The organism is Paenarthrobacter sp. PAE-2 (genome assembly GCF_026013155.1).
Taxonomy (GTDB): domain Bacteria; phylum Actinomycetota; class Actinomycetes; order Actinomycetales; family Micrococcaceae; genus Arthrobacter; species Arthrobacter ureafaciens.
In genome coordinates this window covers 113010-166297 of sequence record NZ_JAPDNV010000009.1, presented here as the reverse complement: position 1 = coordinate 166297, position 53288 = coordinate 113010, and the positions used below count along the sequence as shown (strand labels likewise).

The window sequence follows — 53288 nt, the reverse complement described above, 5'->3', positions numbered from 1 at the left end:
GTGTGGTTAGCGTGCCGGTCGTGGTTATGTCGGGCCCGGTCGTACCGGGCAGTGATACGTGGGTCTGAGTGCCGTGCGGCTACCTGCACGTCACGGAGCGGCACGCCGGCGTCTAGGCAGGCTGTGACGTAGGAGTGTCGGAGTGAGTGCGGGCTGATCTTCTTGGTGATCCCGGCCGCTTTGCAGAGGCGCGTGACGGCCAGTGCCGCGGCTTTGCGGTTCATCGGCTCACCAGACTTTCTACGCAGCAGCAGCGGCCCTGATGCGCGGTCGCCAGCGCCTGCGTCCAGTGCCCGGATGACGGGGACGGGGAGCGGGATAGTGGCGGGCTTCCCGCCCTTGCCGACGATTCTCAGCACACGGTGGCCGCGCTCGATCTGCTGGTAGTCCTCAATCTTCACGTTGCACGCTTCGGACACCCGGAGCCCAAGCATTCCCATGAGGGTGATGAGTGCGTTGTCCATGACGTGCGATGCCCGGGCGGCTTGGATCAAGGCGCCGAGCTCCATGCGGTCAAGGCCGAGGGTCTTTGATTCATCCTTGTAAACGCGGGGCATGCGGATGTGCGCTGCGGGGGATCGATCAATGTAGCCGTCGATCTCCGCGAAGGCGTAGAAGCCTTTCACGATGGAGAGTCGCATGGCCACGGTGACGGGGGAGTTGCCTCGGTCCTCTTCGAGGTGCCTGGCGAAGAGTTCCAGCACTGGCCGGCGCATCCCGCCCAAGACGTCGATGCCGAGTTCCGCGCACCAGTCCCAGAGGACTTTGAGTGAGACACGGTAGGTTTCGCGGGTGGATCCGGAGTAGCGGGCGAGGTACCCGGCTGCTGCGAGTTCGGCTGGGGTGGTGATGCGTGCGTTGGGCACACCAATGAGGGTAGTGTTCTGCATGTCGTCTCCATGTTGCTTAGCGGTAGATGGGTGACGGCATCAGGCCCTGTCAGAGTTCCCGCTCTGATGGGGCCGCCGTCGTTGAGCCACCTATGTTACTCCATACGAACGACAAAATAGCCCCACACTCCGGAGAGTGCGGGGCTATTTCAGTTGAGGACAAAACCGGTCTTATGTTCCACTGACTGGCCCGTACAATGTTGATCAATCACGTTCAAGCTTTGGGGGACTTCAGTGCGCCGTAGAGACGCCATCAAACGCCGCAATCGCCGCATCGTCATTCTGGGAGTTTCGGTTGCCATCGCAATCGCTGGGACCGGCGGGGCGTACATCATTAAACGCGAGATGGACATTAAAGCTAGGTGCGAGGAATCCCGCAAACTCACCAGCGTTGCCGAGGTTCACGCTGGCTCCACTCCTGCTGTGGTCTTGGGCGACTCGTACACTCAGGGGATCTTGCTGGATGATCTCAAAGACGGATGGGCGTACAAGCTGGCCGAGTCTGAGGGCTGGGATGCGAAGATCGACGGTGTTGGTTCCACGGGCTACGTGAATGGTGGTCCTTGCGGTGACGGTTCCTTCGGTGCCCGGATTTCCGCTGGTGCCGTTTCTTCTGATCCGGAAGTGCTGGTCCTGCAGGGCGGGCTCAACGACTATCGCGAGGACTTGACCCAGGTCGAAAGCCGGGCCGATTCCGCGGTCAGCCATGCCAAGCCCATCAAGAGGATCGTGCTGATTGGTCCGCCGAAGGCGCCCGCCCGAGACAACCTGGACAAGATCGACGCGGTCCTTGCCAAAGTCGCCAAGTTCGAACAAGTAGAGTATGTGTCCGCGCTGGGCTGGGATGACTTGGAGTTCCTGCCTGATGGCGTGCATCTGACTGAGGCTGGCCACGTACGCTTTGCTGCGCACGTGGCCGATGCCCTTAGTCGCTGATAGCTGCGGTTACCGCGTTGGCTACCGCCCCGTAGCCAGATGCCACTAGGTGGATTTTGTCTGAGTCCCACACGTCACGGAACGCCGCATCAACAAGGTTCCATCCGAGCAGCCTGCTATTGACATCCACGAGCAGGATTGTTGGGTCAGCAGCAACAATTTCGTCAATGGCGGCAAGGTACTGAGCCCACGGGTATGTCGGAGCTGCCACGTCACCACGCTCCCACGAGTTATGCAGGACGATGGACGCATTCGCGTTGGCCTCCCGGACCTTACCAATGATCGCCAGTAAATTCGTCTTGTACGTGGCTGGCGGGACAGTGGCCTGCACAGCGTAATCGTTCAAGCCAAGAGCGATAAACACCATGTCGGGAACCATGAGTGCCTTAGCGCTGTTGGCCCACTTCACGTTGGTGGTGAACGATACAGTGTTGTAGCCGACATGGGCGCTGTCCCACATCCGAATGCCCGAGGCCTCGTCCTGGTTGTACTCCATGACACCTTCGAGGATGGCGTAACCGCTACTGCACACCAGTTCCAGCACGTGGCTACCCTGCGAGAGGCCCCCGTAGCGGGTAGCGAAGCCGTTCACTTCAGTGGCATTGGATGTGTCGATGGACGCCTTCGCAACCCCGTCGATTTTCACGGCGATCGTTCCGCCGCCTGACCGTTTGGTTGTCACCACGTCAACGGCTGTGCCTGTGAAGGTTCGGCGCATGACCCCGACTGAACCTGTTGGGCCAAGCTTTACGGAGCGCAGGCCGAGGCCGTAGCCCGCATCCAGGACGGGCACGACAGCTACCTCCGATGGTCCGATGGTTGTCACCGTGTAGTCAAGGAGTTTGGAACCGGCGATGGGCAGCTGGAATCCGGTGAAGGTCGCTGCTGCTAGGCTGTCCTTTTCCGGCTGCGTGAGTGTTGCTGTGAGGTCCACGCCGTTGACCGTGGCTGTGACGGTCAGCCCTTCGATTTTGATTGATGCCTCAAATGTGGCGTTCGAGGCGTCCACGGGTACGGGTGGCGTGGCGTATGTTGCCATGGTCGTAACAGTGTTGCTGATGCGCTTGACGATCCGCCACGTTGAAGTGGTGTTTGACAGCACGGCTTCCAACTGCACCTTGTTGTTGGGCGCCGTGGGGTCGTACATGCCGATCAGGATGAAGAACTGGTTCGTTGCTGTCAGAGTCCCGAGCGTTGCATTCACGGTGACAGTCCGGTCAGAGGCGGTGCCAGCATTCGCGTAGGCAGTACCACCACTTGCTGTCTGCGTGACTGCTGCGGCGCCATCGAGGACATACTGGCCGTTGGTGCCGGTCCATGCTGCACCAATTTGCGGGGTTGAGCCGTTGAGGTCACCGGAACGCGAAAACGTGTCGCTGTAGACGGTCGCGCTGCCGCCTAAGGCGTTGAGGTATGACCATTGCGACCCGCCGAACGGAACCCCGCCTGTGTAGATTGCAGGAGTGTATCCGACCCCTCCCGCTACTCCCGCTGGCTGGTACTTTGCCCGCAGTTTCGCGACAACCTGATCAATCCAACGAGTTGCCCTTGTCGCGGCGCGGGCACCCTCCATTGTGGAGTCACCTACGAACAGAATGTCTACCGGGGCTGAGGCTACGCCGCCGACTTGGTTTCGGAACCATCGCAGCGGCGTTACAGCCAAGGAACGAACGTCCTTCTTGCTGGCAAACGCAGATTTCATGGGGTCTGCGGTTGGGCCATAAGTGGCATTAAGTGCCCCGTCTTGGAGCCGTGCGGGGAGGTTGCCGTCAGCGACTTTGACGGGCGCGGGAAGGGTGAGGTCATCACCCACGGTGACTATCCGTGCCATGGTTTCAGGTTCCTATCAGGTAGAGGCCGGGGTGGTCCGGGTCCGGGGTGATCGTGGTGGCGCTGAGGCGTTCGGCCAGTTCGTTGAGCGGTGCAACCCATGCCGGGTCAGTGGACGGTGCCGGCGCCAACGAGCCAGGATCCAACGGCACCAGATCCGAATACTGCACCGGGCCGTCCTCGGGGATGGTGGTGTAGATCGTCCGGCCCATCGAACCGATCACGTGCTCATCGATCCGCCACACCCAGCCCGGTTCCGTGGGCGCAAGGTCCACATCCACAGCCCCCTCAACAAGGTCAGCCTGGAACCGCACCGGCAACACCACAGCCCCGCCCTCCGACGTCCGGCGCTGCGTCGGGGTGAACCTCAGCAGACCGGACGCCGGGGCAAGGGAACCGTCCGGAGCCGGGACCGCCAAATTGATGTTTACAACTGTCACGCGGGCTCCTAGCTCCAGACTCGGTTAGTTGGTGGGGCGTTCGCGGGAGTCGTGAACGATCTGGCCGTTCTCCGCTACCGTGATGTTGCCCGTGACCGGGGCGCCCGCCTCATGCTTGCCGTAGCTGGGGGTTTTGGCAGAGCCGAGAGCAGCACGCTTCAACCAGTCCGGCAGCTTCGGTTCCAGCCAACGCCAGAACGCATACCACGCCGCGATGATCACGGCCGCCACGACAGCGGACAATGGCGTGCCGTACTCCAGCAACGCCTCACGGTGCGGCTCAAGGATCGGCAGCAGGCTGATGGCCCACGCGATGAAAGATCCCCACAGGGCGGGGACTACCGTTCGGAGGATGGATGTCAGCATGGGTTAGCCTTCCTGGCTCAAAGTGACAGTGGTTGTGGCGGTGGCTTGCAGGTCCGCCAACGCGGAAGCAGCACCGGCCTTGGCTGCCTGTTCAACGGCCGCCAGATCGACGGGGGAGCCGGGCTTGGACGCCAGCTGCTTCACAGCCTCCAACAGCCCAGCATTCTGGCCTTGGATGCCTGCGAGCATGGCGGGGATTGGTCCGGCAACACGCTTCCCCGATTCGCCTCCGCGAAGCCAGGTCCAGACGTCACCAACCTTGTCGGCAACGTCAGCCATACCGCCGCGGGTGCGCCCGCCGAGCTGGCCGTCAAGAGCGATCTGATTCAGCATCAGCGTCGTATGGTCGTTGATTTGGCGCACTTCTTCAGCGGACAAGGTGTCCTCCTTTGGTGTGATGATTTCGCCTTGCAGGACAAGGCTTTCGACGGGGCGCAGGTAGCCAAGAAGGCCCTGCTTAGGTAGCCACTGGTCAAGTACGGGCCCGGACGACTGACCGGGGAAGGGATTGTCCCAGCGGCTTTCGGAGCTGTTCTGGGAGGCGCACCGGATGTAGTCGTAGCCGCGGTCCTCAATCACGACGGCGACATGGGTTGCGGGGTAGTACCAGAACGAATCACCCCAGATGGCCTGATCGCCCGGCCTTGCCAGCTCAGTGGGGGGAACCTGCACATACGAGGACCTGATGGCCTTCGTCTGCGGGTAGTCCCGGTACATGGTGCCCGCGTACCCTGCCCACTTACCGGTCCCGCCCGTGGTGTTGATGACGGGCAGACCGAAGAAGTTGGCGAAGTGTGCGTGAAGGTCCCAGCACTGGGCACCGGCGAACCGGTCGACGTCGATGTACGCGCCAAGGACCGAGGTGAGCCAGAACTGGAACCGTGAAAGCTCGAATGCCATGACGCTCCTATGTCTTCGGCGCAGCGGTCGCGGCGCATGTGTAGGTGGTGGATCCGGGCGGGTTTGGTGTGCAGGTGTGCGTCACGCCGTCCTTGTCAGTGAGCGTGATGGACGTTGGCGCTGCCCCGTCCTTGCCGTCGGCGCCGTTCGCGCCGTTGGCCCCGTCAGCACCAGCGGGTCCTGCTGGACCAACCGGCCCTGTGGGTCCTCGTTCGCCTTGGGGTCCTGGAGGGCCGGGCACCGACGAATCCTCCCCGTCAGCACCGTTAACGCCGGTAGTGCCGGTGTCGCCTTTCGGGCCGGGCTCACCCTGCGGGCCCGGGATACCTTGAGGTCCCGGGATGCCCTGAATGCCTTGGACGCCCTGCGGCCCCTGTGTCGGCTCGGTCGCTGCCCGTTCAAGATTCCGGCACGTCTCACTGGCTGCCGCGTCCTGGCCTGTTGTCTTGCACAGCGCGTCCGTGGCCGCTTGCGCGAGGTTCTGTTTTTCCTGCGCCTGCTCTGCCCCGTACTGGGCATTCGTGACCGCCAACCGGTGATTATCGAAGGCCAGCCACCCCGCAACAGCCACAGCGGCCAGCAGCAGAAGGGACAGGCCGGCAAGCAACAGTTTCGTTCGCTTGTCAGCCTGTCTCGACTTGGCTGCTTCAGCCTGTGCTGCTTCCAGCTCCGGATCATTCAGTGTCGTCATGGTCATCCTCCGTCGGCCATTCGGCGGGATCGGGTTGGATGTCGTGCATCAGCAGCTGCTCCCGCCACTTGCCGGCGGCTGCTTTGACTCGGGAGTTGTACCGCTTGGACCGACGCCGTTCTTTCTCGAAGTCGGTTGCCTGCTTCTGTAGCTGCGCTTCGAGGGAGGCGACTCTGGCTTTCAGGAGTTCTTCCACGGCCGCCTCCCTCCGTTCGCGTTTCTTGTCTGACCTGTCGATGAGCTTCCAAGCTCCACCTCCACAGGCGATGAGGATCCCCCCAACAGCGGTGATGATCGCTGCATCCACACGCTTGCCCCTCCTGTCATTGCCATGCCTGGCGGGTCATCGTGCGTCCGCTAGGAGCAGTTCGTACGGGTCCAGCACCACAAGATCCCCGGCTGTCTGCTTCGTCACCAGATAGTCCAGGACGGTGGTGAGGTGGGCTGTGGTGATGTTCCCCGCCGTGTTCAGCAGCGAGGGGTGGCACATGAGCTGCAAACCTGTCCGGTTCGTGATCGCCGCGTCGATCTGTGCGGTGATCGCGGAGACCGTGGAGGTGTCCATGGTGAAGTGGCCCATGCCCTGCCGGGGCCTGCCGTCCAGGACGCGTTGTGAGGTGTTCGGGAACGCCCCCGAGGACACGGCATGGTTCTCAAGGATGAGCCTGCCCGCGTCGGTGTTGTAGAACGCTTCGGGGGTTTGCCCGCCGTTGAACCCGTTGTAGTTGGTCCCGCCAACACCGGGCACGAACCACCCGTCAATTGACGCGGAAGGCAACTGCGCCTTCAACTCAGCGAGGCCGGTAACAATGCAGTCCTGCAAGGCTGCGAGTGTGGTGCAGTCGTTGTGGTGGGCGCCGTGGTTGCCGATCTTGCACAGCCCTCCAGCAACCCAAGCATCAACCATGGCCGCGGTAACGGTGTCGTTCTCCGTCGTGGACCAGCCCCGTGAGTTGAGCGCCAGCAGGTATTTGAGGTTGCGGGCCTCCAATAACGGGCGGGCCTCGGTGTTGAAGTTGTTCAACCCGTGATCGAACCGCAACGCCACAGCCCCCGCACCGAACGGGAGTTTCTTGGATCCGCCGCGCCGGAATGAGAAGTCATCCAACCGGACAGCGTTCGCCAGGCCAGCATTGGACGGGTCCGTGGCGGACGATGCCGCCCCCAGATCCTTCCACGCACCGAACGGGTACGGCGAAGGAGTCAGCGCGACAGTGGCGCGGGACAGGGCCGTGTGCGACGCCCCGTAGGAGTACATCTGCTGGAACACAATCCCGGCAACGGTGGCCTCAACCTCAAAGTAGACCGGCCCGCGAGGGATCTGAGTAGGCCACCCACCAGTCAACGACGTGGCAATGGTGGTGTTCTGCACCATGTACCGGCCAGTGGTCCGGTAATCATCAAGATTCGCACCCGAAGGCACATCAATGATGCGGTCCTTCTCCAACTCCCAATCAGTGAACGTCTTCGGGGTGGAGAAGTAGTTCTTGATGCTGCGTCGGTACGTTTCAGGGAACCCGTAGCGGACAACCCTGTGCTCACCGGATGAAGCGCCGGTAACGCTCACCTCGATCTGGCCAGCACCGGAGAAGCTGGCAGGCAGGTTCGTATAGGTGTTGTTCGCGGACAGGTGCCAGAACCCGGAATCGGTCTGCTTCGTCAGGGTGTTTACGTCAGTGTTGTTCGGGAGCGTGCCCTTGAACCCGGTGCCAGCAGGGCCCTGCGGACCCCTCGCGCCACGGATGTTCGCGACATAAACCCATGCCCAGTTCTCAGCCATTAGACCTTCCTCAATTGGTGGAGATTCCCCGTATTGAGGGGGTTTTCCGGGTCGGTGGGATCGTCCTCAAGCCACCACGTGCCCTTGGGGACGCTGGTTGGCGGGGACAGGGACACGTAGAACATCAACGAGTTCTTCGGCGGCCGGCCAAACAGGTCAGAGAACGTGCCCCCACCAAGCGGGACGCGCAGCTGCCAGTCCGGCCAGTCCGCCTTCACGTACTTCCCTGGGGAATCGAGCCACTTGATAGAGACCGTGTACCAGGCGTCGTCCATCATGTCCTCGGTGGACTGCAGGTTCGCGGTGAACGAACCATCCGCAGCCGGGGCTACTGAGACCGGCTCGGTAGGGATCATTACCCCGGGCTTCGCGTTCGGCGCGTTCAGAGTGAAAAGGATCTCTGGAGCTTTCCCAACGAGGTGCCCGAAATTGACCTCAGTTAGGTTGCCGGGTACTGCTGGCATGTCGCCTCCTGGACAAGGAAAAGGCCCCGGAGAAGCGGGGCCTTGGTGTTTTAATCTGTCTCGACGCTCGGTAGAATCGGCGCATGCGAAAACTTGGGGGACTCATCCTGATTGGCCTGCTCGGACTGACCGCGTGCTCTGCACCCTCTGGCGAGGCCACTCCGACTGCCACTAGCCCCGAATCAGCAGGGGCGTCTTCGAAGATCGCCCCTTTGCTGGCCGTCCCCTCAGCGAGCGCTGTTCCGTCTCCGACCGCAAGCCTGCCTTCTGAGTTCTACGACGACAGCGCCCGGGGCCGCTATCTTGCCGGCGTGAAGAACGCTCTCAACGCCTGGCGCGATGGAGTGATCCCCTCAGACGATGACCTCCTGAAGGGTGCGGAAGTCGCGTGCGGACTCTATGGCCAAGGCAAGACGACGGAGGAAATCTCTGCTCTTGCTGGGTCCGATGGCATTGCCGGCGACAATGCATACGCTGTTGCCGCCTATGCAGGCCGTTACTTGTGCACAAAGTACAACAGGTTCAGCTAAACGATCTTCTTCAGGTTGCCGGTGTTGTCCAAATAGACGTTGGGCGTCACCCCGGAAATCTGCTGCATCCCACTCACTTTTAGGACTGGGGCTGCCAGCTCGATAGCGACTCCGCTAGCCAGCAGCATCCCTAATGCAGTGCTGGATGAGACTGAACCGTTGGGGAAGTTCAGCGTCCCACCCCCCGTGCCGGTGTTCTCCAGCGTCAGACCACCAAGCTTGATCTTCCTGCCCTCAGCAACAGTCAGATCGTTGTTCAGGGTCGCTGCCCCGTTGATGTCCATGGTGCCGGACACTTCGAGGTCGCCTGTGATGTTGGTCAGCCCGTTGATGTCCACAGGCCCGTCAGTGACCAGCTTCCCGGTAACCGTGGTGTCGCCCGTGATATTGGTGATGCCGTTGATGGTGAGTTCGCCGTTGAACGTGGTGTTCCCGTCGACCAGCAGCGGGCCGTCGATGTTGAACTCGCCCGTGGCGACGGTGGTGCCGTTGAGCTGCATCTCACCCGAGGCTATGAAGATGCCAGTCATGTTGATCGTGCCGTTGGCGTTCAACGTGCCGATGATTTCGGCTGATCCGGTGACCCGTAGGCCGCCGTTTTCGATGGTGATCATGCCGCCGTCGTACACTGACAGGCCACCACGCCCGATAGCGGAGCGGTTCTGGTTGGTGTTGTTCTCCAATCTCTCAACCCTGCGCACAAGCGCCTGGATGGCCCGCATGGGGTCAGCCATGTTGTCGATCGCTACCACGTCATCCGCCTATCTGCTGGAACTGGAGGTTGATCCAGTCCTGGTCGAAGTCGAAGGAGATGAGACGCCAGTCATGCCACCCGGCGTCAAGGTAGTAGAAGCCTGAGGACTTCACCCGCGCTGTGCCGCCCAGCCGCAGGTCCGCAACGGAAACCTCGCCCGTGGTGGGAATCCTGAAGCTCAGCTGCTGGGTAGGGTCGTTGCTGGCGTGCAAGGCCGCCGTGGTGCGTGACTGCAGCTCCGCGCCGTCCTTGCTGCCAAAGTTCTTGACTAGCTCCAACGCCGGGATAGGCCGGCTGAAGTCTGCGGCGTCCCGCACAAGCCGATCACGTTCGGACCCTTCACCCGTGCCAATGACCTTGTTGACCATGTTCTGCGCGTTGGTCTTCAGCTTCAGCTGGTCCACCTCAGTCATTGCAGCCGTGGAATCCCACTCCCACAGCCCAGAGTCCAACACGCCGGAGCGCATCACCCATTCAAGGCCAGGCCCGTTCCAGTTGCAGTCAAACTCGATGTTCGGGCCACCGTCAGCGGACATGATGTCATCCAGGGCAGCGGCGCCGTTGAGGAACTCGTACCCGAAGTACTCACGGGTGGCTGTGCCGGCCACTGCCGCGCTGGTGATGATCGGCATGTTGTACCTGGCATCCGGGTTACCGGTGAGGAGCTTCTTCACGATGAGGTTCGCTATCGAGGCGAGCGTGACGTTACTCCAACGGATCGGCGGGGCCGACTGGTCCCCGTTACCTCGGATGGAGAGGAGGTAACGCCGCGCGAGAACCCACCAAATATCCTCGTGCTGGACCGTGAGAGTCCCATTTTTCTGGTCTTCCTCGGCGTCCACGAGGAAACCCGCATACACGGCGTTTTCGTTCCACGTGGCCACCAGCGCCCGCTCCATCAGCTGGATCGAGGACAGGCTCAGGACCTCGGCCACTTTGGGGTCTTTGACCTTGAACGTTGCCGAACCCCGGCTGCCAGTATTCAGAGCCCGCCCACCAGAGAAGGACATTGCAGGGATTTCGATCTTGTCAGCCCACGAGTCCGTGCTGATGGAGTAGTACTTCCACACACGGGCCTCCTAAATGTAGGTGTCGAAGAGCATAAGCGTTGCCGTGGCCGTGCCGGTGAACGGTGGCCGCGGGGCGATAGCCAGCACTGTGGGCGTGCCCGGAGTTACGAGCGGAGTGAAGCCGTACCCGATGCCGCCATGAATGACAGCCCCGTTGATGCGCACGCGCCCCGTCCCGTAGTCCACCTCATGAGGCTGGCCAGGGATCAGAGGCTGAGTGACCGTGAAGACCTGCCCCTTGATGGTCAGGACGTAGCCGCCAGGCATGTTGCCGGCCACTTGGATCACTGGCGTGGCCCCGGCGTTGCCCTTGTGGTGAACTCCGGCAGCGTTAGACCCGACCGAGGCCACGAACGGGCCTCTGGCCTGACCGAACTTTCGCGGGTCCGGGCACCACAGCTGCAGTTGGAACGTGGCGTTGTTGCTACCCCGAATTTCATCGATGCTGAGGCTGTCCCGCGAAGCGTCCGCCCACTGGGTGATGCCGCCCTTAGTGACCTGCACCCGCCCGAGCTGCCCATAGGCGAGCAGCCCGGACAGTGCATTCATCTGAATCTCACGATCCATGATGCTCTTGCCGAGGATCGCCCCGGTTAGCGTTACCGTGCGGGACTCCTGATAGCGGGGGAGTACCAGCGATCCGTGGCCTTGGGGCCAGGGCAGTTTCTCGCCCCTCAACGGCACACTGTCAGTCCAGCCGTCCAAGCCGTTTTCAGTGATCGTGAACGGGCCAAGCCCCGGCCTCCCGTGGAACTCCAGCCCGTCCACGACCACATACAGTTCGTCAAGCATTCACTGTCCTCAGCTTGTAGTTGAGTTGGTTATCGAATGCCCTCGCTACACCTTCGGGGCTCATCTGATCCCGGATAGGCATGTTCACCGTGACTTGCGCGCCGGCCAAAGCAGATCCAGGCGTGCCGGACCTCGCAACCGTGCGCGTGCTGGTGGCGCCTTGCTCTCCGGTCAGTGACGCCGCGTTCATGATGGTGTTGGCCGCGGACTGGACCTTGTTCTGCTCACTGACGATTCCTTCCGCGAAGTCACCGGCCAGTGCCTTGCCGGAATGGGTGGTGTACCCGCTTCCGGAGAACGGGCCGCGCTTGGCCGGGGAGAACGGGAAGAAATCCCGGACCCCTTCCAGCACGCCACCAACGGCATCCCCGATGGCCCCAGCCATGCCCATGATTCCGTCGATGAAGCCCTGAATCAGGGACTTGCCGGAGTCCAGTAGCAGCCCACCGATATTACCCAAGGCACCCAGGATGGCGTCACCGATACCGCCGAAGAAGCCCAGCAGGTCCGCGAGCATCCCCTGCGCGCCGGTGATGATCGACGTCCACGAGGTGACTACGTAGCTCACGATGCCGGTGAACGCGGAGGTGAAGAAGCCCACCAGCGCGTTCAGGCCGTTCAGAACCACGGACATCACAAGCTGAATGGCGCCGGATATGACGTTGATGATCAGCTGGAAAACGCCACCGATGATGTTCAGGATCCCGGACCAGACCTGAGCCCAGTTCCCTGAGATGATGCCGGTGACGACCTCGATAATCCCTTGCACTACCAGCATTGCCGCGCTGATGATGTCCACAATCACACCGAAGACGGTGACGATGATGGGCATCAGTGCCTGAATGATCGGGATCAGCAGGCCGGCGATAGTGGTGACCAGGGGAGCGATGGCCGCGACGATGTTCCCGATGATCGAAATCAATGGCGGCAGGACGGCCGTGATCAGTTCCGTAAAGATCGGAGCCAGCTGGGTGAGCAGCGTCGTTGCCAGCGGGATGATAGCTGCCAACAGGCTCATCACCACGGGCACTAGGGCCACCAGAATGTCCTGGAACAGTGTGAACAGCGATGTCACCAGGGGCATCATGCTGACAAAGTTGCTCGCCAGCATCGTGACCAGCTGCTGCACCAACGGCGTCAGCTGCACCATGGCGCTGGTTAGCAACCCGCTTGCCACACCGGCGAGGCTGCTTAGCAGCGCCACGATCTGCGGCAGGACAGGCTGCAGAGCTTGAAAGAGCAGCCCTATCGGAGAAAACGCAGACAGAAACTCCACGGCAGTGGGAGCGAGGTCTGCTACCACAGCCCCGACCTGCTGGAACAACGGCTTCACGATGTCGAAGACAGCCCGGAGTCCAGCGCCGAAGGCCACGAACCCTGACAGCTGCCCATCGAACTCGGCTCGAACGTCACCGCCCATGGTCAGGCCGGACCAGAAGTTGCTGATCGCGCCGCCAAGGCCTGGGAAGATCCCCGCCAGGCCACCATCGCCTAGCCGGTTGATGAGACTCTGGATGGTGGGCAGGATGCTGGTGTTGATGAAGCCGTAGACCTTGGTCAGCGTCGGAAGGAACAGCCCACCGATTGAAGTGGTGATGTTCTTCCACCCAGCAGCCGCGCGCTGCTGCTGACCTGCAAGGGTGTCGTTCTCTTTCGCGAAGTTGCCCTGTGCGTCAGCGGTCTGCTTCATGATCAGCGACAGGGTTGCCGCCTGCTGGGCGTTGTTCTCGAACGCCCCATCAACCTTCTTGAAGCCCAGTGCAGCCGCTTCAGCGTCGATCTTTGCTTGGTTCAGGGAGACGCCGTAGCGCTCAATGGGGTCCCGTTCGCCCTTCAGAGCCGACGACAGGGCCTCGATGGCCTCGCGGGAGGTGCCACCGAACATGGAAGACAGGTCAGCGCCCAGGCCTATGAGCTGGTTGGTCTTTGGTGCCAGCTCGTCCATGGCGGTGCCGCCGTTTTTGAGCTGCGCCCCGATGAGTGTGCCGAGCTCATTGAACTCGTTCTGCGTCAGCCCGACGCTGTTCTGGGCCTCGGTGGACCACTTGAGCATCTCCGAGGCGCTGCCCTTGAAGACAGACTGGATCGCTCCCGCGGACTGCTCCAGGTCACCGGCGCCCTTCACAGCGCCGCTGAAGAAGTCCTTGACGGTATCGAACGCGAACACCCCGGCAAGGGCACCCATGGCGCCCTTGAACCCTGCGCTAAATGCCCCACCGGACTTCTTGCCGGCGTCCTCCGCTGAGGACTTCGCCGCGTTCCCAGCATCGTCCACGGAACCGCGGACAGTAGAGGAGAGGCGCTGCTTCAGGGATTGCCAGCCGCGGGCGAACCTGTTGGCGGACTGCTCACCGGAGGAACCGGCGTCGCTGGTCGCGTCAGCCAGCCTAGACTGGGCGTCTTTCAGCTGGTCCGTGGACTGCTTGGTTCTGGTCTGGGCGTCAACCAGCTTCCGCTGGGCTGCAGCAAGCCGTTCCTCAGCGGCGATGGCCCTGGAACTGGTTTCCCCGCCCTTGGCCCGCGCCTCGGCCAGCGCAACTTCGGCCACTCGGACCTTGCCCGCTGCGTCCTGCTCAGCGAGGCGAGCACCGGAGAGCGCCTTAGAACCTGAGGCGATCTGAGCGTTCAGCTTCTTGATCAAAGCCTGACCCGGATCACCGGCGCCGACATTGAAGGCAGAGTTGAAGCTCTTGCCGCCTTCACGGCCGGCGCCAGACATTTCCGCGTTAGTTTTGCTCCGGAAACCACGGAACGTAGGGAAGATGGCTACCTGGCCGGATCCAACCTCGGAAGTCATCAGCCCTCCTCTATGTGCGTAATTGACCGAAGGCGCTGCTTTGCTTCAGCTCAGCTGCAAGCTGCTGGCGCTCTTCGACGGTGACCTTCTCGGCTTCCGGCGTTTCCTGCTCGTCCCACGGCCACGGCAGCCGCAGCGGGGCGTCCCCCTTGGAGGACAGCGCGTTGTGGACTTTGGTGAGCAGCAGAGCGCCGTAAAAGCTTTGGCGGTCCATGGCGAACGACCAGCCGCTCATGGACGCGAACAGGTGGGAGCCCATCTCTGTTCGCAGCCGGTCAATCAGGTCTATGGCTTCGCGGTAGCTCACTGAGCCGCCGATGTCCTCAACGGAGCAATGCAGACGGTGCCGGAAGTCATAAGACAGCGCGGGGCGGTGCTCCTCGACTACTTCAAGGAGCGCTGCAATTCCCCCATGGTGGCCTGCACCTTGTCCTCGAACACCTTGAAGAACTCGACCATGATTTCGGTGGTCTCCATGATGTCCAGCTCATCGATCGTGGCCACCGTCTCAGGCCCAGCGATTTCGTCCAGGATCAGGAAGAACGCGTCCATCTGATCCATGCTGCCGAACTGGCGCAAGAGCTTGGTCTTGAAGCGCAGAGGGATGGAGATTTCGCCCTCGGTGGTCTGGCAGACAAGCTTGTCCTCCACCACGAGGAAGCGGGGCTTTTCAGCTGCTGCTTTGCGTGTAGTCATGATGTGCTCTCACTATCCGATGGGTGGTGATGGGTTGAGCTGTGGCCCTGCGCCCACCCATCAAGGAGCGCAGGACCACAGGTAGAAAGGCGACTAAACGTCGCGGGTGTAGGAGAACGCCGCCGAGGCGCCCACGGAGTTGGTCACGACCACGTTGGCCGGGCCAGCAGCGCCAGCAGGCAGGACGGCCGTCAGCTCGGTGTTGGACACCACATCGAAGTCGGACACTGCCGTGCCGCCGATGGTCACCGCCGTGGTGGTCGCGAAGCCCGTACCGGTGATCGTCACGAGCTCGCCAGTGCCGGCAGGGTCCGGGGAACCCTCAACCGCGGTGATGCTGGCCGCCGTGACGGATGCCAGGGCCGGGATCAGCCATTCACCGAAGTGCTCGTTGTTCACCAGCGGCGAGCGGTGGATAGTCAGGGTGACTTCGTAACCGAGGACGTTGCCGCGCTCGTTCTTGTCTTCCTTGACCGTCTTGATGCTGACCTTCGGAGCCCAGCGGCGACGGATGACGCCGTTCTTGAAGATTTCCTCCGTAAAGACGGAGTACTGAACCGCGTGGCCGCCCGCGTCGACGGTCATGTAGCCGTTCTCATCGGCAGTCTTGCCGCGGGTGATGGAACGGACAATTTCGTCTGTCTGGGCCAGCTTCAGGACCAGCTCAGCGGTCGCGATGCCGGTGGGCAGGGAGTAACCGTCCTGCCAGAACACGATGGGATCGCCGTCCGGCTCCAAGGTCCACTCAAAACCGCCGTCCTCAGTGAGGAGGCCCGGGACCTTGTAATCCGGATCAAGGGTGAAAGAGCGGGAAGCACCAGCGGCCGGCGTCGGGCCAGCAGTACCTTCCGGCGCGAAGCCGATGTGACCGGTTACCGGTACACCAACGGCGGAAACGTCGTTGCCGAGTTCATCAGCAGCCATTACTTGCCTCCAAATAGAAAAACCATCCACAGGCGTGAATGGCTGGTTGATTGGTTTGGGTAGTGCTTAGGGGTATGGGGTGCCGACGACTGCCAGTTCGAAGGTCATGTACCGTCGTGGCTGGCCCGATTCTTCGGTGACCTTGTAAGGGCCGGTGGCGTTGATGACCCTAGCCACAGGGTTGCCCGGCTCGGGCCCTGCGCAGTCCGCCACAATCATGAAGACCAAATTCGCCAGCTCTGTCGCTTGCTGCCCCTGCGTGGGATCATCGCCCGCGAGCACTGTGATGCCAACGCTTAGTTCCTTGGTGATTATCGATGTGGTGGGGCCACTGTCATCCCGGACAACCACCGTCTTGGGACGGGCAGGGCTCGGAAACTGATTGCTGACAAACACGCCCTGAGTGATCGGCGAACCGATGGAGGCCAGCTCCGCCCGTATCCGGCCCGTCAGATAAAGTTCCAGATCAGTGAACAGGACCCGGCTACCCACTCTTCTTCACCTGGTTCAGCGCCCGGGCTAGGTTGCCGGTCTTCGACTCAATCAGCATGGACTTCTCATCCCTGGCTACCACTAAGGCAACGTTGCGCCGGTCCCGCTCCACAATCTCTACGCCGATACCTTCGGCGTAATCGTTCGTGTCTCTAGGGGCTGTCGCCCGTGCGACCGAGGCGACTTGATTGGCGACATCAGAACAAAGGCCCGTAACTTCAGCAGATTTACCCAGCCGCTCGAAGAACGCATCATTGTACTCCATGCCTGCATCAACCCACTACCTTTTTGACACGGAACTCCACGCCAGGGTTCCAACCAGTAAAAGCGCTCTTCCAGTCAGCGACTTCGCCTTCGACCTCCCACAAGCCCGAACGGGCGCGGATGCGGTCAAATGGAAGCACGTCGATCCCTGGGGCCCCGTAGAGGCTCATTGCTGTCGTAACGGTGTTTCGTTCCGGCGTTACCGATTCAGTGCTGCTTGATGGGGCAATAGCGACACCGACCAGGTCAATCGTGTCCGGGTCAGACCAATCGCGAACGGTGTGCTCGCCGGAGAAGGCATCCTCGGCGAGCGCTGCGCGTTCTCGTTTGACGGTTTCGCCGTTCGGTAGGGGGAACATCAGTTCCTGCCTTCCTGCCATTCGAACAGGTTTTCGTACCTGCCCGATGGCGGGGCGTGGAATTGCGGGAGGGCTGCACTTCGCCCTTCGATGACTTCAACCATCCAGTCCTCGATGTTTGCGGGGTTGGTGCTGCCGGCCAGCAGTGTTGCCGTGCGGGACATCGGGCCGACCGATTCTGAGAAGGACTTCGCGCCACGGACGGGCGGGCCGTCCACCGCGCTAAGGACCATCTGCACTACAACGTCGGCGACGTCCTCATGAGTCAGGCGGTCGCCGGGGTTAGTGATGCGCAGGTCGATGTCTTGCCAGCGCCGTCTGATGGCCCGTGAGGCCATGCCCAAGTAGTACTCTGCCTTGGGCCGTTCAGCAGCGGTGAGCGGGCGCCAGGCCTTTTCAAGAGTCCCAAGGTCAGCGAGATCAGTTGCCATGACGCCCACCCCCTCTACTTGGTATCTGCGGTCTTGTCAGCGTCGGCCTTGGCCTTTGCTTCGGCGGCCTCCTTGGCAGCGGCGTCCGCGGCTGCCTTCGCTGCCGCAGCGTCGCCGGACGCTCCCGATGAGGCATCCTTCTCGTACTTCACGAGACCCGCAGCGACCAGGCGCTTCTTTTCCTCAGCAGAAACGCTGGTGGGAAGAATTGCGCCCTTGTCGAAGTACCGCTCGGTGTCGCCGGTCTTAGCCACGATCAACGTGGCAGTAACGATGTGTCCCATTAGAGCCCCGTATTCGTGATGATGATTCCGGCGTTCGGTTCCAGAACGACTGGAACCGTCACGCGGCGAGCGCGCAGGTTGTAGCCGTCGTGGTCGTCATCCCGGATTGCCTTCGTTTCGACGCCCACACCATCGCCAGCGCGGGTGTAGCCCGGGCCGCCAATCTCTTCGTCGGCCATGCCGCCGAGCTGATCAGCGTCCACCAGCAAGGGATTGCCGGAAGGGGTGTGGTTGCTGCTGAGCCAGGTCAGACCGAGGGCCTGCGGCCAGATGCCCGTGATGAGCGGGTTGCCCGCCTCCCGGGGGAGGAGACCGGCCGCGTTCAAGCGTGCGACGGCCTTTGCCCACTGCTCGTCCTTCAGGACGATGGTGTTGGGGTCGTAGCCTTCATCCAGCGCCGTGACCTTGGCCTTGGCAAGCAGGGCACCTTCGACGATGGCGTCACCGTCGGTCCACGCACCAGGCGCACCCGCGCCGGTGGCGTTGAACGTCTGCGTGATCTTGGAGGCGATCACACCGAGGGCAGCCGAGTCGACGAACTTCACGGACTGGTTCACCAGCTTCGTGAAGGCGCGCTCCACAGGGTTGATGCCGAGGCGAGCAATGGCCTCGTCGAACACCGGAATGTCCTGGCCCCATTTGGTGGTCTTCGCAGCGGCCAGTTCACCGCCGGAAGCCGTGGTCTTCGGGTACGAACCACCCGGGGCAACAGCTTCGGGGCTGTCGTCCGTGGTGATGGGTTCACCCGTTTCGTAGAGGATGGCCCCGCCTACAGCGGTGAAACGTCCGCGAAGCAGGACATCGGCGATGTACCGCTGGGCGGCCAGGGTGCGAACACGCCGGGCGATCAGCGACGGGGTTTTGAGGAGGTGGTGGATTTCGACCGTCGTACCACCGGAGACGGTGGCGGGCGGCGCAGGGTATGTGTACATGCGGGCTCCTAGTGGTCCATCAGGATTTCAACGGGAACGTCCGTGCCCGCCGTGAGTGCTGTGCCGACAGCGTGTGCGGCGTCGCCTGCGCCGATGGTGACGACCTTGCCGGCGGCTGCCGGAATCACTCGGGCGCCAGCGGCGATGGCTCCCGATGCGAGGATGCGCTGAACGCCCCCGGGCAGGACGGTGACCTTTTCGCCGGCCGCAGCGTCGAATGCGGCGGTGCCTACCCACGCCGCGGTGGAACCGGACGTCGGGGAGACGCTGCGCGGTCCAGTCACGGTCAGCAGCTGGCCGCCGACGACATCAACGGTGGCAGTGAAAGTGACGGGTGCCCCGTCGTCGAAGAGGCGTACGTGCTGGCCCATGGTCAGCCTTCCTTTCCGGGGTAGAACTTGGAGTAGAGCTGATCCTCGTCAGAGGCCTCGTCTACGCCGCCCACATAGCCCTTGGCTTCGAGCGGAACAAGGCCCTTTTCGAGCTTGGCCAGAGTTTCGGCCATGCCCGGGTCCGCTTCGAGGGTGTTCATCCAGTGCTCTCGGCGGGCAGGGGAGATGCGGCCGTCATTCACGGCAGCGGTCACCAGGGATGCGCGGCTGTCTGCGAGCTGCTGCTCCCGTGCCTCGCGGCCCTGGTTGGCGTCGTTCCGCAGCGCCTCGTACTGGTCTGCGTCCAGCAGGACGGTTCCGGGAGCAGCCTGAGCTGCCGGTGCTGGTTCCTGCTCTGCGAGCGCCTCATCGAGCGCGGCCAACAAGCCGTTTTCGTCAAGGTCTGCTGCGGCCGGGATGCCGAGCCGCTCACGGAGCCCCTGTGTCAGTGCTTCCGACATGGTGTCGGTTCCTTCCTCTTGGGGGTTGGTTATGTCCTTCGGCTCGGCCGGAGGTGTGGGGGTGGCCTTGGCGGCCATATGGACGGCAGTTGCCAGTGCGGAGCCGTCCACCAAACGGAGGTTGGGGCGGCGTTCGTGGTTGGCGGTTGCCGTCGCGGGTGCAGGTGCGTTGCGCCTTCCTGCGTGTGCGAAGACGGTCAGGTCGAAGCGAGAGTTAGAGGACTCCGTGCCATCTTTGCTTTCGTCCCTGTTTCTCGCTTCGACGCGGTCTGCGAGTCCGGCTGCTACGGCTTCCTCTGCGCTGTACCAGGTTTCGGCGCGCATGGCGTCGCGCCACTCGTCGGCAGTGCCTCCTGCTCGCTCTGCGTAGATCCCTGCGATGGTGGACGACAGCTGGTCGAGGATCGAAGCTGTCTCGGTCATTTCGGCCGCGTTGCCCCAGCAGATGGCCGAAGCGTCGTGGATCATCATCTCCGAGCCGAACCCCATGACCACTTCGTCAGCCGCCTGGACAATGAACGATGCTGCGGAGGCAGCCAGCCCGTCGACGGTTGCAACTACTTGCGCCTTATGCCGGCGAAGCGCGTTCATGATGGCGACGCCGTCAAATACCGAGCCGCCGGGGGAGTTCACGTAGAGATTGATGGTTTCAACATCAAGGGCGGCGATGTCCTGTACGAACTGGGCCGCGTCCACGCCGTACCAGCTATCAATTGCGTCGTAGATGAAGACGTCCGCGGTGGAACCGCTCTGCGCTTCCATCCGGTACCAGGGCTGCCGGTTGGTATTGGCAGGCCGCAATGGGTGTGTCACTTGTGCTCTCCTTCTCATGGGCGCCCCGGGCGAGGTTCCTGGGGTTGCTGCCGCGGTGGGCTGGTCGTCGCTGGTGCGGGCTTGAACTCCCTGGCTGTTTCGGAATCCGCCGCCGGCAGGCCGTAGGTTGTGCGGAGGTGTTCCTCGAGCTTTTGATCTGCCCGGAGCGCGCCACATTCGATGAGGGCCTTGATGGCTTCCGCTGTGGCTGGATGCCTTGACCCGATTTCTTCGAAGACCAGTTTTGGCGCTGGCTCGTTCGGCCCCCAGTTGATGTCAACGAGATCCTCAATGACGTGCTGAGTGGTGATGTCAGCGATTTCTTTGGCGACCGTCTGCAGCGACAACGTGAAGAAGTCCGCAAAGGTGGAACCAAGGGCCCAGGACCCGGTCTCGGTACCGAGGTTCAGAAAGTGCGCCAGGACTGCGCGAGCAATCTGCTCGTCGTAGTAACGGATCGGCTTGTCGGCGTCGGGCAGGTTGCCCTGCACTCCCTGCATGGTGACTTTCGCGCCGTTCGGGATCGACCCACCGGAGCTGTCCCCGGACCGCAAGCCTCGGGCGAGCTTTAGGCCGGCGTCCATCTCCTTCTGCTCCCGTTGCGTTCGTTCCTCTCCTGTCACGGAGTCGGGGAGCTTGGACCCTTCGTAGATCGGGACGCCCATGCCGTTACGGTCAACGGTCTGGGCTTGAACCCGAAGAAGTCGATCCTTGAGGAGCCAGTATTTGTATGCTGGCCGCAAGAGTGACTGGCCTAGCCAGTTCCCGCCTTCACGGTCGTTGGTGTAGACCGCCAGGCGTTCGACGCCCATCTTCGCACCCTTGGCGCCGTTCTGGCCGTGCTGATGTATGGCTACCAGCCCGCCGTCAGCTGCTACGTCAACCTGGGAAATTGTCTTGGGTGGACGCCAAGCCAACTTCCTCAGCCGAGCCAAGCCTGCCTCATCGATCCGGTAGACCTGTTCGAACACGGAATGCCCGAAGGTGAGCATAAGGAGCGCGAGCCGCAGGTGTCCGGACCATGAGAACCTATCCCGGGTTCGAAGGACTGGGCGATCACCTTCACCCACCAGCTGCAGACCCAGATCGTCGGCTACTTGTTGGGCAACCTCCGGTCGGGCACCGTTCGGATCGATCCGCCAAGCTGTTCGGCGGATCGGCAAAGTGACAGCTCGAATAACGGAGATGACCTGCGCGTCTTGCCTGCGCATTCGGTCATACACGCCGACGTTGAGGGGCCACCGAAGTTCGGGAGTCTCTTCCTCGTCAGGCGAAGCCCACCATTGCGAGCTTGGGCCAACATAACCCTTTTCCGACGTCGGAGCCGAAATGGGATCTACCATGCGGCGCTCCTTTCATCAGAAGCCCACCCGGGCCAGATTGTCTTCGTCATATGCCGTGTCTTCCGTGCTAAGGGCCTCCGGCTCCGGAGGCGGTGGAGGTGCCTCCGCGACGCGGCGGCTCATCAGCCACTTGGCAGCGATGAAGGCCATCAGCGGGGCGATCTCCGCAGGGGAAGCGTTACGGTCAGGCAACGCTGCACCGCCACTGAAGACCTTGAGGACCGCGACGGCTGCCGCGGTGTCCAGGACCGGCTGTGGGTTGTGCCTGACTGTCTCGTCGCGGACGGCGTCAAAGACGTCGGCCCAGCCGCTCGTGAGGTCGCTTCCTGACCACTCAACAACCGGGATGGTGAATTCTTCATCGGCCGCCAGATCCTCCATCAGCGGGGAGATCGGCGCTCCCTTGGACTGCCCGGCTACGGCCTTGATCCTGCCCCGACGCTTGTCGTCCATCAGCCATTCCTTGACCCAGTCCGAGCCAGGTCGGGCGGTCACGACTTCGACCTGGTACTTCCCATCGGCCCTGAAGCCGCCAAAGGCGATGTAGGTCGTGGACCGGTCGTGCGATTGGTCCACGCCCGCCCACACGGGGGAGCCCGGCATGATCCGGTCCTCGTCGGCAACGCCCACCGTTCCGTCGTCACGGTTGACCAGGACGTTCTTGCCTTTGTCCCACGCGCCTGGCGGGAACGGCCCGGTCAAGGTGCCCTCCGACCATTGGCAGCCGACCTCAGTGCGGAATACCCATTCGGGGTCCGTCCTGCAGGCCGATGCGATGGTGCGCTCGGTGAAGCCCGGGTTCCAGTTCAGCGAGGGATTCGCCTGTGCCCAGCCCTTACGGTCGCGCTTGTCCGTCGCGGGGGCCATGGACCATTCCCACAGGCCAAGGGTGTCTTCGTCCTGTTCGAACTCGGCCAGCTCGTCATCGTCGATGTCGTCAAGGTCGCCCTCAACGAGGTCGGCGACGTCGAGCGCCGTCGGCCCCGCGGCCCCGATTTCTTCACAGATGCCGTCCGGATCCCCGATGGCCTCGTGGGCCATCTTCCGGAGGTACTTCAGGACGATGGAGGTCATATCGCCGGCATTGGACAGCGCAAGGATCAGCGCCTCGGCCTGCGCCATGGTCGTCTTGGTGATCGCGCCCCAAGCTTCCCAGTTCTGATGCTCGCGCAGCTCATCGAGCATGATCAGGTTGCCGGTGAAACCACGACCTGCCCGCCGGTTGGCTGCCTTGACCTTGTACCGGGGGCCGGTCTTCTTGCCCGTCTTGGCGTCCGAGCCTTGCGGCTTCAGCTCAAGGGCCTTTTTGCCGTTGACCTTGACGACTCGTTTGAGGAGCTTGGAGAGGTTCTCGTCCTCTTCCACGAGGTCTACGGCACCCTGCCAGACTTCCTCAGCAGTTTCGAGATCCTGCGCGGTGCCCATGACCAGGGGCCAGCCCCATACGATCATGAACCACAGCGCCAGCACCTGTGACAACGTGCTCTTGCCGTTCTGGCGGGCGATCAGCACAACTGCCGTCCGGAACCTCAACGAGCCATCCGGGAGCAACTCCAGCATCCGGCACAGCAGTACCTTCTGCCACGGATATAGCTCAACGCCCAGGACATCGCGTGCGAAGTCGATGACGTCATAACCAAGCGTCGTGTCCGGTGTCAGCGCCCGCAGCGGCGGGGTGCAGATACGGGGCTCGGCGTAGCCGTAGATCTTAGGCTTCTTGACCCCGGTCTGGTCCGGTTCCGGAACGTGGCAGACCTGGCGGTAGTAGTCGCCCGGGTCAACCGCGTTAGGGCCACTAACCGGAGCGGCGTGCCCTGGCGCGAGCTTGGAAGTCTGTGACACTCGCACCCTCCGGCTTAGATTCATCGGCCGGCGCATCGCCCTCTGCAGGTGCAGCGGCGGGAACTCCGACACCCGGGATCGAGGCCGGTGTTACCTGCAGCTCGGCGCAGGCTTTCAGATACTGGGGAACAGTCGTGGTCATGGCCTTCTGAAGGGCCTCCATGCTGTCCCGCTGGGCTTCGTCGATCATCCACGCCAGCGTCTTCAACGCAGCGACGGGACCGGCGAAGCGCGCCCCGTGCAGATGCTTGGCCTCGGTGATAGTTCGGGCGGTCGCGTCAGCGATGTAACCGCTCTTCCTGGTCGGCTTCACGAGGGGGGCAAAGCGGTCGCCCCACACTCGGATCTGCTCGGCAGTGGACCTCTCGACAGCGAGCGCGGGATGAGGGATGACCTTGCCCCGGGTGTCGGTGACAACCATGCCCTCTTCTTCGATCCTGCCGCGGGCTTCGCGTAGGCGAGCGGTCAGGGTGCAGTAGGTTTCCAGAGCGACCCGGTCAACCTTTCCCACGAGGTCATTGCTGGCCACGATTTCACGCCACACGTCCGCAACGGGCTTGGGCAGATGGTCGGGGGCCTCGATCGGCTCAAGGGCGTCGGACGGTTTGCGCTTGGTCATAGGTTCAGCTCCCCGATCTTCATCTTGCCGACGTCGAGCGGCTTCGTGTACAGGCGACCGATGGTGATCGAGTGCAACGGGCGGGCCTCAATGGCAGGCCATTCGCAGACGGTCCGGGGCCGCAGCCGGGCCACAAGGTCGGAAAGTTGCCGTCGGGACTTCCGCCAGTCGATCAGCAGGGCGATATCCGAGACGCTCATTGCTGGGTAGTCGGCCAGAACGTCCCGTACGGCCGGTTCGGCGTCCTCGGACGCTGAGGGCCGATAGTAGCTGTCTCTGGCCCCTGAGCGCAGAGCCCGGCGAACAGCGTTCCGGGACGCGCCTCGGCCCCGGCTGATACCTCGGATCGATTCGCCGCCTTCGTGAGCTTCCCTGAAGGCCTGGCGGTCATGCATTCTACGGCTCGGTCTGCCACGTGTCGGCGTGGCAGACCGTCACCAGCCGCAGCGAGGACCGCAGGCCGAGGACAGCTGCAAGGATCTGGTCCGTCTCATCGAGGCCGTACTCAACGCCTTGGCGAGCGCCCTGGTTGATCAGCGTGCGGTAGCCGATGATGCTGCTGTGCTTGCGCGGGCGGCCGCGTTCAAGGTTGAGCTGCTCGGCCTGCCGACCGTCCTTGACCACCAGAACCCGTGTCACGCCTTCCGGGGCATCGTCCAGCCACTTCAACGCCAACCGGGTCTTACCTTCCTGACGGGCTCCAATGATGACGTGCTCGGGGACGTCAAGAATCGACGGGACAATGGTCTTCGCCATCCGCGCTTTCGACTCGGCCAACCGAGCGGCGAAGCCAGAGGACGGGGGATCGATCTCCAAAGCGGAGCCAATCATCCTGCGCATGCGATCCCTGATCCGCTCCGGCGCGGCGGCCTCCGCCAGCTCGTCGCCGACTGCAGCGGCGAAATCCTTGAGCCTGTCAGCAAGCTCCACTTCGTCGACGCGAGTGCGAGCGGTGATCGAGACGTTCCCGACCGTGTGAATCTTCTCAGTCACGACAGGCAGCTCAACCTCACCGATATCGTGCGGCTCGCCGTCGCCGATACGGGCGGAAATGACCAGTGTGAGATTGCCAACAATTGCCATGACTGAACCGGGCCTTTCGGATAAGATGATGGGTCCGTTTTCCCCGCCAATTCAACGATTTCGGGGCAATTCCATGCGGCGCGACCCCGGGGGGAGAGGGAGGTGCAGGCGGGGAGTGTCCGGGGCGGCGGCAGGCTGGATTTTTTGGCGACCTACCAGTCGTCGGACACCACACCGAGGTCCGGTTCGTGGATCGCGGACCAGCCCGGGAAGTCCCTGACACCATCGGCACGGTCGAACCGTTCGAACCAAGTCCTGACACCAACAAGGGTGTTGACCTTGTCGGCCCGGTCCCGTTGCCTGATGCGATGGGCCAGTTCGTTCTGATCGGAGGTCAGCAGGTAGACGTGAGTGGCGGCGACCAGCTGCGCTGCTTTGGCCCGGGCCGCTGACGTGGCGCCGGTCCTGATTACTACGGCCTGCGCCCTTCGATCCTTACCCAGCGCGGTGAGCGCCTCGGTGAACTGCTTCTCACTCGACCACTGGGGGTCGTCACGGTCGAAGACCTGCAACCCTGACTGTCTGGCTGCCGTGGTCTTACCCGCACCTGGTGGGCCACACAGCACAACAACTATCCGGACCACGGCTACCAGTCCTCGGACATTACGCCCATGCCCAGGTCTTCACCCGGGCCAGCTGCCTTGTTGCAAGAGAGGTGGGCTGGCTCCCAGTTGCTGGGCTCCCACGTCAGATGCGGGTAGAGCTTCCGTGACTTCACGTGCTGCACACTGCAGGACTGCTCATGCGGATAGGTCAGCGAGTAGTCGATGCCCTGCTTACAGATGCAGCAAGGCTTGTCCTTCCGACTCCCCTCGGCCTTGACCTTCAGGAGCGCTTCACCTGCCCGGCGTCCCGACCAGGCGGGGATGCTCATGCCGTTCACGCCAGCGTCACCACCTCGGACACGACAAAGACCCCGACGGTAATCCGTCGAGGCCTTCATCCAAAGCTTTGGGGACAGCTATCCCCTCGTTTTGAGGGTACTACATTCTGAGCTACAAAATCACATCAACGCTCTATTGCGTGCCCTCATGTCTTCGAACACCTGCAGTACATCCCCTGGATAGTAGATCTTCCGGTCTCTGCTGTTGCTGCTGACGTGGTCTAGCACGTAGCGTAACTTTCCCCTGCTGACCCAGTTCTCGATGTCCTTCTTGGTGATGACCGCTTTCGCCTTAGCCCGCAGCAGGTCCCTGACTCCCGATGGCGTCATTGGTTCCCCCCTTACCTTGCGTCTCAGCTTCGCCAGTACATCGCTGACGTTGTGGACGGTGTTGCACTCGGGGCATTTGACCGTGGCTTCGTCTGGATGGGCAACCAGTTGGCCGTCGCAGGGGATCGGGTCATCGTCCTCATCCTCTCCTTCAAGTGGCTCCTCGCATCGGCCGTAGACCCGGGAGTCTTCCGGACCCCATACCAAGTCGCGTGCTTTCTGGATCCAGTCGCGGGCCATGAACAGAATCTTCCCAGCGTCCGGGTTGTCCACTGCCGTGTCATATGCGCGGGCCGGGAGCTGGTGCAGCCATGCCCGCAGCAGGTAAGCATCCACATTCATGGCAGGCCGGGACTTAGCGACGCCTCCGCCGCCACCGCTCGCGCCCGGGCTCCTGGTCACGGCCGTCTGATCTATGGCCCCGCCGATGAACTGCAGCAGCGGCCTGACATCAGCAAGCAGTGAATCCAACTCCACGATGCAGTCAGTGCACAGGTAGAGCGAAGTCTGCCGGCTGCAACCCTCTGTCGTGCAGGTGGTCATTTGTCCCCTCTCAGTTCTCGCTGGATTCGTCCGCTCTGCAGATCCTCGGGACGCCACACACCAACATCGAGGCTGGCCAATTCGAGGATCTTCAAGCAAAGGACCTGGGCAGGGCGCAACCGACCCGTTGAAGTCTTCAATTCCCGGAACAGGACTCGCCTCTTGGACAAGCTGCCGAGGACGAGATCCGGAAAGCCTGCCTGGGAGCGCCGGCTATCTGGGTTGTGGTAGCGCAGTTCGTATCCGAAGTATTGGGCCAGTTCCAGGACAGACCCCTGCAGTTGGTCTTCTGATGGTGAGTTGTGTGATGAAAGTCGTTTGGTAGGCATGTTCAGTTTCGTCCTCGGTTGCGGGGGCGTCTTCTTCTGGTTTGGTTCTTGGGTTTGCCCTGGGAGGTGCGCGGGGCTTCCTGCCCTGCACTTCCCTTACCTGCCTGACCCGTCCCGTCCCTACCCGTCCCGACAAATCCAGATCCGGGATACCTGTGTCCTGGGTCCGGATTTGGTCTGGTGTTGGTCCTTCGTGCCGTTACAGCCGGGTGTGCCGTTGCTGCCGGGGAGTGCCTGACCGTGGCCTTGTGTGCTGCGGAGTCGCTTTCGGGGCCGGAGTGTGCCGTTGCCTCTTTGTGTGCCGGAGCTGCCTGCGTGGGCTGCTCTACGGCTTGCGTCTCGTCCGTTGCCGCTTTGGTGGCGGCCGGTGTGCCGGGTCGGGTGTAGGTGGGTTCTATCGGGGTGCCGTGTTTGGCGATGAAAGCGGCCGTTGCTTCGCCGATGAGGGGCTCCGCCGGGACTGGGATGGTCTTCCAGTTGCTTTCGGGGTCATCTTGTCTGCGTCCGTTGCACTCCCGGCAGCAGACAACGAGTGTGTCTACGGTGCCGGCTTGGCCGGGGTTGGTGTGGTCGTAGGTTGCGCCGCGCCCTGACTTGGTGTCTCCCCAAGCCACGGATTTGCCGCAGTAGCGGCAGGCGTCGCCGTCGCGGGCTCTGACTCTCCACGTGAGTTCGGGGTTGCGGGTGTCCCTCTTCCTCTGGTTGTTCCACTCTCTTTCTGCCTTGAGAATCATGTGGAAGAGGTCATTGTCCTCAACCAGTTTGAAGGCTTTGCGTTCTTCGCCTTCCACGGTGATCTTGGTTTCGGTGAGGTAGCCGCAGTACTTCGCAGCTTTGATCAGTTCGTTGTAACGGCCCAGCGATCCGGCCATCTGCCGGGCGGTGCCGACGCTGATGATGTAGTCCTGTTCATACGCTGCAGCCTGAGTAGCGCAGCGGGCCACGAAGCCGAAGCATTCGTTGAGGATTCGGTCATCCGCGTCTTCCATTTCCACAGCTGCGAGGACGATGGGGTGATTCGCCGCCGCGTCGCCCTGCTTCAGCCATGGCATTGGGTGGACCTTCTTTCTTCGGGACCTGGGTGTTGATTCTTTTAGCTCTCACGCCGCGGCCTTCCGCGGGGTTCGTTTTGGGTTGTCAAGCTGGATCAGTAGCTTGTCGCAGACTTCCTGATGCCCGGCACGGTGGAGCTCTGAACGGATGTCGGCCCAGCGCTTTCCCGTTCGCTGCTCGATCTCTTCGATGCCGGCTCCGGTGCGGCGCAGATAATCGACGTCTTCGGCGAGCGCGTCTATCTTCTTGATCCTGGCTTCGCCTAGTGCTGGCCGGCCTCGGCTGTTTAGAGGGGTTCCGAGGTCCGGCGCGGCTGCCGGGTCGTCGATGGATTCGTCGTCCCACGCCAAGGGTGGCGCGTACCCTGCTTTGGCTACGCGGGTCATGGTGCGGCCGTCGGCTGGGCCAGGTACGTTCCACAGCTGGTCATAGACCTTCAGCACTGCCTCGTGCTTGAACTGGCTGATGTAGTTTCCGCGTTGGTGCATCATTGTGCCTGTGCTGAATCCGACCCGCTTGGTCAGGTCCTGGTGTCGCCAGCCGATCGCCATGAGAGCCTGCAAACGTCGGCGAGCGCCGATGTTTGGGACGAAGCCGGTGCTCAGGCTGCGATTGAAGATCTTTTCGGCGGTGACTGCGAGTATCTTGGCTTCGTAGGTGCGTTTGATGCTGGTTTGTTTCCCGCGATTCAGCAGGCTAATGGTGCCTGCTGATATGCCGGCGGCGTCTGCGATTGACCGGATGCTGACGCCGTGTTGGCTGATGAGCTGCCGAATGTGTTCGCTGGCGCGGGCGGGTGTTGTCGTTCGGGTGAGGCCGCGGTCGTGGTCGATCTTCCAGCGCTTCATGTAGGCGGCGTTGTACTTGCTGGTCACTGTGCATCCTCTCGTTCAGTGGTTGGGCCGGTGCATGCGCATCGGCGGATTCCTTGTTTTTCTTCGGGGTAGATGAAGCCGTTGCAAGACGGCCAGCTGTTGCCTGGCGCTCCGTGATGGTGGCCGCAGTCGCTACACCATGCGTGGCCCATCGGCCGCCGATCCATCAGTGAGGGCACGCTGATGGCGGCAACCCACCAACAAGCACTCGCAATGAGCTTTCGTAGCGGCTTCTAGGACGTTGTGGACGTTCTCAATCCATATCGCCTGCCCGCGTTCGCTTATTTGCGACCAGTTGCGGGTCATGTCGCGTTTCGACATGGCGTCCCAGGAGCGCCCGGCGGTTCGTTTCAGTGATTCTTCGTCCAGACCGATCCGATAGACCTTGGCCTCAGCGTCCGCCGCGTCCGCTGCTGCGAGGATCTCGCCGGAGTATTCGTAATCAATGGCGACTGTCGGGCCGCCACCTGCGAGCTCGCCGAACTTCTTGGCTGCTGCATCTTCCCGGCTCGTCGCCATCACACAGCCTCTTTCTCCGCTGTAGTGATGCTCTGGTCTTCGCCATACAGAAGCACCCGGAACGTCGGCCCAAACAAGCGGTAGGCCCGTGCCGAGGACAGGTAGCCGTCATTGCCTGGGGACTTCCAACCGCCGGCGAGGTTCTGCAGGATCAAGCCCTCGTCATCCATCACGACAACGTTGCGGTCGCAGTCGTAGAGCTTCTGCAGCTCGTCCGCGGTGGTTATCGTCGGGTTCTTCCAGAATCCCAGATCGGCGAGCGCTTTTGTTCCGTGGAAGATGAACGGGAGCGCTTGTTCACGGATGCTGTTCTTCTGGTCAGCCGCGAGCTTGTCCCAGGTAGGGCCACCAGTATGGCCGGCGCGGGAGTTGACGACACCCTCGGCTGCGGTTTCGACGCAGACGGTTAGTTCGTGGTCAGAAAGTCTTTCAAGGGTCATTTCTTGTCCTTTGCGGGTGGAAAGAGCTGGGCGTAGAAGTCAGGGTGGTCGTTGAGCAGCTGTGCGAGCTTCGCTGTCAGGACGGGCGTCTCGTCTCTCGGGGGCTCGTCGCCGGCGGTCACGGTGCGTCCTCGTCGAAATGCGGAAGAGTCGCGAAGCGATGGACGATTTCCGGGATCGGCTCCAGATCTTCGTCTTCGCGGTCATGCCGGGTATCGGTGTAGTCGGCTTGCCAATATTCGGCGGCGAGTTCAGTGTCGTTCAGTCGCTTTGCTCTGGTCAGGGATACCTCTCGCAGGCGTTCCGCGTGCCAAGCCATGTGCGCCCCGAATGCCCGGATCTTCTCTGCGAGGCCTAAGCGCTCTTTCAAGGGGAGTTCGGGCACGGGAGGGAAGATCGTCAGGTCCAAGGGCTTCTTTGTCATGGGTTGGCCGCCAGGTTCCAGATGTTTAGCTTGCCGACTTCTGGAAAGGGGCAGGCCAGCGAGCGGGGCTGGGACAGTTCCCAGTGGTAGAAGCCGGGCCGCGCCCATTCAGAGCAGTACCCGTCCTTGGTCTTGCAGTCGGAGGAGTAATGGCAGCCGACGACTTCTACGGTGCCGAGGACGTAGCCCTGCAGCTGAAGGTGGTTCCTGACAGCTTGGGGAGCTCCGGCCCGGGCCTGCCGGATTGCTTCGTTCTCGTGGCCGGCCTCGTCGTCCCGCTTGGCGATGTGGATGTAGAGCGTCCCCCGGTGCGAGGTGGGCTGTGAGCGGTTCTCGACGTTCTTCCCGGCGTTGATGATCGCCCATGCCCAAGGATTCTTGACCGTGAGGGCCTTCAGTCGCGGCGCTTCGATACCGACAGTCATGAGCAATCACACTCGTCCTGGCCGTTGAGGGCCTTCTTGCACGCGCTGCACGTGGCGATCTTTGCCGGGCGACTGAGCAGCTGGGCCAGCATTGCGTCTTCTTCTGCCTCTGTCATGGTCTACTCGCCGCCGTTCAGCACGTCGCCGGGTAGGCGGACTGGCATGAGCAAGTGCCGGTAAGTGCCCTGTTTCTTGCCCTTCTCATTTACCGGTGCGATGCAGACCGGCTTGGTGAGCTTGAAGAACGAGAACCTGACGGCCTCAGTTTTGATGGCATTGATCGCATCCAACAGGTAATGCGGGTTGTAGGCCACGGTTGCTGGTTCGGTGATGTTTACTGTGTCCGCTAGCAGGGCGGGCGTGGCCGCCTGCTCGGCGCCCTCATGGTAGCTAGGTGACACCGACACGGAGCCCGGGCCGATCCGGACCAGTGCAGGGATGTTGCGTTCGTTCAGCTCACGGGCGACCAGTACCTGGTCCAAGAGATCCCGGCGGTTGACGTCCAAGGTCTGGCCGTACTCGGCCTCGAACAGGGAGTCGATCTTCGGGTAGTCGCCGCCGATGGGCGAGAGAGTGAAAGCGACGTCGCCGGAGCCGATGTTCAGCGTCTCGCAGCCGCCAATGCGGTTCGCGATGTCCGCAGCTGCCAGAACACCCACGGTGATCTTCTCGGCGACCAGGTGCTTGGACATTGCCTTCCAGCTGGCTGCCTGCAAGAGGAACGAAAACTCCTGAACGGTCCGCGGCAGTTTCAACGTCTCGGCCGAGAGGCGGTACCGGTCTGTGGCGTGGATGGTCAGCTTCTTGCCACTGCAGTCCAGCTTGATCGAAGTGAGGATCGGCAACGTGTCGTCCCTGCTCGCGGATACGGTTGCGCGGTTCAACGCCCCGGCAAGGTCTTCCCGGTCAAGGTCGAAGGCATCCAGGACGCCATGCGAGGGGATCGTCGGATACTCCGAGAGGCCGACGGAGTGCAGGAAGGGAATCGTGTAGCCTGCCGCCGTGACCGTGGTCAAGCGCCGGCCCAGCAGGTCCTTCGACTCCACAGTCACCGGAACGTCCCGCTTGCGGTTCGTCAGCACGCGGATGGTTCTCACCAGCCAGTGGAATGGAATGAGGGCCTTGGTGTTGCGAAGGGCGTTGACCGGTTCGTGGTTCAGCCTGGCGGATGCCGTCGTGGAGTAGTCGTAGCCCACGAGCGTGGCCTTGCCGCGGTTGCACTCAATGACCATGAAGCTCAGGATCGGCACCGCGGGGCGGGATGAAATAGCGACGCCGACGGCGGAGAGCTTGCGCAGCCACTCCGCGCCGGTGGCGGTAACCTTCAGATCGGCGAGCGCCGGTTCTGTAGTTGTGGTGGGTTCGGTGATGGTGGCTGTCATCTTCTGGCCTCTCGTGGTTCGTGGGTGTAGTGGCGGGCTTCTTCGGCTTCGAGGGCTGCCCTGGCTGATATGAGGTCGATGTGGGCGCGGTCCAGTTCGTCTTCGGCTTGGCGGAGGCGGCGGGATTTGTGGATGGTGTCGAGTCCGTCAAGGTCGTCGGTGAGGATCTCTGCGAGGAGGTTCTGCCGGCGGATGGTGAGGGCTGCGCTGATCCGTAGGGCTTCGTCGTGGCGGTTCCGGTAGACCCGGAGTTTCTGTTCTTGCCAGTTCTTATCGAGTCGCATCCACGGCATCAGCGGCCCATCCCGTTCAGGCGGGTACCGGACCGCCAGTGCGCCCCGATGATGAGCTGGCCGAACTCGAACGCTTCCCGCGCCGTGTCGTGCCATTGGCTCTTGAACGGGAGCGGGTGCATCACACCCTCCTCGTCCCACAGGGTGAGCTTCCAGCGGCCACTGGCGCCTGGGCGGACGCCCGCCCGAGGGAATTTCCGGTCCTGGTTGCCGTCGAACGGTGCAGAGGGGCGGAAGCCGGACAGCGCATCCACATGGTCCAAGACGTCACGCTTCGCCTTCCACTGGATCCCGACAGGGGCGGCATCGTCCAAGATGGCGGGGCGGAAGCCGCAACCGCAGACAGGCTCGTTGTCCGCGTTGCGCTTAAGGAAGTGGCTAAGCTTCGTCATCGTCGTTACCTTCTGCCGCAGCGGCCTTCTGAGCGGCGAAATACTGAATGGCGTCCCGCTCAGCTTCTGTCCACTTGTAGCTGTAGGAGTGCTCCAGCGATTCACGCCAGGGGCCTGTGGACATGTAGCCCGTGTCGCGCCCCCAAGCAGCGAGGTCTGTGAGAAGTTCCTCTTTGTTCCCGCCGTGACGCACCAGGTGGTTCAGGACGATCAACTGGTCGGTGGAAAGCTTGGCGAGCCCGTCAACGACTTCCTGGTCATCAATTTCTTCGTGCTCTTCGATGCCAAGCCAAAAACCCATTGCCCCAAGCGGGAGCTGCGCGGCCATGTCCAGCGCCAGCCGATGCACGACACTGGCCGTCGGTTTCTTCAGGACGCCCCGAAGAAACGCCTCACGAACCGGCGCTGCCAGCTCCAGGCCGCGGATAATCTCACCGCGGCGAACCGCGGCCGCGATTTCCTCAGGAGTTTTCTCAGGAGGGGTCCACGACTTCTGGGCTTCACGTTTGCGGGCCCAAGTAATCTTCGGGAAATCGGGGTGGACAAGCGCAACGAGATCGCGCTCCACGGCCTCAGTGATCTCATGGTCTGCATAAGTGGGGGAGAAGTCCTTCCAATCCCACTGCTGCCCTTCCGGGCGATCAGCGACTTCAACACCGGCGCCCTGCAATTCGGCCGTCAGCCGAGGCAGGTTTTCCCGCCAAGCCCGCAGCTCCTTCTCCGCAGCAAGACGAACCTCCCAGTCATTGGGTTTGTCCGCTACTTTCAACAGCCGCTCTTCGGCTTCCTTGTCATCGGCGAAAGCGAGCAGTTCCATCGCCTGATCAATGTTCAGAGTCGAGTCCTCGATCTTGCCCTGGGCGGCCGTGGACAGTTTCGTCATCTTCGACCGGGAACGGACGTACTTCTCCCCCCGACTCAGAGACTTGGCCACGGCTTTGACGTTCATTCCCTCGCAGTCCAAGAGCGACTGCACTCCACGGGCCGTGTCCATCTCCGTGAAGTTCTCACGATGCGTGTTCGCCGTGATCATGAAAGCGATCTGCTTGGCCTTCGTGTCCAGGTCATGCCGAATCTTGCAATTCAGCTCTGCAACGTTGCCAAGGAGTGCTGCCGCCTTCCGTCGGTGGCCCTCCAAGAGCATCCACTTGCCGGCGTCCTCGCCGTTGGTCACCGGCACGACGTGGCAATCGTCCGTGTTGCCGTCCTTGGCCAAGCTGTTGGCCAGCTCCACGAGATCCTGATCCGGTCCAAGATCAGAACGGGGATTGTCCGGGTTGTCGATCAGATCCTCGACGGCGATTCTTCTGTGTTCGATGGTGGTCATGATTGTCCTTCGCAAGGTGTCGTAATTGCTTGCTCCGCCAAGGCAAGGGTCAGCGCGGCTTGTAGCCGACTGATGGCAGCATCGAGTTCGCCATCCTGCAGCGCAGAAAGGGCGCGGGTGGTGGTTCGTTCGATGCGGAGAAGGCGCAACGCAGCGTCATCACGGACTACTGGGTTGCCAAGCCACTCTTGTTCTGTGGCTGGTACCTGCCTCTGGCGGTGGACGTTCTCCTGGTCCTTCTGAGCAAGGACCGGGACAGCGTCCGCTGTCTGGGGTAACGGGCTGGCGCCGGGGCGGGCGCCGGGTGGTCTATCTGTCATCGGCGCCCCCAATCGCCGGTCATCATCTTCTGCGCCTGGGCTGCGGCCCTGACTCAAGAACGAAGCCACCCGCGCCCGCCAAGAGAATCAACAGACCAGCAAGGTAAACGCCGTTCGCGGTGCCCGTCATCATCAAAACCAAGACGGCACCGAGGATGACCAGAGGCCCGTACAGGAAGGCGCGGCGGCGATTCTGGCCGACCCGCGCCGACGGGCGCATCACAGGTCAAGCCCTGTCTGAATGGCCCGCTGTGCGGACTCCCGGTGCTCATGCTCCGAGAACTTCCCCCGATCGATTCCGTTCACGACAATCGTGTTCGTTGACATATCGATCTCAATGACCTGCGGCAGAGGCCACTTACGACGGGCGTAAGCAGTCATCTGTTGCTTGAACTCCGCGCTGCTGCGGTAGTACAGCTCGCACGTGTCATGGAACGGGCGATGTCCGATGGGATGCACCACCGCGAATGACTTCTTTCTGGTCTTCGTCATCTTCTGCCACCCCTCAGCTGCTTCGCCCTGCGGGCGGTGGCACGATCAAGGGCTGCCAGCTGGTCCCTCGGTGAACGAGCCGGATCAAAGACCGTCACCGATGACAGATGCGGGCCGGGCTTCGGAGCGGTCTCCGCAAAATCGTCCAGATCCTCCGTGACGCGCGGGTCCAGCAGCACATGAACGGTCATCGGGGATGGGGCAGCTGCCGCCGGCACGTCGGGGGATTCGACGGCAGCCGCCGGTTCAACGGGCTGCCCCCCGGCATCCTCCGTAGAATCGGTCAGGGTCTTGCGATAGCGGTCCGTGCAAGTCTCGACGTCCGCAATGAAGTTCCTCGTTTTCGTCACCACGTCCGCGAGCGCATCCGATATCTGGGGGAGCACCAGCTCGATGTTGCCGTGTCGGTCGAACTGGCGTGTTGTCTTGAGAGCGGTGATCAGGTTCTCCGCGTCCTGGACGGCGGAGAGCAGCAGCTTGTGCCGGCGGCTCTGCTCGAAGGGGATCATTTTCTCTACAAGGGCGTCGGTCTCGCCTTGCCTGTCCACGGCATGGAAATAGGCATGTCGAGGCAATAGGTCCGTTGCTCCGTTGCGGCCCATCATTAGGCCACCTCTGCGGGTGGAGTGTGCCGGATGGGCTGACCCATGAGTCGGGCTTCGGCGAGCTTCTCGAGCTGCTCCCTGGACGGCCCGCCGGGCGTGTAGGCAGCCTCGGCTATTTCCCTTGGGCTCATGGTGTTCATCCTTGCTGTCGCCTGGGCGAGGACCCTGCCGGCGGCGGCGATATGGGGGCGGGCTTCCGGCGGGAGCTGCCGAAGTCTTCTGATCATCATTGGTAGACTCATTTCTGATTCGAGAGCCAGGCCTTGTTCAGATCAGGTGCCTGGCTCTTGGGTTATCGGTTGGCGGTCCAGTGAGCTTCTTGGCGGAATAGCACTGGGCCGCTTTCTTTCTGCCCTCAGCATTCCTCTGCTGGGGAAGTCGTGACCGGCGCGACAGCAGCGGGGGAAGATGCTGCCGCGCCGGGGTCTTCGGGGGCTGCTTCAAGCAGCACCTTCGCCTGCTGCAGCAGCTCGATGAACAAGTCCAGATCCTCGACCTGGAACATAGTGACCTCTTTGTCGTATCCCGAACTGATCGACACCAAGGACGGCGCCTCAGCATTCCACGCGATCACTTCGACCTTGTGCTGCTGGACGGAGACACCGCTCGGGAAAAGATCCGTCGGATGCTCCACCACGGACTGAACACAGTGGACCGTGCGGTAACCGCTCATGCGTGCATCCTCCGTGGATTGCGACCGGAGTGACTTCGACTGTGAATCTTCTCTGTCTGTCCGCTTTGGACACTTGAACTGTCCACTTTCACCAAAAAAAGATCATCCACGCCGACGCCCAGGTATGACGCAATTCGTGCCGCCGGCTCCGGTTCGACATTGGTTGCCGTACCAGCGAGAAGGCGCCCCAGGTACGAGTGCGCCTTCCATCCGGCGGCTCTCGCAAGCTCCCTCTGGCCCACTTCCTGGATCACCATGAGCTTCGCGAGCTTCTTGGGATCTTTAAGGATCATCCAGATATCTCCTACTTTTGTCGCCGGTCGGGCGATCGACGTGATAGTCACTGTACTGCCTTCCTGTCCTCGTGTCCAGTCTGTGTGTCCATGGTAGGCGCTTTGGTGTCCACTCCGCAAGTCCAAAAACCCTTATTCCTATGGCAGAGTTGGGGAAAGTTCGGAAATTCTTAGTGTCCACAGGGCATCCACCCTTAGTGTCCACTCGTTCGACATTCCTATCCGTTCGCAGAAAGATTCAATTTCGTGAAGCAACGCCACGCACTAGCAGCACTCATCGATGACATTCGATCCGCCAATGGCTGGTCGGATCCCGACATCGTTGCCCGTGCCGCCAGCAGGGGGCACAAGCTGAGCAAATCGAACATTTCAAGGATCAGGAACAACCCGGTTGTGACTCTCAATATTGAAACCGTCTCCGCTCTCGCGGACGGCTTGGGCGTCAGCAGGGCAATGGTTGCCCAGGCGGCGTTGGCCAGCATGGGCATCGTCGCCTACAACAGTGCTGACCTGACAACGGAGGAAGCAATCCGCCGTGACCCGACACTCGGGGAACGCGAGAAGCAGATGCTCCTCGTTGTCTTGGGTGGTCTTCGGGAGTCCCCTGATCCCAAAGAAAGGGCTATCAGGAATGGCTTGGTACATGGACTCAACGAACCTGTCGACATCAGCAAGGCCAGCGAGCGCCGTAACGCTCGCGCTGGACAGAAGTTGGCACCGGACGCATCGGACGATCCCACAGACAGCAACATCCCGCTGCCCGACAACTGGCAGGACTTGGCCGCGTACGCCGGCCCGACTAGCCACCAGGACCGCGAGCGCGAATGGTCAGAGCGCGGCGAGGAATCTCAGGAAGGGCCCGAAAGTTAGTGGACGTTGGCATGATGGCTGCTATTCAGACCGGAGGGGCAAATCTTGCCATTTCAGATCCGATCCGCTGGCGACGCAAAGTCGCCTCTTACGAGTTCTCGCTGAACGTTAGCAACACTATGGGCCGCAGGCTGGTTCTCTTCGGTCAACAGACCGATAAGAAACTTCACGCGGCTACCTTTGCACTGCACTGCACTGAGAGCACCGTTGGTAATCTCTTCCGACTGTGCGTCCGAGACCGGCACAGAAACCGGAGAAGCGATGGCGTGCGGCATCACGGCACGCATTTGCACCGCTGGACTAGCGAGCATGGAGATGAGCAAGCAGTTGCTCCGTTCAATCCGCCATGGCCGCCAGCTGACTGGGAGGACAGTTTGCGAGCGCCCATATCAAGCGATCACTTACGATTGCTCTTCGAACAGTTCTGTCAGATGATGCATGTAGCCTGTGACCCTGACTCAATTTGGCAGCCAAAACCATCTATTGACATTCCAGAATTCGTAAAGCTTCCAGACGGAGAGGAGATACCGTGACCGATTGCAGTATCCTCAAGTCTGCCCTGGAAGACCTGCGAGCTGAGTTCAGTTGCTCTCAGATGTTTAACTCCAGCACCCTCCTTGTCGCGACTGGCCGCTACTACTCGGATGGCGACCCGGTTGAGGTCTATGTTCGCCCTCAACCGGACGCAACCAGGCTGGCCGTCAGTGACGGAGGTCTCACTCATTCCCGCAGGGCGCTTTATGCCGCTGACGATCTGAGTAGCAGGGCGAAGTCCCTCTGGGATGACATCGTCCAAGATTTTGGTGTCTTGGAGTTTTCCGACCGCATCTACGCAACTGGCCCGATGACTTCTGCTGCTGACCTCATCGGCCGGATCGCTGACGTCTGTCTAGCCCTGGACAGCGTCCGGCTTCTAAGCGAGGGCTCTCGCCGTACATTCGCCTCGAAGCTCAGTAACTGGCTAAAGGATGAGGGTGGCTTCGACGTCAAAGCCGAAAGCACTGTTGCCGACCGGTACGGCAACAAACAGAAGTTCACTGCCATCGTTGAGACTGCTGAGCGGGAAGTCCTTATCCAGGCTGCCGGCGGCCGCGGTGTTCAAGACCTGAAACGGCCCGCAGAACATGCGTACTTCGCCTTTACTGGCCTCAGTGAAGAGCGCTGGCCGATGGACTCTCGACTCATTGTCATCGAGCATCTCGTTCCCCGAACGGCGCACCAGAGACAAGCCGCGCGAGGTCTGTTGGACAGGCTTGCTGAAGTCGCACACGTGGGTTCTTTCGAGCAGCAGCTCTCACTGTCCTCGTTCATCAAACGTGGCAGTGCCGGCCAGCGGGATCTCGTAACAAACTCATACGGACAAGTCACGCCAGAGTTTCATATCGACTAAGTGTCGTAGGCAGCTTGTACTGTCGCGAATTGTGTTTCATCCATGGGGGATCCTTCGCGCCCTAACTCACGTTCGGTTGTCCTTCGTCGCCATGCCTGACGGCGCCCCTGGCCGCACCAATGGCGTGGATAGGATTTGGCTCAACAAGGGCCTCGATCAGGTCGAGCGCCGCTGCGCCCTCACACATGAACTCATCCATGTCGAACGTAAACACACCGGATGTCAGCCCATCGCGGTAGAAGCTGAAGTCCGGGCAGAAGCGGCCCGGAGGCTCATCACCATCGACCAGCTGGTCAAGGGCCTACGTTGGGCTAGATCGTTCCCGGAACTTGCCGATGAACTCTGGGTTACAGAGGACGTCCTGCAAGACCGTTTCGACCACCTGACATCGGCCGAATGGGCGACCCTTCTCTCCATAGAGCTACAGCAGCTCTGAAATCTACGCACCCAAACAGACGAACAGGAAACATGACAATGCCGAGGGCCAACCTCAAAGCGGTTCCAGACTCGCCCCAGAGGGCTGTTGCCTACGTTCGCGTCTCAAAAGAACGCGACGGAATGATCAGCCCAGAACTGCAACTCGCATCCATCGAAAAGCACTGCGAGCGCAGCGACTACACCATTGTGGAGACGATCACCGACCTGGATATGACGGGGCGCTTCTGGAAGCGACGTCAGGTTGAGCGGGCCATCGGAATGATCGAAGCCGGGCAAGCCGACGTGCTGGTTGTCTGGAAAGTCAGCCGCGTATCCAGGAACCGCAAGGATTGGGCCATTGCGGTGGACCGGGTTGAGGGCATTGGAGGTAGGCTCGAATCCGCTACGGAACCTATGGACACTTCCACGTCCTCCGGGCGGTTCGCTCGCGGCATGCTTGCCGAGCTGGCAGCATTCGAATCAGAACGCATGGGGGAGCAATGGAAGGAAGCGCACTCCCGACGGGTCCGGGCCGGAATCCCCGCGAATGGGAAGCCACGCTTCGGTTACCAGTACTCGAAGGACAAGGGGTTCAGTCCTGATCCGGTAACGGGCCCGGTGCTGGCTGAACTGTACAGGCGGTACCTGTCCGGACAATCTTTCTACTCCCTGGTCAAATGGCTGAATGACGGACCCACTCGGCCTGTCTCCGGCTACGGAGTCTCCGCTGACGGCATGTGGTCTGATCGAACCGTACGCCGGCTACTAGATCAGGGCTTCGGAGCCGGATTTATCACTCATCACGGCGAGCGCCTTCCCGGTATCCACGAGCCTCTGATTACGCCGGAGGAATGGAATGAGTATCTCGCGAGGCGGGAAGCCCGGAGGGTTTATCGACGGAGCGAACGTTCCAATTACCTGTTCTCGGGAATGATCCGATGCGCCTGCGGCGCAACCATGCAGGCGGGCCTGTTCGGGTCCGCGAGGTCTCCCAAGTACAAGTGCTCCGCAGTCAATGCCAAGCGACGCCACTCCGGTGGATACGTGATGACCAGCACGGTGGAGAATGCATTCATGGCATGGCTGGAAGGTATCGCGGCCAACGTAGACGCAGAAGCTGACCTTGCCACTCAAGCCGAGAAGCAAGCGGCCCAGGCGGATGCAAAGGTTGACTACTTCAACAAGGAGCTGGCCAAGGTAGTCGGGCGTATGGACCAGCTCACTAACAAGATGCTGGACGGGACAATACCTGAGGACACTTACCGCCGCCTCCGGGATGAGCTGACTGCCAGGCGAGACGAGTTGGAGATCTCCATCAGGGACGCCAAGGTGGTAGCTGCGCGCCCACCCGCGACGCTAATCCCCGACCTTCTTGAGAACTGGACCATTCTTCCGATGGACACAAAACGGGATCTCCTGTCTCGTCTCATCAAACATGTAGAGGTTGAGCCGGGGCGCCCACGGGCGAGAGTCACCGTTCATCCTCGATGGTGAGATCACGGACAGTCACCTTGATGTCAGCGATCCTGGTTGCAGGCCTCCTGGCCTTGGCGTCTCCGGCACTTGAGGGCCTCTTCAACCAGGCCATCGCCAAAGTAGGCAAGTGATGGTTTGGGCGACGGGCGGGTCTCCTCCCACGGACGGCGGAGCACGGGAATGCGGATCCGCCGTCGTCGACTTTGTCCTTGTGGGGGGAGTGCTGACGCTTCTGTTCATGTCGGTCATCCAACTGATGCTGGTCCTGCATGTCCGAAACCTGCTGATTGACGCTGCTGCCTCGGGGGCCAGATACGGCGCACTGGCGGATCGGACCCCGGCTGACGCCGTAGCCAGGACGAACGAACTGATCGGCACGAGCGTCAACAGCGGGTTCGGATCCGATATCAGTACCAGGGAAGTCGACATTGAGGGTCGGTCCACACTCGAGGTGACCGTCAAGGCTCCATTGCCGATCTTCGGCCTGATCGGTCCTGGCCACGCATTACAGGTCACGGGCCACGCGGTCATCACGGCTCCACGTTCCAAGGCGGGGAATGCTGCGGCTGGTTGAGGATGAGACCGGCAGTGCGGCGGTTGAGTTCCTGCTCTTGTCTGTCATGCTCATGGTTCCTGTTGTCTACTTCATTGTCACCATCGGCCAGATACAGGCGGGCATGTTCGCAGTCGTGGCCGCTGCCGACCAAGCGGCCAAGGTCTTTGTGTCCGAACCGGAGCCCGGGCAGGCGCTGGCAGCTGCCGAGGAAGCGGTGGCCGTCGCGTTGGGCGACTATGGCTACACGGCAGAGGCAGCAACCGTGGATGTCTCGTGCGACAGGCCCCAATGCCCCTCGCCCGGGGCAACGGTGTCCGTTTCAGTCCACCTGTCAGTACAGCTGCCCATGGTGCCGTTTGGGGATGTCTTGAAACTCGATGCTGCCCACTTGGATGCCTCTGCAACACAGAAGGCCGGCCGCTTCAGATGAGCCGGCAGGAAACCCATCCCAAAGAGGAGGGGCAGATAGCCGTGCTGTCCATTGGATTTGTCCTCCTGGCGCTGTTGACGGCCTCGGTAGTCATGGCCGTTTCCGCCGTCTATATAGAGCACAAGAAGCTTCTGTCCCTGGCCGACGGTGCCGCGCTCGCAGCGTCGGACACTTTCATGGCCGGAGACATGGAAGGTGGCGCCGCGCCCTCCGTGTCATTGGGCGATGAACGGGTGTCCGCTGCTGTCCAGACGTACTTGGCAGCCAGTGACGCCTATGCCCACCATGACCAGCTGCACATCGAACCGGGGACAAGAAGCAGTCCTGGAGGAACTGCGCTGGTGAAACTGTCCGCTGTAGCCCATCCGCCGGTGGTCAGCTTCCTGCTTCCTGAAGGCATCTACGTGGAAGCCACGTCAGCCGCGAGGTCACGGTTGACTCAATGACGCCCGAACCGGGCCCTTCTGCAACCGAACAAGGCGTGTGCCGCCAATAGCGTAGGCTTGAATGACCATGGCTGAGATTGACTTTCCCGCAGAAATCCGCGCGCTCCGCGCCACTTACAGCTCCATCGAAGACGTCAGCGATGTCGAGGGCCTCAAGGCCGAAATCGCGGAGTTGAGCGAGCAAGCCGGAGCCCCGGACCTGTGGGACGATCCCGCGTCGGCCCAGGTAGTGACGTCACGCCTGTCCCATCGCCAGTCCGAGGTGGAACGCCTTAGCAAGCTTGCCGCGAGGATCGACGATCTGGAAGTCCTCGTGGAACTGGGCCAGGACGAGGGCGACGAGGCCTCGATGGCCGAAGCGGAAAAGGAGCTCGAATCCATCCGCAAGGCGCTCGCGGAACTCGAGGTCGTGACACTGCTGTCCGGCGAGTATGACGAACGTGAAGCCGTCGTGACCATCCGTGCAGGAGCGGGCGGTGTGGATGCCGCCGACTTTGCCGAGATGCTGTTGCGCATGTACCTGCGGTGGGCAGAGCGCCATGGCTACCCGACCACTGTCATGGACACCTCCTATGCCGAAGAAGCGGGACTGAAGTCGGCCACGTTCGAAGTGAAGGCTCCATATGCTTTCGGCACCTTGAGCGTCGAGGCAGGCACGCACCGCCTGGTCCGCATCAGCCCCTTTGACAACCAAGGCCGGCGGCAAACGTCGTTTGCCGCAGTGGAAGTCATCCCGCTGATTGAGCAGACCGACTCGATCGAGATCCCGGACAATGAGATCCGGGTGGATGTTTTTCGCTCTTCCGGCCCGGGCGGACAGTCCGTCAACACTACCGACTCGGCCGTCAGGCTCACCCACATTCCTACCGGAATTGTGGTGTCCATGCAGAACGAGAAGTCACAGCTGCAAAACCGTGCTGCCGCGCTGAGGGTACTCCAGTCGCGTTTGCTGTTGCTCAAGAAAGAGCAGCAGGATGCCGAGAAGAAGGCCCTGGCCGGCGACGTCAAAGCATCCTGGGGTGACCAGATGCGCTCGTACGTACTGAACCCGTACCAGATGGTGAAGGACCTCCGGACCGAGCATGAGGTAGGAAATACGTCCGCGGTGCTCGACGGCGACATCGATGACTTCATCGATGCAGGCATCCGCTGGCGCACCGGCAACCGCAACGCCGCCGAGTAGGTCCGGACACCCCTCGCCCGTAGCAGGGCGGCAAACGGGAAGTGTCCGTGACGGGGAGCGCCCCACTGGGTGCGGTTTTGGCGACACGCCCGTCAAACCGCCCAAATCGCCACCTGCCCCTGCGTATAGTCGAGAGGCCGGTGCTCTCACTTCCCCCATTCGAAAGCCCGCGCTCCGGCTGTTGGACTGGGCCAAAAAGTCATGTCCGGCGGGGTCAAAAGGGTCATGATCAGATTTGAGAATGTCACCAAGGTCTACGAGCAGAACGCGCGACCGGCGCTCGATGCTGTCAGCCTTGAGATCAACCGCGGTGAATTCACCTTCCTCGTGGGCGCCTCGGGCTCGGGTAAGTCCACTTTCCTGAGGCTGATCCTGAAGGAAGACAAAGCGACGTCCGGCTCTGTCTACGTGGCCGGCCAGAACGTCGCCAACATTTCAAGCTGGCGCGTGCCCAAACTTCGCCGCGGCATCGGGGTGGTCTTCCAGGACTTCCGCCTCCTGCCGCAGAAAAACGTCTTTGCCAACGTGGCTTTCGCCATGCAGGTGATCGGCAAGAGCCGCTCCATCATCCGCGAGACCGTCCCGGAAGTCCTCAAAACCGTGGGCCTCGAAGGCAAAGAGCGCCGCATGCCGCATGAACTGTCCGGCGGTGAGCAACAGCGTGTTGCCATTGCCCGGGCGGTCGTCAACCGGCCTGGAATCCTGCTGGCCGATGAGCCCACCGGCAACCTTGACCCCATCACGTCCATGGGCATCATGGGCGTCCTGGACAAGATCAACCAGAACGGCACCACCGTGGTCATGGCCACCCACGACGACGACATCGTCAACGAGATGCGCCGCCGCGTGGTGGAACTGCAGAACGGCAAGATCATCCGCGATGAAGCCAAGGCCCTTTACACGTCCATGATTCCCGTGGTGGGGGAGTCGCGGAGGCTCCGTGATGCAAGCGACGAAGAAATCAACCGCGCCCAGGGGGCCCAGCTGTGAGGCTTCTGTTTATCCTCGGGGAAATCGGCAGCGGGTTGCGCCGGAACCTGTCCATGGTGATCTCCGTGGTGCTGGTGACCTTCGTGTCGCTGACGTTCGTGGGAGCAGCCGGGATGCTCCAAATGCAGATCAACCAGATGAAGGGCTACTGGTACGACAAAGTCCAGGTTGCCGTCTTCCTGTGCAACGATGGCTCCACCACCGTTGGTTGCGCCTCCGGACCCGCCACGAAAGAGCAGCAGGACAATCTCCGGGCAATGCTCGAATCGCCGGCCGTAAAGCAGTACGTCAACGACTTCCAATTCGAGTCGCAGGCCGAGGCCTACAAGCACTTCAAAGACCAGTTCTCCAACTCGCCGATCGTGGATTCGGTCACCGAGGACCAGCTGCCGGCTTCGTTCCGGATCAACATGAAGAACCCGGAAAAGTACCAGATCATCAGCGAGACCTTCTCCTCCCAGCCGGGCGTGGAGACAGTCAGCGACCAGAGACAGGTCCTGGAGAGGATCTTCTCGTGGATGAACGGTGCTTCCGTGGTGGCCGTTGGCGTCGCAGCCGTGATGATCTTCTGCGCAGTGCTGCTGATCACCACTACCATCCGCCTCTCGGCGTTCAGCAGGCGGCGTGAGACAGGCATCATGCGGCTTGTCGGTGCGTCCAAGACAGTCATCCAGCTGCCGTTCATCCTGGAAGGGGTGATAGCCGCCGTCGTGGGTGCTGTCCTTGCCTCCCTCACGCTGTGGCTGATGGCGCATTTCTGGCTCAACGGCGATCTGTCCCGGCAATTCTTGAATACCCCGTTCATTTCGTCGACGCAGGTCCTGGTGCTGGCGCCGGTGCTTATTGCACTTGGCGGAGGTCTGGCCGGGATATCCTCGTTGTTGACCCTCCGGCGCTACTTGAAGGTTTAGCCGTGGATCGAGAACCAACCCCCGACGCCGGCAAACGCAAAGGAACCCCCATGAGCACGATGGACCGGACATCTCTTCGCCGGCGCCTCGCGTCCGGACAAGCAAGGATTCTCGGTGCCGTCGTAGCGGCCGGCCTGGCTGCAAGCCTCCTTTCGGGTGTTCCGGCCGCGCATGCAGACAACCTGGACGACCAGCAGGCAGCCCTTGAGGCTGAATCTGCCCGGGTACAGGCATCCCTCGAATTCGTCGACGCAAAGATCGCGAAGGCGGCCGGGGATCTGGTGATCTACCAGGGCCGCCTTCCCGGTGCCCAGCAAGCGCTCCTGGAAGCCCAGGGCCGGGTGGCCAGTGCCGTCAAGGAAGTCGAGGCATTGGCGGCCAGGGTTGAACTGGCGCAGCAGAACAAGGCCAAGATCACCGAGCAGCTTGAGAGCGACAAGCAGAAGATCACCGATACCAAGAAGTTGATCGGGCAGATTGCTTCCCAGGCCTACAAGTCAGGCGGGGTGCCGACCAACATTGCCTTGCTCTTCGGATCGGACGAATCGGGCAGCCTGACAGAGTCCATGGACCTTGCCGATCAGGCGATGCGCAGCCAGAACGCCGCGATGACCAAGCTGACCCAGCAAAACGCCACCAACGTCAACTCGCAGGCGCGGTTGGCAGCAGTGGAAGCTGAGATTCAGGACCTCAAGGCGAAGGCTGACGCAGCCCTCGAACGCGAAAAGGCCGCTCGGGACGAAGCGGCCAGCAAGAAGGCCGAGGTCGACAAGCTGATTGAGGACACCACCCGGCTCAACAGCCAGCTCCAAGCAGCCAAGCCCGGCATCGAGGCGGACCTCGCACGGGTCAAGGCCGAGCAGAACACCGTGGCAGCCGAAATCGAGGAGCGCGATCGAAAGTTGCGCGAGGCGTGGGAGGCCGAGCAGCGCCGGCTCGCCGCCGAAGCGGCTGCGGCAGCTGCAGCCGCCGCTGCGGCGCAGGGCAAGCCGGCCCCGCCGGAGCCGGTGTACGTTCCGCCGGTAGGGTCGCCGTCGGCCTTTGGCCTGCGGCACCCGTTTGCCAACTACGTGCCCATCACTTCCGGGTTCGGCTGGCGGGCCACCCCGCCGGGCACCATCGACTTCTACGGCACGGGAGGCTACATGCACACGGGCATCGACTTCGGTGCATCGTGTGGCACGCCGGTCTATGCCGCGGCGGCCGGCGAGGTGTTCAACTCCGGGTGGAATTCCGCTGATGGTGGCGGTTGGCGCGTCAAGCTCTCCCATGGGGTTGTTCAGGGAAACTCGTTGACCACCATTTACTACCACAACAGCAGCATCGTGGTGGCAAACGGGCAGCGGGTCTCGCAAGGCCAGCTGATCGCCTACTCGGGAAGCACCGGCAACTCAACCGGCTGCCACGCGCACTTTGAGACGTGGCTGAACGGTGCAGCCGTGGATCCCATGACCCTCCTGTAGCGTCTTTTTCCCCTGAGCGAACTGATTCCGCCACGGCACAGAGCCGGCTCATCCCTGGCGTACACTGGGTTGGAATCCGCAACCAGCAAGGAGTTCTACCGTGCCCAAAGAAAGTGGCCGTAAGGTAGTGGCCACCAATCGGAAGGCCCGGCACAACTACCTGATCCTCGATACCTACGAGGCAGGCATTGCCCTGATGGGTACCGAGGTGAAGTCCCTCCGTGAAGGCCATGCCTCCATGGTGGACGGCTTTTGCACCTTCTATAACGATGAGTTGTGGATGGAGGGCATCCACATCCCGGAGTACAACCAAGGGAGCTGGACCAACCACGCCGCGCGCCGGCGTCGTAAGCTCTTGCTGCACCGGGAAGAACTGGACAAGATTTCGCACAAAATCCGCGAGTCCGGGTTCACGGTGGTGCCCCTTCAGCTGTACTTCCTGGATGGGCGGGCAAAAGTGGAAATCGCGATCGCCCGCGGTAAGAAGGATTACGACAAGCGCCAAACGCTGCGGGAGCAGCAGGACAAGCGCGAGTCGTTGCGCGAATTGCGGGAACGTAACCGACGCTCGTAGCGGGTCGCGGAACCCGCGCGGGTTCCCGGGAATGATCTTCGGGGAACATGCGTTATGATTGGTAGTCCGGCGGGAGTGATGAGCAAACGCCGGTTTGGTAACAAAATACGGGGATGATCGGTTTCGACGATGTTAGTCGCGACAGGTGAAGCGGGCCGAGGATGCAGAATTATCTCGTTAACGCTGTCTGCAAACCAATAAGTGCCGAATCTAAGCGCACTGACTTCGCTCTTGCTGCCTAAGCAGTAAGACAGTCCGTCAGCCCGGGGTTGCTATCGCCCCGGTTCCTGGCGTCATTTAGATAGCCACTGCTGTTTGCCTTCGTCATTGGGGTAAACGGGACTTTTAGATGACTGGGCCTGGATCAGCCACCTGTTTGCAGGATGGCTGGGGCCGAGAAAATCCGACGCAAACTGCGCCCGGAGAAGCCCTGACAACACGACATCGGACGGGGGTTCAATTCCCCCCATCTCCACCCCTGAAAGCCCTCGGACACTTGTCCGGGGGCTTTCTTTTGCCCACCTGCAGCCCGGTGGTGCCGTGCTGGGGCAGCCCGGCGCTGGGGCAGGTGCCGCGCTGGGGCAGTGGCCACACCGAGGCTGGTACATCGCGGCAGGTTCACCCACGGCGTAGCCGGGACAGGACTAGGGGACCCGACGCATCGGTTGTAGTGGATAGGCCCGCAGGGGCATCGGCCGGGTGGCAGGAGGCAACATGATGGACGCCGGTCAGGAGTTTGCATTCGAAGACAACAGGACTGGACCGGGCAACGGGACCGAAGCCGACGACGACGACATCCTGGACGCGTACTCGCAAACAGTCATCCGCGTGGCCGGCTCGGTGACACCGCATGTGGCCGCCATCGAGATGGTCAGCACCCGGCGCAACGGCCGGGTTCGGGTGGGTAGCGGCTCGGCTGTGGTCTTCACCGTCGACGGCTACCTGCTCACCAACGCCCACGTCGTTGCCGGGACCGAGTCCGGCAGGGCCGTCTTCGCTGACGGCAAGCAAAGCGACGTCGAACTGGTGGGCGCCGATCCGTTGTCCGACCTCGCCGTGGTTCGGGGACTGGGAAGAACCCCGCCTCCCGCTGTGTTGGGGAACGCGGAATTCCTGCGGGTGGGCCAGCTGGTCATCGCCGTCGGTAATCCCTTGGGGCTGTCCGGCTCCGTGACGGCGGGTGTTGTCAGCGGGCTCGGAAGGTCCATTCCGGTGCGTGCAGGGGAGCACAGGCGGGTGATCGAAGATGTGATCCAAACCGACGCAGCACTGAACCCCGGGAACTCCGGGGGAGCGCTGGCTGACACCAAGGGGCGCATTGTGGGCATCAATACCGCCGTTGCCGGGCTGGGACTTGGCCTGGCGGTTCCCATTAATAGGACAACCCAGCGGATCATCTCATCACTTCTCAAGGATGGTCGCGTCCACCGGGCCTATCTGGGGCTGGTGAGCACACCCATACCGCTCGACGCGAGCGCGGTGGTGCGCACAGGCCAGAAGGAAGGGCTGCGCGTCGTGGAAGTGATCGCCGGTTCACCGGCCGAGTTGTCCGGGTTGCAGCCGGGGGATGTGGTTCTCCAAGCGCAAGGACGGGCCGTTTCCAGTGCCGAGAGCCTGCAGAAGCTGCTCTTCGAGGAGGCGATCGGCCAGCCGTTCCCCTTGACGGTTCTGCGGGAGGGAAAACTGGTGGGGCTGGTTGCGGTTCCGTCGGAAATGGGCTGAGGCAGCCTTGGCTTCCCGGTCAGATGCCAGGACGACCGAAGGAGGTTATTGGTCTTCGGCGCGGACGTCCACGACGCCCACGAAGCGGCTGCCGATACCCTCATACTCGGTTCGTACGTCCCCGGCGAACAACTCGGGCAGCTCCCTGCTGCGGTGATGCCCGCAGTAGACGAATGAAAACTCCGGCCACCATTTCTTGGGCCTGACTGCCTCGGAGTAGTTGCAGACCGCGCAGTCCAGGTGCACCCACACCGGACGTTTGCCGGTACGGTTTGCGCGGGACTGGACCAACCATGGCGGCGGGTTGTCCTGGAGATCTCGAAGGTCCGATTCCGACAGCCGGGGCGGGATGCCGTGGCGCTGGGCCATTTCCATGGAGATATCAAGGGCCAAAGCGGCATCACGTCTGCTGATCACCACTCAACGATACGGCAAGCGTAGGCTGTGCACATGACGGCTGAAGCGGCCCTGCCACCCAGCACACCCCTGCAGCGGCGGGTCTTGGTGGTGGCGATCGTGGCATCTTTCATCGCCATCCTGGATGGCTTTGTGGTTAATCTCGCGCTGCCGGCGATCGGGCGTGAACTGGGCGGCGGCCTGGTGATCCAACAATGGGTGGTGGATGCCTACCTGCTGACCTTGGGTTCCCTCATCCTTGTTGCCGGTTCGCTGTCGGACCATTTTGGCCGGGCGAGGATCCTCGAATGGGGCCTCGCAGGGTTCGCAGTCACCTCCGTTCTGTGCGGCCTGGCATGGAACGGCGAAATGCTGGTCATCTCCCGCGCCCTGCAGGGGATTGCCGGCGCTCTCCTGGTACCAAGTTCCTTGGCGATGATCGTGACGGCGTTCTCCGGTCCGGCCCAATCCAAGGCCATCGGCCAATGGTCCGGTTGGACGAGTGCGGCGGCGATCGTTGCGCCTTTGATCGGGGGTGTCTCCGTTGACCTGCTGTCCTGGCGTGTCATCTTCTTCATCAACGTCATTCCCGCCGCGGTGATCTGGCCGATGCTGGTGCGGCTGCGAAGTTCCGATGCCGCAAGGGACAAGAGCAAGAAGATCGACTACACAGGAGCTGCCCTGGCGATGGTGGGGCTTGGCGGCCCGGTCTTTGCCTTCATTGAGCAGGGTCGCCTGGGGTGGTCGGCCCCGCAGGTTTGGCTGCCGTTGGTGGTGGGCGCCCTTGCCTTGGTGCTTTTCCTGCTCCATGAGAACAGGACCGCAGAACCCATGTTGCCGCTGCGACTGTTCGGCATCCGGAATTTCGGCTGGGGCAACCTGGCCACGCTGGCCATCTACGGTGCCATTTCCCTGGGATTCTTCGTCCTGGGCATTTACCTCCAGCAGGTGGGCGGCATGGGTGCCACGACGGCGGGGATCGCCCTGCTGCCCGGAACCGTGATCCTTATGCTGGCAGCCTCGTACTTTGGTGGCCTGGCCGGTAAGCACGGGCCCCGGTGGTTCATGACGGCGGGCCCCTTGCTGTGCGGTGCCGGGTTCCTCATGTCACTGTCCATCCAGGAACCGCTGGATTATTGGACGCAGGTCTTCCCCGGCCAAGTGGTGTTCGGCGTGGGCCTTGCCACCCTGGTTGCACCGCTGACCGCAGCCATTCTGGGTGCTGTGCCAACGGAGGAGGCAGGCATAGGATCTGCCGTCAACAACGCAGTGGCCCGCATAGCCGGCCTCATTTGTATTGCCTTCGCAGGTCTCATCGTCGGCCCCGCTTTTACCAGGGAGGGTCTCTATGCCGCTCTCTGGGTCACAGCGGGACTGTTCTTCCTGGGTGGCCTGGCCTCCGCCGTCGGAATCCGGAACGAAGTACCTCCTGCGGCGGGACAGCAGGCGGCGGCTTCGGGCAGCGAAGGCGGAAAAGCGGCCGACGACGGCGGCACGGCCCACCAGCCTGGCTGACCGCCAGGTGCCCGCTCGCGTCAGCGCGTGAGGACACAGCCTTCATGGGTACCGGTGCTCTGGACCCAGAGCGCTGAGGTTACTTCATCGGCAAGGTCGAATTCGCGCCGGGCGGAACCGCTGCCCACGCGGACCACCAAGGCCCCTCCGAAGGGCTTGCGCCCCACCACTTCCACGCGGGCATCCAGGGAAATGTCCTCGGCGGCCAAGTAGCGCAGCAAATTGGGGTTCTCATCGCTGATGCGGGTGATACGGCCGGAATGGCCCTCGTCGAGTTCGATCAGGCGGTAGGCATGCGGCAACTCCACCGATCCGTCCGACGCGGGGATCGGGTCACCATGCGGATCCCGCACGGGATGGCCGAGCTTCGCGGACATCCTTTCGATGAAGGTGTCGGAGACGGCATGCTCCAGCATCTCGGCTTCATCGTGGACTTCGTCCCAGCTATAGCCCAGTTCTTCAACGAGGTACGTCTCGATCAGCCGGTGCCGGCGCACCATGGACAGTGCCAGCCGCATGCCTTCAGGGGTCAACCGGATGGCGCTGTAGGGCTGGTGGTCCACCAGGCCTTGGTCCTTGAGCTTGCGGACCATCTCGGACACCGACGAGTTGGCAACCCCTAACCGCTGGGCAAGTTGCGAGGAAGTGATCGGCTTGTCCTGCCACTCCGTGTAGGAGTAGATGACCTTGACGTAGTCCTCAATCGAGGAGGAGGGCGTGCTGGTCTTCACGTTCCAAGCCTACCGTGGCCACCGGCTCAGGCCTTGCGGGCCCGCCAAGTGTGCGTCACGTACGGCAAGGCGAGGAGCTCACCGCGGGCATGGTCCAAGTGCTCGTAGAGGTACCACTCCAGGTTGCCCATCACTTTCTCCCGGGTGGCTTGATTGGCGCGCAGGTAGTAGCTGCGGGACTTGGTCAGTTCCATGATGTCCACGGGGGACACCTCGTCCCGCCAGCTGGTGACGTGGCTTTCAAGGTTCTCGAACTCCGTGCCCACCACTGGCCGGAACCCCGGCTTATGGACATCACCGGCATGCATGATGCGTGAAAGGCGATGAACCCAGGCCACGGAGGTGTCCAGTTGGTTCCAGATGAGGCCGAGCGTTCCGTGCGGACGGAGAATCCGGGCAATCTCGGTACTTGCCTTGAGCGGATCGCACCAGTGCCAGGCCTGGGCGACACTGACGACGTCGAAAGCTGAGTCCGCCAGTCCCGTCACTTCGGCAGTACCTTCAACGGCGTGCGCCTGCGGGCAGTTCTTCCGCAGTTGGTCCAGCATGTCGGCGGAAGGGTCGACGGCGCTGACCTGTAGGCCCCGGTCGAGCAGCAGTGTTGTGAATTTGCCTGTCCCTGCGCCAATATCGGCCGCGGTCCGCGCATTCGGGGGCAGCAGCCAATCGACGGAATCCGCCGGGTACCCGGGGCGGACCCGATCATAATGTTCGCCGCCGTCCTGGAAGCTCTGCCCCAGCTCCCGACGTCGGTGCGCCTGCAGCTTTGGGCCGCCGGCGCGTCCGGCACTTCCGGAAGAAACCGGGAGGCCGGAGGGCAGTGATCCTCCGGATTCGTTGCTTGAACGCGTGGACACGCAGGGGACTCCTTCAGCGGCAGTAGTCAGGGATACCCAAAGAATCTACCGCAGCAACGTGGCGCCAAGGCCGGGACGGCTCCTAGTCCACGGTGCAGGGAGCGGCCCCGGCGGTTCCGGGCGTATTGGGCGCCCACTCCGGGTAGCTGCGGTGATCGTTTGCGGGGACCCAACGGCCCTCGTCCACGACGTAATCCCAGCCAAGTCCGGTGGTCTTCAGTTGCCGGATGCCGGCCAGCAGCCGGGCAGCGTCCTCAAGCCGGGAGCCGACGCCGAAGCTGGCGCGCAGTGAACCTGACGGCAAGCCGAGGCGCTTCAGGAGCGGGTGGGCGCAGAAACGGCCATCGCGCAGGCCCACGCCGTGCTCGGCGGCCAGGTAGGCGGCCACCAGTCCCGCGTCGAAGCCTTCAACGGAGAAGTTGACGACGCCGATGGTGTCGCTGGAATCACTGAAGATCCGGTGGACGGTGACCCCTTCAATGGATTCCAAGCCCTCAACCAGGAAGGATCGGATTGCCACCTCGTGGTTGTGCCAGTCCTGTTGGTCCAACCCGGCCAGCACCTGGGTAGCCCGCGCCAAGGTGGCTGCCCCCAGGACGTTGGGGGAGC

70 protein-coding genes and 1 other RNA gene (2 of these 71 cut by a window edge) are annotated in these 53288 nt (G+C 62.1%); 17 read left to right on the top strand and 54 right to left on the bottom strand.

Features of this window, described 5'->3' with window-relative positions; genetic code table 11:
• Positions 1-890, bottom strand: partial view of a tyrosine-type recombinase/integrase gene (locus tag OCL88_RS08370; protein ID WP_264962215.1) — the 5' portion only. 31 nt of this gene lie to the left of the window's left edge; only the first 890 of its 921 coding nucleotides appear in the window; it begins with the start codon at positions 888-890; its stop codon lies off the left edge, out of view.
• A gap of 234 nt (positions 891-1124) precedes the next feature.
• On the opposite strand from OCL88_RS08370, the gene OCL88_RS08365 reads away from it, so the two are divergent.
• Positions 1125-1826, top strand: a complete 702-nt coding sequence (locus OCL88_RS08365; RefSeq protein ID WP_264962214.1) for an SGNH/GDSL hydrolase family protein — start codon at positions 1125-1127, stop codon at positions 1824-1826.
• Here the strand turns inward: OCL88_RS08365 and OCL88_RS08360 are convergent.
• Genes OCL88_RS08360 through OCL88_RS08325 form a run of 8 tightly spaced genes read right to left on the bottom strand, consistent with a single transcriptional unit; the run spans position 1816 to position 8297 of the window.
• The gene (locus tag OCL88_RS08360) at positions 1816-3657 is read right to left on the bottom strand and encodes a GDSL-type esterase/lipase family protein (RefSeq protein WP_264962213.1); all 1842 of its coding nucleotides are present in this window, start codon (positions 3655-3657) and stop codon (positions 1816-1818) included. The genes OCL88_RS08365 and OCL88_RS08360 overlap by 11 nt on opposite strands.
• Before the next feature lie 4 nt (positions 3658-3661).
• Positions 3662-4096, bottom strand: coding sequence for a hypothetical protein (locus tag OCL88_RS08355; RefSeq protein WP_264962212.1), 435 nt, complete (start codon positions 4094-4096; stop codon positions 3662-3664).
• Positions 4097-4120: 24 nt separating this feature from the next.
• Complete coding sequence (locus OCL88_RS08350; protein ID WP_264962211.1) at positions 4121-4462, bottom strand: hypothetical protein; 342 nt, start codon at positions 4460-4462, stop codon at positions 4121-4123.
• Positions 4463-4465: 3 nt separating this feature from the next.
• Complete coding sequence (locus OCL88_RS08345; protein WP_264962210.1) at positions 4466-5362, bottom strand: hypothetical protein; 897 nt, start codon at positions 5360-5362, stop codon at positions 4466-4468.
• Positions 5363-5369: 7 nt separating this feature from the next.
• Positions 5370-6053 (bottom strand): collagen-like protein, encoded by a 684-nt coding sequence (locus OCL88_RS08340; RefSeq protein WP_264962209.1) that lies wholly within the window; start codon positions 6051-6053, stop codon positions 5370-5372.
• Positions 6037-6360 carry a hypothetical protein gene (locus OCL88_RS08335; RefSeq protein WP_264962208.1) on the bottom strand — a complete coding sequence of 108 codons (324 nt, stop codon included), beginning with the start codon at positions 6358-6360 and terminating at the stop codon, positions 6037-6039. Before OCL88_RS08335 ends, OCL88_RS08340 begins: the two co-directional genes overlap by 17 nt.
• Positions 6361-6396: 36 nt before the next feature.
• Positions 6397-7833 carry a polysaccharide deacetylase family protein gene (locus tag OCL88_RS08330; RefSeq protein ID WP_264962207.1) on the bottom strand — a complete coding sequence of 479 codons (1437 nt, stop codon included), beginning with the start codon at positions 7831-7833 and terminating at the stop codon, positions 6397-6399.
• Positions 7833-8297 (bottom strand): hypothetical protein, encoded by a 465-nt coding sequence (locus OCL88_RS08325; RefSeq protein ID WP_264962206.1) that lies wholly within the window; start codon positions 8295-8297, stop codon positions 7833-7835. Before OCL88_RS08325 ends, OCL88_RS08330 begins: the two co-directional genes overlap by 1 nt.
• A gap of 83 nt (positions 8298-8380) precedes the next feature.
• On the opposite strand from OCL88_RS08325, the gene OCL88_RS08320 reads away from it, so the two are divergent.
• Positions 8381-8827, top strand: coding sequence for a hypothetical protein (locus OCL88_RS08320; RefSeq protein WP_264962205.1), 447 nt, complete (start codon positions 8381-8383; stop codon positions 8825-8827).
• Here the strand turns inward: OCL88_RS08320 and OCL88_RS08315 are convergent.
• The 41 genes from OCL88_RS08315 to OCL88_RS08120 form a co-directional block, all read right to left on the bottom strand.
• Entirely contained in the window at positions 8824-9579 is a 756-nt protein-coding gene (locus OCL88_RS08315) for an autotransporter adhesin family protein (protein ID WP_264962204.1), read from the bottom strand. The genes OCL88_RS08320 and OCL88_RS08315 overlap by 4 nt on opposite strands.
• A gap of 1 nt (position 9580) precedes the next feature.
• Positions 9581-10651: a hypothetical protein gene (locus tag OCL88_RS08310; protein ID WP_264962203.1), complete on the bottom strand. Its 1071-nt coding sequence runs from the start codon at positions 10649-10651 to the stop codon at positions 9581-9583.
• Positions 10652-10660: 9 nt separating this feature from the next.
• Positions 10661-11443, bottom strand: a complete 783-nt coding sequence (locus tag OCL88_RS08305; protein ID WP_264962202.1) for a hypothetical protein — start codon at positions 11441-11443, stop codon at positions 10661-10663.
• Positions 11436-14240, bottom strand: a complete 2805-nt coding sequence (locus OCL88_RS08300) for a hypothetical protein (RefSeq protein ID WP_264962201.1) — start codon at positions 14238-14240, stop codon at positions 11436-11438. Before OCL88_RS08300 ends, OCL88_RS08305 begins: the two co-directional genes overlap by 8 nt.
• Positions 14241-14250: 10 nt before the next feature.
• Positions 14251-14547 (bottom strand): hypothetical protein, encoded by a 297-nt coding sequence (locus OCL88_RS08295; RefSeq protein WP_264962200.1) that lies wholly within the window; start codon positions 14545-14547, stop codon positions 14251-14253.
• 77 nt (positions 14548-14624) lie between these two features.
• Positions 14625-14936, bottom strand: coding sequence for a hypothetical protein (locus OCL88_RS08290; protein ID WP_264962199.1), 312 nt, complete (start codon positions 14934-14936; stop codon positions 14625-14627).
• A gap of 93 nt (positions 14937-15029) precedes the next feature.
• The gene (locus OCL88_RS08285) at positions 15030-15860 is read right to left on the bottom strand and encodes an IPT/TIG domain-containing protein (protein WP_264962198.1); all 831 of its coding nucleotides are present in this window, start codon (positions 15858-15860) and stop codon (positions 15030-15032) included.
• A gap of 66 nt (positions 15861-15926) precedes the next feature.
• Positions 15927-16352, bottom strand: coding sequence for a hypothetical protein (locus OCL88_RS08280; RefSeq protein ID WP_264962197.1), 426 nt, complete (start codon positions 16350-16352; stop codon positions 15927-15929).
• Complete coding sequence (locus OCL88_RS08275; RefSeq protein WP_264962196.1) at positions 16345-16617, bottom strand: hypothetical protein; 273 nt, start codon at positions 16615-16617, stop codon at positions 16345-16347. Before OCL88_RS08275 ends, OCL88_RS08280 begins: the two co-directional genes overlap by 8 nt.
• Before the next feature lie 7 nt (positions 16618-16624).
• Positions 16625-16996 carry a hypothetical protein gene (locus OCL88_RS08270; RefSeq protein ID WP_264962195.1) on the bottom strand — a complete coding sequence of 124 codons (372 nt, stop codon included), beginning with the start codon at positions 16994-16996 and terminating at the stop codon, positions 16625-16627.
• Positions 16975-17406, bottom strand: a complete 432-nt coding sequence (locus OCL88_RS08265; protein WP_264962194.1) for a phage Gp19/Gp15/Gp42 family protein — start codon at positions 17404-17406, stop codon at positions 16975-16977. The genes OCL88_RS08270 and OCL88_RS08265 overlap by 22 nt, the downstream gene beginning before the upstream one ends.
• A 14-nt stretch (positions 17407-17420) precedes the next feature.
• Positions 17421-17690 carry a hypothetical protein gene (locus OCL88_RS08260; RefSeq protein WP_264962193.1) on the bottom strand — a complete coding sequence of 90 codons (270 nt, stop codon included), beginning with the start codon at positions 17688-17690 and terminating at the stop codon, positions 17421-17423.
• Positions 17690-18622: a hypothetical protein gene (locus OCL88_RS08255; protein WP_264962192.1), complete on the bottom strand. Its 933-nt coding sequence runs from the start codon at positions 18620-18622 to the stop codon at positions 17690-17692. Before OCL88_RS08255 ends, OCL88_RS08260 begins: the two co-directional genes overlap by 1 nt.
• An 8-nt stretch (positions 18623-18630) precedes the next feature.
• Positions 18631-18993, bottom strand: a complete 363-nt coding sequence (locus OCL88_RS08250) for a capsid cement protein (RefSeq protein ID WP_264962191.1) — start codon at positions 18991-18993, stop codon at positions 18631-18633.
• A gap of 2 nt (positions 18994-18995) precedes the next feature.
• Entirely contained in the window at positions 18996-20267 is a 1272-nt protein-coding gene (locus OCL88_RS08245) for a head maturation protease, ClpP-related (RefSeq protein ID WP_264962190.1), read from the bottom strand.
• Between the two features lie 14 nt (positions 20268-20281).
• Positions 20282-21610, bottom strand: coding sequence for a DUF935 domain-containing protein (locus OCL88_RS08240; protein ID WP_264962189.1), 1329 nt, complete (start codon positions 21608-21610; stop codon positions 20282-20284).
• 15 nt (positions 21611-21625) lie between these two features.
• On the bottom strand, positions 21626-23452 hold the full coding sequence (locus OCL88_RS08235; RefSeq protein ID WP_264962188.1) for a hypothetical protein: 1827 nt from the start codon (positions 23450-23452) through the stop codon (positions 21626-21628).
• Positions 23406-24071, bottom strand: a complete 666-nt coding sequence (locus tag OCL88_RS08230) for a P27 family phage terminase small subunit (RefSeq protein WP_264962187.1) — start codon at positions 24069-24071, stop codon at positions 23406-23408. Before OCL88_RS08230 ends, OCL88_RS08235 begins: the two co-directional genes overlap by 47 nt.
• Entirely contained in the window at positions 24068-24271 is a 204-nt protein-coding gene (locus tag OCL88_RS08225) for a hypothetical protein (protein ID WP_264962186.1), read from the bottom strand. Before OCL88_RS08225 ends, OCL88_RS08230 begins: the two co-directional genes overlap by 4 nt.
• 196 nt (positions 24272-24467) lie before the next feature.
• Positions 24468-25154 (bottom strand): hypothetical protein, encoded by a 687-nt coding sequence (locus OCL88_RS08220; RefSeq protein ID WP_264962185.1) that lies wholly within the window; start codon positions 25152-25154, stop codon positions 24468-24470.
• Positions 25155-25306: 152 nt separating this feature from the next.
• A complete protein-coding gene (locus OCL88_RS08215) occupies positions 25307-25666 on the bottom strand; it encodes a hypothetical protein (RefSeq protein WP_264962184.1) in 360 nt (119 codons plus the stop codon).
• Positions 25667-25740: 74 nt separating this feature from the next.
• Positions 25741-26028: a hypothetical protein gene (locus OCL88_RS08210; protein WP_264962183.1), complete on the bottom strand. Its 288-nt coding sequence runs from the start codon at positions 26026-26028 to the stop codon at positions 25741-25743.
• 129 nt (positions 26029-26157) lie between these two features.
• Complete coding sequence (locus OCL88_RS08205) at positions 26158-26910, bottom strand: hypothetical protein (protein WP_264962182.1); 753 nt, start codon at positions 26908-26910, stop codon at positions 26158-26160.
• On the bottom strand, positions 26907-27239 hold the full coding sequence (locus OCL88_RS21270) for a VRR-NUC domain-containing protein (RefSeq protein WP_413775454.1): 333 nt from the start codon (positions 27237-27239) through the stop codon (positions 26907-26909). Before OCL88_RS21270 ends, OCL88_RS08205 begins: the two co-directional genes overlap by 4 nt.
• Positions 27240-27241: 2 nt before the next feature.
• A complete protein-coding gene (locus OCL88_RS08200; protein ID WP_264962181.1) occupies positions 27242-28291 on the bottom strand; it encodes an HNH endonuclease in 1050 nt (349 codons plus the stop codon).
• Between the two features lie 48 nt (positions 28292-28339).
• Entirely contained in the window at positions 28340-29167 is an 828-nt protein-coding gene (locus OCL88_RS08195) for a helix-turn-helix domain-containing protein (protein WP_264962179.1), read from the bottom strand.
• 132 nt (positions 29168-29299) lie between these two features.
• Positions 29300-29686 carry a hypothetical protein gene (locus OCL88_RS08190; protein WP_264962178.1) on the bottom strand — a complete coding sequence of 129 codons (387 nt, stop codon included), beginning with the start codon at positions 29684-29686 and terminating at the stop codon, positions 29300-29302.
• Positions 29686-30126 (bottom strand): hypothetical protein, encoded by a 441-nt coding sequence (locus OCL88_RS08185; RefSeq protein ID WP_264962177.1) that lies wholly within the window; start codon positions 30124-30126, stop codon positions 29686-29688. The genes OCL88_RS08190 and OCL88_RS08185 overlap by 1 nt, the downstream gene beginning before the upstream one ends.
• The gene (locus OCL88_RS08180) at positions 30123-30248 is read right to left on the bottom strand and encodes a hypothetical protein (protein ID WP_264962176.1); all 126 of its coding nucleotides are present in this window, start codon (positions 30246-30248) and stop codon (positions 30123-30125) included. The genes OCL88_RS08185 and OCL88_RS08180 overlap by 4 nt, the downstream gene beginning before the upstream one ends.
• Positions 30245-30550 (bottom strand): hypothetical protein, encoded by a 306-nt coding sequence (locus OCL88_RS08175; RefSeq protein WP_264962175.1) that lies wholly within the window; start codon positions 30548-30550, stop codon positions 30245-30247. The genes OCL88_RS08180 and OCL88_RS08175 overlap by 4 nt, the downstream gene beginning before the upstream one ends.
• Positions 30547-30975, bottom strand: a complete 429-nt coding sequence (locus OCL88_RS08170) for an ASCH domain-containing protein (protein WP_264962174.1) — start codon at positions 30973-30975, stop codon at positions 30547-30549. The genes OCL88_RS08175 and OCL88_RS08170 overlap by 4 nt, the downstream gene beginning before the upstream one ends.
• 119 nt (positions 30976-31094) lie before the next feature.
• A complete protein-coding gene (locus OCL88_RS08165) occupies positions 31095-32357 on the bottom strand; it encodes a DNA polymerase III subunit beta (RefSeq protein ID WP_264962173.1) in 1263 nt (420 codons plus the stop codon).
• Positions 32354-32650 (bottom strand): hypothetical protein, encoded by a 297-nt coding sequence (locus tag OCL88_RS08160; RefSeq protein WP_264962172.1) that lies wholly within the window; start codon positions 32648-32650, stop codon positions 32354-32356. Before OCL88_RS08160 ends, OCL88_RS08165 begins: the two co-directional genes overlap by 4 nt.
• The gene (locus OCL88_RS08155) at positions 32650-33042 is read right to left on the bottom strand and encodes a hypothetical protein (RefSeq protein WP_264962171.1); all 393 of its coding nucleotides are present in this window, start codon (positions 33040-33042) and stop codon (positions 32650-32652) included. The genes OCL88_RS08160 and OCL88_RS08155 overlap by 1 nt, the downstream gene beginning before the upstream one ends.
• Positions 33029-34369: a ParB/RepB/Spo0J family partition protein gene (locus OCL88_RS08150; RefSeq protein WP_264962170.1), complete on the bottom strand. Its 1341-nt coding sequence runs from the start codon at positions 34367-34369 to the stop codon at positions 33029-33031. Before OCL88_RS08150 ends, OCL88_RS08155 begins: the two co-directional genes overlap by 14 nt.
• Complete coding sequence (locus tag OCL88_RS08145) at positions 34366-34689, bottom strand: hypothetical protein (RefSeq protein ID WP_264962169.1); 324 nt, start codon at positions 34687-34689, stop codon at positions 34366-34368. The genes OCL88_RS08150 and OCL88_RS08145 overlap by 4 nt, the downstream gene beginning before the upstream one ends.
• Positions 34690-34908: 219 nt before the next feature.
• Positions 34909-35181 carry a hypothetical protein gene (locus OCL88_RS08140; protein WP_264962168.1) on the bottom strand — a complete coding sequence of 91 codons (273 nt, stop codon included), beginning with the start codon at positions 35179-35181 and terminating at the stop codon, positions 34909-34911.
• The gene (locus tag OCL88_RS08135) at positions 35178-35786 is read right to left on the bottom strand and encodes a hypothetical protein (RefSeq protein ID WP_264962167.1); all 609 of its coding nucleotides are present in this window, start codon (positions 35784-35786) and stop codon (positions 35178-35180) included. Before OCL88_RS08135 ends, OCL88_RS08140 begins: the two co-directional genes overlap by 4 nt.
• Positions 35786-36016, bottom strand: a complete 231-nt coding sequence (locus tag OCL88_RS08130; RefSeq protein WP_264962166.1) for a hypothetical protein — start codon at positions 36014-36016, stop codon at positions 35786-35788. Before OCL88_RS08130 ends, OCL88_RS08135 begins: the two co-directional genes overlap by 1 nt.
• 125 nt (positions 36017-36141) lie before the next feature.
• Positions 36142-36459 carry a hypothetical protein gene (locus OCL88_RS08125; protein ID WP_264962165.1) on the bottom strand — a complete coding sequence of 106 codons (318 nt, stop codon included), beginning with the start codon at positions 36457-36459 and terminating at the stop codon, positions 36142-36144.
• The gene (locus tag OCL88_RS08120) at positions 36456-36803 is read right to left on the bottom strand and encodes a helix-turn-helix domain-containing protein (RefSeq protein ID WP_264962164.1); all 348 of its coding nucleotides are present in this window, start codon (positions 36801-36803) and stop codon (positions 36456-36458) included. The genes OCL88_RS08125 and OCL88_RS08120 overlap by 4 nt, the downstream gene beginning before the upstream one ends.
• Before the next feature lie 195 nt (positions 36804-36998).
• On the opposite strand from OCL88_RS08120, the gene OCL88_RS08115 reads away from it, so the two are divergent.
• The 14 genes from OCL88_RS08115 to OCL88_RS08050 all read left to right on the top strand — a co-directional run bounded on the left by OCL88_RS08115 (position 36999) and on the right by OCL88_RS08050 (position 49180).
• On the top strand, positions 36999-37622 hold the full coding sequence (locus tag OCL88_RS08115) for a hypothetical protein (protein WP_264962163.1): 624 nt from the start codon (positions 36999-37001) through the stop codon (positions 37620-37622).
• A 529-nt stretch (positions 37623-38151) separates the two neighbouring features.
• A complete protein-coding gene (locus OCL88_RS08110; RefSeq protein WP_264962162.1) occupies positions 38152-39012 on the top strand; it encodes a hypothetical protein in 861 nt (286 codons plus the stop codon).
• A 91-nt stretch (positions 39013-39103) separates the two neighbouring features.
• The gene (locus tag OCL88_RS08105) at positions 39104-39448 is read left to right on the top strand and encodes an ImmA/IrrE family metallo-endopeptidase (RefSeq protein WP_264962161.1); all 345 of its coding nucleotides are present in this window, start codon (positions 39104-39106) and stop codon (positions 39446-39448) included.
• Entirely contained in the window at positions 39409-40923 is a 1515-nt protein-coding gene (locus OCL88_RS08100) for a recombinase family protein (RefSeq protein WP_319951645.1), read from the top strand. The genes OCL88_RS08105 and OCL88_RS08100 overlap by 40 nt, the downstream gene beginning before the upstream one ends.
• Positions 40924-41035: 112 nt before the next feature.
• Positions 41036-41479 (top strand): TadE/TadG family type IV pilus assembly protein, encoded by a 444-nt coding sequence (locus OCL88_RS08095; protein ID WP_264962223.1) that lies wholly within the window; start codon positions 41036-41038, stop codon positions 41477-41479.
• On the top strand, positions 41463-41891 hold the full coding sequence (locus OCL88_RS08090) for a hypothetical protein (RefSeq protein ID WP_021471901.1): 429 nt from the start codon (positions 41463-41465) through the stop codon (positions 41889-41891). Before OCL88_RS08095 ends, OCL88_RS08090 begins: the two co-directional genes overlap by 17 nt.
• On the top strand, positions 41888-42337 hold the full coding sequence (locus OCL88_RS08085) for a pilus assembly protein TadG-related protein (RefSeq protein ID WP_264962160.1): 450 nt from the start codon (positions 41888-41890) through the stop codon (positions 42335-42337). Before OCL88_RS08090 ends, OCL88_RS08085 begins: the two co-directional genes overlap by 4 nt.
• 67 nt (positions 42338-42404) lie before the next feature.
• Positions 42405-43520: a peptide chain release factor 2 gene (gene prfB / locus OCL88_RS08080; RefSeq protein ID WP_031216370.1), complete on the top strand. Its 1116-nt coding sequence runs from the start codon at positions 42405-42407 to the stop codon at positions 43518-43520.
• 225 nt (positions 43521-43745) lie between these two features.
• Complete coding sequence (ftsE, locus tag OCL88_RS08075) at positions 43746-44510, top strand: cell division ATP-binding protein FtsE (RefSeq protein WP_031216372.1); 765 nt, start codon at positions 43746-43748, stop codon at positions 44508-44510.
• Positions 44507-45421: a permease-like cell division protein FtsX gene (ftsX, locus tag OCL88_RS08070; RefSeq protein ID WP_166183308.1), complete on the top strand. Its 915-nt coding sequence runs from the start codon at positions 44507-44509 to the stop codon at positions 45419-45421. The genes ftsE and ftsX overlap by 4 nt, the downstream gene beginning before the upstream one ends.
• A 50-nt stretch (positions 45422-45471) precedes the next feature.
• Entirely contained in the window at positions 45472-46884 is a 1413-nt protein-coding gene (locus tag OCL88_RS08065) for a M23 family metallopeptidase (protein WP_166183305.1), read from the top strand.
• Positions 46885-46984: 100 nt separating this feature from the next.
• Positions 46985-47458 (top strand): SsrA-binding protein SmpB, encoded by a 474-nt coding sequence (gene smpB, locus OCL88_RS08060; protein ID WP_031216076.1) that lies wholly within the window; start codon positions 46985-46987, stop codon positions 47456-47458.
• 109 nt (positions 47459-47567) lie between these two features.
• Positions 47568-47936: a transfer-messenger RNA gene (gene ssrA / locus OCL88_RS08055) on the top strand.
• 239 nt (positions 47937-48175) lie between these two features.
• A complete protein-coding gene (locus tag OCL88_RS08050; protein WP_166183798.1) occupies positions 48176-49180 on the top strand; it encodes a S1C family serine protease in 1005 nt (334 codons plus the stop codon).
• A gap of 45 nt (positions 49181-49225) precedes the next feature.
• Here OCL88_RS08050 and OCL88_RS08045 read toward each other — a convergent pair whose 3' ends face one another.
• The gene (locus OCL88_RS08045) at positions 49226-49555 is read right to left on the bottom strand and encodes a hypothetical protein (protein ID WP_062099247.1); all 330 of its coding nucleotides are present in this window, start codon (positions 49553-49555) and stop codon (positions 49226-49228) included.
• A gap of 69 nt (positions 49556-49624) precedes the next feature.
• Here OCL88_RS08045 and OCL88_RS08040 point away from each other — a divergent pair, with 69 nt between their 5' ends.
• Positions 49625-51091: an MFS transporter gene (locus OCL88_RS08040; protein ID WP_264962159.1), complete on the top strand. Its 1467-nt coding sequence runs from the start codon at positions 49625-49627 to the stop codon at positions 51089-51091.
• Positions 51092-51111: 20 nt separating this feature from the next.
• On the opposite strand, the gene OCL88_RS08035 is transcribed toward OCL88_RS08040, so the two are convergent.
• The 3 genes from OCL88_RS08035 to OCL88_RS08025 all read right to left on the bottom strand — a co-directional run.
• Entirely contained in the window at positions 51112-51822 is a 711-nt protein-coding gene (locus OCL88_RS08035; RefSeq protein ID WP_264962158.1) for a metal-dependent transcriptional regulator, read from the bottom strand.
• Positions 51823-51848: 26 nt separating this feature from the next.
• On the bottom strand, positions 51849-52643 hold the full coding sequence (locus OCL88_RS08030; protein ID WP_264962222.1) for a class I SAM-dependent methyltransferase: 795 nt from the start codon (positions 52641-52643) through the stop codon (positions 51849-51851).
• 118 nt (positions 52644-52761) lie between these two features.
• Positions 52762-53288: the 3' end of an aminotransferase class V-fold PLP-dependent enzyme gene (locus OCL88_RS08025; RefSeq protein ID WP_264962157.1), read on the bottom strand. It continues 883 nt past the right edge of the window; only the last 527 of its 1410 coding nucleotides appear in the window; its start codon lies off the right edge, out of view; the stop codon is at positions 52762-52764.

Bases quoted from the DNA above. Each gene is read 5' to 3' on its own strand.
- OCL88_RS08360 (WP_264962213.1), bottom strand. From the start codon at position 3,657: ATGGCACGGATAGTCACCGTGGGTGATGACCTCACCCTTCCCGCGCCC.
- OCL88_RS08350 (WP_264962211.1), bottom strand. From the start codon at position 4,462: ATGCTGACATCCATCCTCCGAACGGTAGTCCCCGCCCTGTGGGGATCT.
- OCL88_RS08345 (WP_264962210.1), bottom strand. From the start codon at position 5,362: ATGGCATTCGAGCTTTCACGGTTCCAGTTCTGGCTCACCTCGGTCCTT.
- OCL88_RS08340 (WP_264962209.1), bottom strand. From the start codon at position 6,053: ATGACGACACTGAATGATCCGGAGCTGGAAGCAGCACAGGCTGAAGCA.
- OCL88_RS08330 (WP_264962207.1), bottom strand. From the start codon at position 7,833: ATGGCTGAGAACTGGGCATGGGTTTATGTCGCGAACATCCGTGGCGCG.
- OCL88_RS08325 (WP_264962206.1), bottom strand. From the start codon at position 8,297: ATGCCAGCAGTACCCGGCAACCTAACTGAGGTCAATTTCGGGCACCTC.
- OCL88_RS08320 (WP_264962205.1), top strand. From the start codon at position 8,381: ATGCGAAAACTTGGGGGACTCATCCTGATTGGCCTGCTCGGACTGACC.
- OCL88_RS08305 (WP_264962202.1), bottom strand. From the start codon at position 11,443: ATGCTTGACGAACTGTATGTGGTCGTGGACGGGCTGGAGTTCCACGGG.
- OCL88_RS08300 (WP_264962201.1), bottom strand. From the start codon at position 14,240: ATGACTTCCGAGGTTGGATCCGGCCAGGTAGCCATCTTCCCTACGTTC.
- OCL88_RS08290 (WP_264962199.1), bottom strand. From the start codon at position 14,936: ATGACTACACGCAAAGCAGCAGCTGAAAAGCCCCGCTTCCTCGTGGTG.
- OCL88_RS08285 (WP_264962198.1), bottom strand. From the start codon at position 15,860: ATGGCTGCTGATGAACTCGGCAACGACGTTTCCGCCGTTGGTGTACCG.
- OCL88_RS08275 (WP_264962196.1), bottom strand. From the start codon at position 16,617: ATGGAGTACAATGATGCGTTCTTCGAGCGGCTGGGTAAATCTGCTGAA.
- OCL88_RS08270 (WP_264962195.1), bottom strand. From the start codon at position 16,996: ATGGCAGGAAGGCAGGAACTGATGTTCCCCCTACCGAACGGCGAAACC.
- OCL88_RS08265 (WP_264962194.1), bottom strand. From the start codon at position 17,406: ATGGCAACTGATCTCGCTGACCTTGGGACTCTTGAAAAGGCCTGGCGC.
- OCL88_RS08260 (WP_264962193.1), bottom strand. From the start codon at position 17,690: ATGGGACACATCGTTACTGCCACGTTGATCGTGGCTAAGACCGGCGAC.
- OCL88_RS08255 (WP_264962192.1), bottom strand. From the start codon at position 18,622: ATGTACACATACCCTGCGCCGCCCGCCACCGTCTCCGGTGGTACGACG.
- OCL88_RS08250 (WP_264962191.1), bottom strand. From the start codon at position 18,993: ATGGGCCAGCACGTACGCCTCTTCGACGACGGGGCACCCGTCACTTTC.
- OCL88_RS08240 (WP_264962189.1), bottom strand. From the start codon at position 21,610: ATGGTAGATCCCATTTCGGCTCCGACGTCGGAAAAGGGTTATGTTGGC.
- OCL88_RS08230 (WP_264962187.1), bottom strand. From the start codon at position 24,071: ATGACCAAGCGCAAACCGTCCGACGCCCTTGAGCCGATCGAGGCCCCC.
- OCL88_RS08225 (WP_264962186.1), bottom strand. From the start codon at position 24,271: ATGAGCGTCTCGGATATCGCCCTGCTGATCGACTGGCGGAAGTCCCGA.
- OCL88_RS08220 (WP_264962185.1), bottom strand. From the start codon at position 25,154: ATGGCAATTGTTGGCAATCTCACACTGGTCATTTCCGCCCGTATCGGC.
- OCL88_RS08210 (WP_264962183.1), bottom strand. From the start codon at position 26,028: ATGAGCATCCCCGCCTGGTCGGGACGCCGGGCAGGTGAAGCGCTCCTG.
- OCL88_RS08205 (WP_264962182.1), bottom strand. From the start codon at position 26,910: ATGACCACCTGCACGACAGAGGGTTGCAGCCGGCAGACTTCGCTCTAC.
- OCL88_RS21270 (WP_413775454.1), bottom strand. From the start codon at position 27,239: ATGCCTACCAAACGACTTTCATCACACAACTCACCATCAGAAGACCAA.
- OCL88_RS08200 (WP_264962181.1), bottom strand. From the start codon at position 28,291: ATGCCATGGCTGAAGCAGGGCGACGCGGCGGCGAATCACCCCATCGTC.
- OCL88_RS08190 (WP_264962178.1), bottom strand. From the start codon at position 29,686: ATGGCGACGAGCCGGGAAGATGCAGCAGCCAAGAAGTTCGGCGAGCTC.
- OCL88_RS08185 (WP_264962177.1), bottom strand. From the start codon at position 30,126: ATGACCCTTGAAAGACTTTCTGACCACGAACTAACCGTCTGCGTCGAA.
- OCL88_RS08175 (WP_264962175.1), bottom strand. From the start codon at position 30,550: ATGACAAAGAAGCCCTTGGACCTGACGATCTTCCCTCCCGTGCCCGAA.
- OCL88_RS08170 (WP_264962174.1), bottom strand. From the start codon at position 30,975: ATGACTGTCGGTATCGAAGCGCCGCGACTGAAGGCCCTCACGGTCAAG.
- OCL88_RS08165 (WP_264962173.1), bottom strand. From the start codon at position 32,357: ATGACAGCCACCATCACCGAACCCACCACAACTACAGAACCGGCGCTC.
- OCL88_RS08160 (WP_264962172.1), bottom strand. From the start codon at position 32,650: ATGCCGTGGATGCGACTCGATAAGAACTGGCAAGAACAGAAACTCCGG.
- OCL88_RS08155 (WP_264962171.1), bottom strand. From the start codon at position 33,042: ATGACGAAGCTTAGCCACTTCCTTAAGCGCAACGCGGACAACGAGCCT.
- OCL88_RS08150 (WP_264962170.1), bottom strand. From the start codon at position 34,369: ATGACCACCATCGAACACAGAAGAATCGCCGTCGAGGATCTGATCGAC.
- OCL88_RS08145 (WP_264962169.1), bottom strand. From the start codon at position 34,689: ATGACAGATAGACCACCCGGCGCCCGCCCCGGCGCCAGCCCGTTACCC.
- OCL88_RS08140 (WP_264962168.1), bottom strand. From the start codon at position 35,181: ATGACGAAGACCAGAAAGAAGTCATTCGCGGTGGTGCATCCCATCGGA.
- OCL88_RS08135 (WP_264962167.1), bottom strand. From the start codon at position 35,786: ATGATGGGCCGCAACGGAGCAACGGACCTATTGCCTCGACATGCCTAT.
- OCL88_RS08130 (WP_264962166.1), bottom strand. From the start codon at position 36,016: ATGATGATCAGAAGACTTCGGCAGCTCCCGCCGGAAGCCCGCCCCCAT.
- OCL88_RS08125 (WP_264962165.1), bottom strand. From the start codon at position 36,459: ATGAGCGGTTACCGCACGGTCCACTGTGTTCAGTCCGTGGTGGAGCAT.
- OCL88_RS08105 (WP_264962161.1), top strand. From the start codon at position 39,104: ATGCCTGACGGCGCCCCTGGCCGCACCAATGGCGTGGATAGGATTTGG.
- OCL88_RS08100 (WP_319951645.1), top strand. From the start codon at position 39,409: ATGGGCGACCCTTCTCTCCATAGAGCTACAGCAGCTCTGAAATCTACG.
- OCL88_RS08095 (WP_264962223.1), top strand. From the start codon at position 41,036: ATGGTTTGGGCGACGGGCGGGTCTCCTCCCACGGACGGCGGAGCACGG.
- OCL88_RS08090 (WP_021471901.1), top strand. From the start codon at position 41,463: ATGCTGCGGCTGGTTGAGGATGAGACCGGCAGTGCGGCGGTTGAGTTC.
- OCL88_RS08085 (WP_264962160.1), top strand. From the start codon at position 41,888: ATGAGCCGGCAGGAAACCCATCCCAAAGAGGAGGGGCAGATAGCCGTG.
- prfB (WP_031216370.1), top strand. From the start codon at position 42,405: ATGGCTGAGATTGACTTTCCCGCAGAAATCCGCGCGCTCCGCGCCACT.
- ftsE (WP_031216372.1), top strand. From the start codon at position 43,746: ATGATCAGATTTGAGAATGTCACCAAGGTCTACGAGCAGAACGCGCGA.
- OCL88_RS08065 (WP_166183305.1), top strand. From the start codon at position 45,472: ATGAGCACGATGGACCGGACATCTCTTCGCCGGCGCCTCGCGTCCGGA.
- OCL88_RS08050 (WP_166183798.1), top strand. From the start codon at position 48,176: ATGGACGCCGGTCAGGAGTTTGCATTCGAAGACAACAGGACTGGACCG.
- OCL88_RS08045 (WP_062099247.1), bottom strand. From the start codon at position 49,555: ATGGAAATGGCCCAGCGCCACGGCATCCCGCCCCGGCTGTCGGAATCG.